The sequence below is a fragment of the Ancylobacter amanitiformis genome (genome assembly GCF_030814815.1).
GTDB lineage: Bacteria > Pseudomonadota > Alphaproteobacteria > Rhizobiales > Xanthobacteraceae > Ancylobacter > Ancylobacter amanitiformis.
On the sequence record NZ_JAUSVR010000005.1, the window covers coordinates 223,352 to 278,582 of the forward strand.

Sequence of the window (55,231 nt, forward strand, 5' to 3'; positions counted from 1 at the left end):
CCGTTCCTTGCGCAAGGAGCGGTCGGTCTGTTTCTGAAGGGTCAAGATGTTGATAACGAATTGACCGAGTCAGCTAAATCTTGGAGAATCAACAGCAGAATTCAGGAGAGTCTGACCGATCGCGGCGGGCGTATCCTGATTGTCGAGGCTGCGACGCCGCTGAAACCGGCATCGTGATGGCTTGTCCAAGGCCGCATTCGCATCGGGATCGCTGACATGACCGACGAGTTTCCGCTCGTGCCTGCTGCGCCCTATGGGCTGCCGCGCGTTCTCGCGCTCGCCAACCAGAAGGGCGGAGTGGGCAAGACGACGACAGCGATCAATCTCGGCACGGCCCTGGCGGCGATTGGCGAGAGTGTGCTGATCGTTGATCTCGATCCACAGGGCAATGCCTCCACCGGGCTCGGCATCGACCGGCGCAGCCGGCTTGTCTCCACCTATGACGTGCTGACCGGCGATGTCAGCCTGCGCGAGGCGGTGCTGGAGACCGCGGTGCCCCGGCTGCACATTGCGCCCTCGACCATGGATCTTTCGGGCCTGGAACTGGAACTGGCCAGCCAGCGCGACCGCGCCTATCGTTTGCGCGACGCCATCCGCGGCCTCAATGGCGGCAGGGACAAGGGTTCGTTAGACAACCGAAACGAAACGCCCTACAGCTATGTTCTGATCGATTGCCCACCGTCGCTGAACCTTATCACGGTCAACGCCATGGCGGCGGCGAACGCAATCCTGGTGCCGCTGCAATGCGAGTTCTTCGCGCTGGAAGGGCTTTCGCAATTGCTGAAGACGGTGGAGCAGGTGCGCACCACGCTCAACCCGCAGCTGACCATCCACGGCATCGTCCTGACCATGTTCGATTCGCGCAACAACCTCTCCGCCCAGGTGGTGCAGGATGTGCGGCAGTTCATGGGCGACAAGGTCTATGAGACGATCATTCCGCGCAATGTGCGGGTGTCCGAGGCGCCGTCCTACGGCAAGCCGGTGCTGCTCTACGATCTGAAATGCGTGGGATCGCAGGCCTATCTTCGTCTCGCATCCGAAATAATCCAGCGGGAGCGCGCCCTGCGCGCGACGGCGGCAGCGTAGGAGAACGCCATGGCAATGCCCGAAGATGGTGGCCGTTCGCGGCTTGGGCGCGGGCTCGCGGCGCTGATCGGCGATATGTCGGATGGCAATGACCGGGTCGGCGAGCGCCAGCCCGGCACGCCGGGAGGCGCGCGCAAGGTGCCGGTCGCTTTCCTGCGGCCGAATCCGCACAACCCGCGCCGGACCTTCGGCGAGGAAGATCTGGAGGATCTCTCCGCCTCCATCCGCGAGCGCGGGGTGATCCAGCCGATCGTCGTGCGGGCGGTCGCGGGCCAGCGCGATGCTTATGAAATCGTGGCGGGCGAGCGGCGCTGGCGGGCTTCGCAGCGCGCGGGCGTGCACGAGGTGCCGATCGTCGTCGTCGAGGTCGACGACCGTGAGGCGCTGGAAATCGCCATCATCGAGAATGTCCAGCGTGCCGATCTCAACCCGCTGGAAGAGGCGGCGGGCTACCAGTCGCTGTCTGACCAGTTCGGCTACTCGCAGAATGATCTCGCACGGGTGATCGGCAAGAGCCGCAGCCATGTCGCGAACACGATGCGCCTGCTGCGTCTGCCGGAAACGGTAAAGGAATATCTCGCGGACGGTCGGTTGTCGGCGGGGCACGCGCGCGCGCTGCTGACGCAGGACGACCCGGAGGGGCTGGCCCGCGCGATTGTCGAGCGCGGCATGAATGTGCGCGCCATCGAGGCGCTGGCGCAGGAATTGAACGTCGCCAAGGCGGAAGCGGCCGGCAAGCCGGCGCGCAAGGCACGGGCCGTTGCGGAGCTGGATGCCGATACGGCGGCGCTGCAGCGCCGCCTGTCCGACGCGCTGGGGCTCAAGGTGACGCTTCGCCATGACGGCGAAGCCGGTGAGCTGCGCATTCGCTACACCTCGCTCGACCAGCTGGACGAGGTCTGCCGCCGGCTCGCCGCCGGCTAAGGCTCAGCCGCGGCGCGCCGCCGCGGCGAGCTGGAACAGGGCGCGCTCGGCCAGGGCCGGGCCGAGGGCCGCGCTGCGCCGGGCGGCCAGCAGCGCATCGTCCAGCGTGAGCAGCGCCGCTTGCAGCCGGGCCGCGCTCCAGCTGCGCAGCGCTTTCTCGATCAACGGCTTGCGACGGAAATGAAGCGCCGGCCGCGCAGCGTCCATCGCCCGCTCGACACCGGCGCCGGCCTCCACCGCGAGCCGCAGCTGGTGCAGCGCCTGCGCTCCTCGGCAGACGGCGCCGAGCACGATATCGGCGCGCATGCCTTCCTGCGTCGCCTTGACGAAGGCCGAGGACATTTCCGCATTCATGCCGGCAAAGGCGGAATCGACGATCTCGTCGAGCGCGAGGCTGGAGGCGTCGCCGACGATGGCGCGCACATGCTCGGCCGTGATGCGCGGCTCGCCGGCGGCATAGAGCAGCAGCTTGCCGATCTCGCCGCGCGAGGCGAGGCGGTCGCTGCCGAGCAGGCCCATCAATTCGGCGCGGGCATCGCGGTCGATCGGCTGGCCCGCCTCGGCCGTCATCGTATCGATGAGGCGTGACAGGTCGCGGTCCGTGTCGGCATAGCAGGCAATGGCGAGGGCATGCGGCGAGGCCTCGCACAGCGCGCGCAGCCCCGTGCCGCGCTTGAGGTCGCCGGCCTCGATCACCACGATGGCGTCGGTCGGCGGCACGGCGAGCAGCGCCTCCACCGCCGGCACGACATTGCGCGCGCCGACGCGCAGCGAGACGACCCGACGGCCGCCGAACAGCGCGACCGTGCCGGCCTCGTCGACCAGTCGTCCGGGATCGCCGGAAATCTCGTCGCCGTCGAGACGCGTGATGCCGAAAGGATCGGTGGAATTGGCGGCCGCGCGCGCGAGATAGGCCCGGGCACGCTCGCGCACCAACCCTATATCCGGGCCGAACAGCAGCAGGATCGGCCGGAGCGGATCGATCCGCGTGAGCGTCGCTTCCACCTCGGCCGGACGCACCGCAACCATGCGGTCAGCTCTTGGGAGCGGAGGCTGTCGTGGCAGGCGCGGCCGGAGGCGGCGCGATGAAATAGGCGGCGAGTTGCCCCTTGATGGTTTCCGCCGCGACACCGGCGGCGCGGTTCTGCGCGTCGCGAATGGCGCGGGCGCGCGCGAAGCGCTGGTAGCCGCTATAGAGCGAGGCCTTGCCGAAGGCGTTGCCATGCGCCACGGGCGGCACGGGCTTGCCATCGGGACCGGGCGTACGGGTGGTGTCGAACAGCAGCCAGCTGACGTCCACCGACACCATCTCGACCTCGGGCAGGCCGGAGAGTGAATCCACCGCGGTCGCGGTCGAACTGTCCGTCACCGCCAGTTCGAGCCGGTAGGGAGCATTGGCGGGGTTTCCCGCGCCGCCGGTGAGGGCGAAGATGAGGTCGTTGCGCACCTCATTGCCGATGCGACCGGAGGCGAACACCACCTGGATGTCGCCGAGCCGCTCGGTGAGCTTGCCACCGTCGGCGGTATCCTGCGCGTACATGGGCTTGAAGCAGCCCGCCACCGCGAAGGCCAGCAGGCCGGCAGCGGCAAGGCCGAACAGGCGACGGGACGGCGTGCGTTTCATCTGGTCAAGCGACGACATTCACGATCCTCTGCGGCACCACGATGATACGCTTCGGCGGCCGTCCGTCGAGAGCCTGCCTGACAAGATCAAGCGCCAGCACCGCTTTCTCGACCTCGGCGGGGCTCGCGTCGGTCGGGACGGCGATCTCGCCGCGGCGCTTGCCATTGATCTGAATCGGCAGCGTAACGGTATTGTCCACCAGCAGCGCCGGATTGACCACCGGCCACGACGCAGTGGCGGCCAGTCCGTCCAACCCGAGCACGATCCAGCATTCCTCCGCAAGATGGGGCACCATCGGGGCGACCACCGCAACGAGGAACTGCGCCGCCTCGCGCAGCGCGAAGGCGAGATCGGCCGGAACGGGCTCTCCCGCCGCACCTCCCGCCGCGCCCTTGCGCGCGGCTGTGAGGGCGTCGCCGAACTGGTTGGTGAAGCTGTGCACGCGCGCGACCGCGACATTGAAGCGCAGGCGTTCGACATCCTCTTCGACCAGGGCGGCGAGACGATGAGACGCCTGGCGCAGCGATGTCGATTCGGATCCGAAACTTTCGGGCGCGACGAGGCCCGGCGCCGTGAGTTCGGCGGCATCCCCGACCAGCCGCCAGATGCGCTGGGCAAAGCGCCACGCGCCCTCGATGCCGGCGCTGGTCCATTCGCTGTCGCGTTCGGGCGGCGTATCGGAGAGCATGAACCAGCGGGCGCAGTCGACGCCATAGGTGTCGGCCACCACTTCCGGCGGCACCACGTTGCGCTTGGACTTCGACATCTTTTCCGGCGGACCGACCGTCACCGGCTCATCGGTGCCCAGGCGCACGGCGGTGCCGTCGGCGCGCTTCTCCACCTCCTCGGGGAACAGCCACTTGCCGGCCGTGTCCTTGTAGGTCTCGTGGACGATCATGCCTTGCGTGAACAGGCCGGCAAAGGGCTCCCTTACCGAGACCCGGCCGATCTTCGCCAGGGTGCGGGTGAAGAAGCGCGAATAGAGCAGGTGCAGGATCGCGTGCTCGATGCCGCCAATATACTGGTCCACCGGCAGCCAGTGGTCGGCCGCTGCCTTCTGCAGCGGCGCCGTGCCGGGCTCGGCGGCGAAGCGGGCGAAATACCAGGACGAATCCACGAACGTGTCCATGGTGTCGGTTTCGCGCCGCGCCGGGGCGCCGCAGTGCGGGCAGTCGACATGCTTCCAGGTCGGGTGGCGGTCGAGCGGATTGCCCGGCTGGTCGAAGGTGACGTCGTCCGGCAGCCGCACCGGCAGCTGGTCCTGCGGCACCGGCACCGGGCCACAGCTGTCGCAGTGAATGATCGGGATCGGGCAGCCCCAGTAGCGCTGGCGCGAAATGCCCCAGTCGCGCAGCCGGTAATTCACCGCCCGCTCGCCCACCGGCGCATTGCCGAGGATCTCGTTCTCCAGCTTCAGCGCCACCTTCTCCTTCGCCTCGGGCACGGAGAGGCCATTGAGGAAGCCGGAATTGAACAGCGCGCCGTCGCCATCATACGGCGCATCGGCGACCGAGAAGCTGGCGGGGTCGACATCGGGCGGCAGCACGACGGGGGTAATGGGCAGGCCGTATTTGCGGGCGAAGTCATGGTCGCGCTGGTCATGCGCCGGGCAGCCGAAAATGGCGCCGGTGCCGTATTCCATCAGCACGAAATTGGCGACATAGACCGGCACCGCCGCGCCGCCCAGCGGGTGGCGCACGGTGAGGCCGGTATCGTAGCCCATCTTCTCCTGCGTCTCGATCTCGGCGGTGGAGGTGCCGCCGCGACGGCATTCCTCGACAAACGCCTTGAGCGAGGGATCCTCCGCCGCCAGTGCCTCGGCCAGCGGGTGGCCGGGCGAGAGCGCGAGGAAGGAGGCGCCGAACAGCGTGTCCGGCCGGGTGGTGTAGACCTTGATGTCCCCTGGCAGATCGGCCGGCGCGTTTTCCAGCGCGAAGCGCACATGCAGGCCTTCGGAACGGCCGATCCAGTTGCGCTGCATCAGGCGCACCTTGTCGGGCCAGCGCTCCAGCGTATCGAGGCCCGCCAGCAGTTCCTCGGACGCGTCGGAAATGCGGAAGAACCACTGGGCGAGCTTGCGCCGCTCGACCAGCGCGCCCGAGCGCCAGCCGCGCCCGTCGATCACCTGCTCATTGGCGAGCACGGTGTTGTCGACCGGGTCCCAGTTCACTTCGCTCTCGCGACGATAGACGAAGCCGCCCTTGAGGAACTCAAGGAAGATGCGCTGCTGCTCGCCGTAATAGGAGGGATCGCAGGTGGCGATCTCGCGCGACCAGTCCAGCGACAGGCCGAGCAGCTTGAGCTGCTCGCGCATGGTGGCGATATTCTCGTAGGTCCAGATACCGGGATGGGTGTTGCGCTCGATGGCCGCATTCTCGGCCGGCAGACCGAAGGCGTCCCAGCCCATGGGATGCAGGACATTGAAGCCCTTCATCCGCTTGAAGCGCGCCACCACGTCGCCCATGACGTAATTGCGCCCATGGCCGATATGGATGCGCCCGGACGGGTAGGGGAACATCTCGAGCACGTAGTATTTGGGGCGCGGGTCGTCGTTGCGGGTGCGGTAGATGCCGCGTTCGTCCCAGATCTTCTGCCAGCGGGGTTCGGCCTCGCGGGCGTTGTAGCGCTCGGTGTTCATGCTCGGTCTCGGGCAGGCTTTGGTCTTCGGTGGATGTCGTCAGGCGCAAGGTGGCGAAAAGCACCGACGGCGCGCGACTAGGCACGGTTTGATGCGTCGGGTCAACCGCCAGCATCCGTGCCGCCGCCCGGTCGGTCATCCTCGATGATGCGCACGGCGCCGTCCAGCGCCACGGTATCGGCCCGCCGCACCACGTTACGCCCCGCGCGCTTGGCGGCATAGAGCGCCTGATCGGCGGCGACGAACAGTTCCGAGGGCGACAGGCTGGGCGCCGGGTGGCAGGCGGCCGCGCCCACGCTGATCGTCACGAGGCCGGCCGCGGTCGCGTGCGGAATGGCGAGACCTTCGACGGCGCGGCGCAGCCGGTCCGCGACATCGGCGGCCGTGCCGATATCGGCATCGGGCATCAGCACCGCGAATTCCTCGCCGCCGATGCGGGCAATCACATCGCTTCCGCGCAAAGTCGTCGCCAGCGCCTGCGCCACCAGGCGAATGCAGCGATCGCCCTCCTTGTGGCCGTAATGGTCGTTATACAGCTTGAAGCTGTCGATATCGATCATCAGCAGCGCGAGCTGCGGCGCGCTGTTCCATTGCAGCGGCAGCACCGCGTCGAAGCTGCGCCGGTTGGGAATGCCGGTGAGCGCATCGAGGCTGGCGAGCGAGTTGAGATGGCGGTTGGCATTGCGCAGGGCCGTCTCGCGCACGGAAAGCTCATGCGCCATGGCCTCGAAGGCGACAGCGAGTGGTTGCAGCTCGGTGACGAGCACCTGGGTCTGCAACGCGCCGGCATCGCCATGGCCGAAGCGGACGAGGCTATCGGCGAGCGCGTGGATCGGCGCCACGACCAGCCGCTCGCCGATCACCGCCAGCCCGATGAGCACCGCGAGGCCGATGGCCAGCATGGTCAGCCCGGCGTCCCAGGCGGCGCGCTCGGCAGGGCCGAACACCAATCCCTGGTCGAGCCCGACCAGCAGGTGCATGTTGGTGCCCGGGAGCCGCGCATACGCATAGACGCGCTGCACACCGTCGGGGCCAGCCGCCAGAACCGTGCCGCGAGTGTACATCATCGCCTTCGCCACCGGCACCGTATGGCTGAGGTCGAGCCCCATGCCATAGGTGCCTTCGGGATAGGCGGTGAGCAGCGTTCCATCGGGGCCGACGACCATGGCCTGCGCTCCTGGCCCGAGTTCGGCGAACGTGCCGTTCGGGAACAGTTCCGCGATGCTGACACGGCCGACGATCACCGCGATGACGCCGCCGCCGTTCTGGGCCAGGATCGGCTGCGCCGCGTAGATGGCCGGCTTGTCGGTGACGAGGCTGCGCCGGACCGATTCGATATTGGCGATGCCGCGCAGGGCGATCTGTATGTAGCTGCGGCTGGAGATATCCAGGCCCACCGCGCCCGGCACGGTGGAGCAACGGGCGATGCCGTCCGGTGTCACCACGGTGAGCGAGTCGATTTCGGCGAAGGCTTCGCTCACCGGCGTGAGGGTCGTGCAGGCGCTCGAGCCGGGCGGGCCGGAGGGATCATCGGGTGCGATCGACGGCGGGCCGGTTTCGGCGACCGCGATCACATTCCTGTCGGAGGCGAGGGTCAGCAGCACCGCCTGGGTGACGGCGATGGTCTGCCGGTAACGGCTGATGCTGCGCTCGGCCAGATCCATCACACGGCCTTCGGCCGCCGCGAGATTGTCGGTGTGGAGGCGGATGAGGCTGACGGTCCGTTCGGCGATGACGAGCGTCATGGCGACGGCGGCGAAGGCGAAAAGCCGAAGGCGCAGGCTCACCGTGCGCGGGCGCAGGCCGCTCGCCGGGCTGCTCAGATGGGGTGTCGATCGCCGGCCGCGTTGAACATCCTTGTCATCGTTCGACACGCTCACGATGGATCCCGACCGCCCCAGCTTGGCATAGAATTACGGGCGTCCCCGGAATGCCGCAAGGGAAAGCCAAGCCTTCCGCCGCCAAAATTTGCCGTGGCGCGGGGCGGATGGACAGCTTGCTTGACAAGGCAGCGGCGGCTTCGCATTGCGTGGCGCCAGGCAGCGGGGATCCGGGTGATGGACGTGACGGGTGAGAACGGCGTGAGCGAGCGCCTTGCGCAGGTGCGCGGGCGGATCGCCCAGGCCTGTCGCGATGCCGGCCGGGCCGAGGCGACGGTGCAGCTGATCGCCGTTTCCAAGACCTTCGACGCCGAGCATATCCTGCCGGTTCTGGCGGCAGGCCAGCGGCTGTTCGGCGAGAACCGGGTGCAGGAGGCCAAGGCGAAATGGCCTTCCCTCAAGGCACGCCATCCCGATGTCGAACTGCATCTCATCGGCCCGCTGCAGAGCAACAAGGTGCGCGAGGCGCTGGCGCTGTTCGACGTGATCCACACGCTCGACCGGCCCTCGCTGGCGGAGGCGCTGTCCAGGGAGATCGCGCGGCTGGAGGGGCGGCCGGCACCGCGCCTGCTGGTGCAGGTGAATACCGGCGAGGAGCCGCAGAAGGCCGGCATCGCGCCGGACGCGGCGGATGCCTTCCTCCGGGCCTGCCGCGACGAGCACGGGCTGACCATCGACGGGCTGATGTGCATCCCCCCGGCGGATGAACCCGCCGCGGCGCATTTCGCGCTGCTGGGCCGGATCGCCGCGCGCAACGGGCTCAAGACGCTCTCCATGGGCATGAGCGGGGATTTCGAGACGGCGATCGCGCTGGGCGCGACCCATGTGCGGGTCGGCAGCGCCATTTTCGGCGGGCGCTGAGGGGCATCATCCCACCCGGATCGCCGTCCGGGGCGAGAGACGCGCCAGCAGCCGGGCGAGGTCCGCCCGGCGGAAGGCGATGCAGCCGGCGGTCGGCTCGAATCCGTCGCGCGCCAGATGCAGGAACACCGCCGAGCCGCGCCGCCGGGCGCGCGGGCGTTCATTGTGGTCGAGCACGATGACGAGGTCATAGAGCGCGTCGGGGCGCCACATTTCCTCATGCGAGGGGGTGAAGGGCAGGCGCACCGGCCGGTTGTAGCGTCCGTCGAGGGGGTCGTCGCACCAGCCGTCCTCGCGCCGGGTCGGCCGCGCCGGTAGGCGGGTGAGGGGGCGCTGGCCGTGGTCGGCGCGGTAGCGCAGTTCGCGCGGGTGCCAGATCCCCGCGGGCGTGGCGCCGTCGCCCTCGCGTTTGTCCCGGCGGATGCCCGTGCGCCCGAGAGCGACCGGTATTGGCGGGCCGCCGGCGAACAGCCATCCACGGGTCGGCAGGCCCGGCCGGGCGATGACGCGCAGCTCCATGCACGTCATTTTGCGTTTTGACGTGGATTTCCTGAGGGTTTCGGTGCGGGGGGCCTTCTTATTCACGCGGTTTCCGTTCACGATCACGTCACGTACCCGACAGCAACCGGTAGTGCGGGTTCGCCGACTCTTGCCGAATGCGTCAGGCCTGCCTACTCGGGACTCAACGGCAATCCTGCCGAAGCGCGCGAGCTTTACCGCGTGGCGCGGCGCGGACAAGAGGTTCGGGGAAGCGGACTTCGGGGGGATCGGTTATGGCGAATGCTCAACGAATCCTGGTGGTCGAAGACGACAAGGATCTGCGCGACGCGCTGGTCGAACAGCTCGCGCTTTATGACGAGTTCGAGGTGGTGGCCGTGGAGTCCGCCCAGGCCGCGATCGGCCAGGTCGAGACCGGCCGGGTGGACCTGGTGCTGATGGATGTCGGCCTGCCGGATCTCGACGGGCGCGAGGCGGTGCGGCGGATGCGCGAGAACGGCTTCAAGGCGCCCGTCATCATGCTGACCGGCCACGACACCGACAGCGACACCATCATGGGGCTGGAGGCCGGCGCCAACGACTATGTCGCCAAGCCGTTCCGTTTCGCCGTGCTGCTGGCGCGCATCCGGGCGCAGATGCGCTCGCACGAGGCGAGCGAGGACGCGGTGTTCACCATCGGGCCCTACACGTTCCGCCCCGGCGCCAAGCTGCTGGTGACGGAGCGCAATTCCAAGATCCGCCTGACCGAGAAGGAAACGGCGATCCTGCGCTATCTCTACCGTGCCGGCAAAAAGCCGGTGGCGCGCGAGATCCTGCTGCAGGAGGTCTGGGGATATAATTCCGGCGTGACGACCCATACGCTGGAAACCCATATCTACCGCCTGCGCCAGAAGATCGAGAAAGACCCGTCGCATCCCAATCTGCTCGCCACCGAGGCGGGCGGCTACAAACTGCTACCCTGACAGGGGCGAAGCGATTCGTCCCGACGGGTGTCAGCCCTGGCAGGAGAACCGGCCCGCCGCATGCCGATCGAGGAGGACATCGCCTTGCTGGAAAGCGTCCCGATGCTGCGGCTGCTCGGGCCCGACGCGTTGCGCGTCGTCGCCATCAGCGCCGACAGCCGCTCGCTCAACCGGGGGCAGGTTCTGTACCGCGAGGGCCAGTTCGCCGAGGCCGCCTATGTGGTGGTCGACGGCATGCTGGCGATCTCGCGGGAGAATGCCGCGATGGCGAAGCGTCCGGGGCAGCGGATGGAGGTCGGGCGCGGGGCGCTGCTGGGCGAACTGGCCCTGATCACCGACGGCAAGCGGCCGGCCACGGCCACCGCCATCGAGCCATCGGTGGTGCTGCGCATTCCGCGGGTGATCTTCATGCGCACCATCGAGAGCTATCCCCAGGCGGCGCGGCGGCTGATGCAGGCGCTGAGCGAGGAATTGCAGGAGACCGTGAACGGGCTCGAAGCGGTGCGCGAGAAGCTTGAAGCGATCGAGCCGCCGCGGCGTCCGCGCTGAGGGCCGCGGCGCATGATCCCCGTCACCCCGCGGGTCTGGCTCGACGAGCGGGAGATCGAGGAAACCTTCGTGCGCGCCTCCGGCCCGGGCGGACAGAACGTCAACAAGGTCTCCACCGCCGTGCAGCTGCGCTTCGACGTGCGCCACTCCGCGACCCTGCCGGAGGCGGTCAAGGCGCGGCTGGAGCGGATCGCCGGGCGCCGGCTCACCAATGACGGCGTGATCGTGCTGGTGGCCCAGCGCTTCCGCACCCAGGAGCGCAACCGCGAGGATGCCCTCGCGCGCCTCGTCGAAATGGTGCGCGAGGCAACGGTGGCGCCGGTGATCCGCCGCCCCACCCGCCCCACGCTCGGCTCGAAGATCCGCCGGCTGGAGGGCAAGGCCCGGCGCTCCGGCGTGAAGGCCACCCGCCGCGACCGGCCGGGCGGTGGCGGCGAGGACTGAGGCGGCACGCTATCGCCATCTATTTCGATAGCGAAACGACATCCGCTCCGGTGCCGCGCGACATGTCCGACGCGATGGGCGGGCATCCGGCTCCCCGCGTTTTCGTCATGCGAACCGGTATCCATTCGGCCCGGAAAGGCTCTAGGTTATTGTTCTGACGCATTTTCTTCACACGAACCGGAATCCACTTCGCTCGAAAATGCTCTAGGCTTGGCGCATGAGCCCGCCCGACAGGTCCGACATCTCCACCGATTGTGCCATTGTCGGCGCCGGCCCGGCCGGCGCTGATGCTCGGCCTGCTGCTGGCGCGCGGCGGTCTCGATGTCACGGTGGTCGAGAAGCATGGCGACTTCCTGCGCGATTTCCGCGGCGACACCATCCATCCCTCGACGCTGGAGGTGATGCACGAGCTTGGCCTGCTCGATGACCTGCTGAAGCTGCCGCACACGCAGGCGCCGCGCCTTCACGCGGAGATCGGCGGCCGCGACGTCACCCTCGCCGATTTCTCCCGCCTGCCGACGCGCTGCCGCTTCATCGCCTTCATGCCGCAATGGGACTTTCTCGACTTCATCGCCAGGGAGGCGCAGCGGCTGCCGAATTTTCACCTCGTGATGCCGGCGCAGGTCGACGGGCTGATCGAGGCGGAGGGGCGGATTGCCGGCCTGCGGGCGACGACCCCGGAGGGAGCGCTCACGCTGCGTGCGGCGCTGGTGGTGGGCGCGGACGGGCGCAACTCGGTGCTGCGGCAGAAGGCGGGGCTGGAGGTCGAGAGCTTCGGCAGCCCGAGCGACGTGCTGTGGATGAAGCTGTCCCACCAGCCCGGCGATCCGCCCTATGTGATGGGCCATGGCGGGCCGCGACAGGACTTCGTCATGGTCGATCGCGGCGATTACTGGCAATGCGGCTATGTCGTGCGCAAGGGCTCCTTCGCGGACGTGAAGGCCGGCGGGCTGGAGGCGTTCCGCGCGCTTGTGGCGGCGGTCTCGCCGCTGCCGGCGTCGCGCATGGACGAGATTGCCGGTTGGGACGACGTGCAGCTTCTCAGCGTGCGGATCGACCGGCTGAAGCGCTGGTGGCGGCCGGGGCTGATCTGTATCGGCGATGCCGCGCACGCCATGTCGCCGATCGGCGGCTTCGGGGTGAACCTCGCCATTCAGGATGCGGTGGCGGCGGCGAACATCCTCGCCCGCCCGCTGAAGGAGGGTCGCCTCGAGGCGCGCGATCTGGCGGCGGTGGAGGCGCGCCGCCGCTTTCCCACATGGGCGACGCAGAAGCTGCAACTGATGATGCGCGGCAACCGCCGCAAGCGCGACGCCACTGAGAAAACCCGCGCCGGCCCGCCCGGCTTCATGCGCTCCATCGCCCGCTGGCCGGTGCTGGCGCATCTCGCCGGGCGGCTGGTCGGCCTCGGCTTCCGCCGCGAGCACGTCCGCTTGCCCTGAGGCGGGGGCGTTTTCCCTTGAGGAACCTCCCGATTTCGTGTCCCGCGCCCTGCCGGGCTGCGACTATGGTCGGGTGGGAAATTGCTTCGATGGAAAGCTGGAAATGACCGACACGCCCGATTACGTCCCGCCCAAGGTCTGGGCCTGGAACAAGGCCAGCGGCGGGCGCTTCGCCGCTATCAACCGGCCGGTGGCCGGGGCGACCCATGACAAGGCGCTGCCGGTCGGCGAGCATCCGCTGCAGCTCTATTCGCTGGGCACGCCCAACGGGCAGAAGGTCACCATCCTGCTGGAGGAACTGCTGGCGCTGGGGCATGCGGGCGCTGAATATGATGCCTGGCTGATCAATATCGGCGAGGGCGACCAGTTCGGTTCGGGCTTTGTCGAGGTGAACCCCAATTCGAAGATCCCCGCCTTGCTCGACCGATCGGGGCCGACGCCGGTCCGGGTGTTCGAATCCGGCGCGATCCTCGTCTATCTCGCGGAGAAGTTCGGCGCCTTCCTGCCGGTGGAAGCCGGCGCGCGGGCGGAATGCCTTTCCTGGCTGTTCTGGCAGATGGGCTCGGCGCCCTATCTCGGCGGCGGCTTCGGGCATTTCTACGCCTATGCGCCGAGCAAGATCGAATATGCCATCGACCGGTTCGCCATGGAGGTGAAGCGCCAGCTCGATGTGCTCGACCGGCGGCTCGCCGAGAGCGAATATGTCGCCGGCCCGGACTATACCATCGCCGACATCGCCATCTTCCCCTGGTATGGCGGGCTGGCGAAGGGCTGGCTGTACGGCGCGGCCGAGTTCCTCTCGGTTGCCGACTACACGCATGTGCAGCGCTGGGCCGACGCGGTTCTGGCGCGACCGGCGGTGGCGCGCGGGCGCATGGTCAACCGCATGTCCGGCGAGCCTTCCGAGCAGCTGCGCGAGCGCCACGATGCCAGCGATTTCGACACCCGCACGCAGGACAAGCTGGCGAGCGCCGATTAGAGCCTTTGCCGGCGACGCGGAGCCGGTTCGTCTGATGAGCCGGGGGCCGGGCTACCAGCAGAAGCCGTCGCCTTCCGTCACCACCGATAGGCCGGGCAGGCGCGCCGCCAGCCCGGCCATCCGTGCCCGCGGCAGGAAGGCGGGCAGCAGGACGCGCGGGGCCACGGCCGTCACGAGATCCTGCAGGGCGCCGAAGCTCGGGTGCACGTTCCAGCGCACATGGTGGGCCTGCGCGGCCGCGATCCGCCGGCCGGCATTCGAGCCTTCGGCGACATGGCCGGTGAAGACGATATCGGCCTCGCCGCTCCGCGCGAAACGGGCGGTGAGCGCGGCGGAAAGGCCGTGATCGGCCTGCGGCCCGGCGACGATCATGGCGCCGCGTGCCGGGCTGTCGGCCGTGAGGGGTGTGCTGGCGAGAAGCCGGGCCGGGGCATCCGCCGCACCCGCCGCCAGCACTTCGGGATGCCGCGCCAGAACCTCCACAACGCCTCGCGTCACCGGGCAGAGGCTCACCGCGAGGCCGGCGTCGAGGAAGGTGAGCGCCATTTCCAGCGCCCGCCCGGCGGCCGGGGCCGGCAGGAGAAGCGGGCGGTGGCGGGCGCGGGCGATCAGCGCGGCGGCCTGAAGCGCGAGCGTCTGATCCACCTCGCCATAGCTGGCATCGACGACGAGAGCGGCCGCGCGCAGCGGCAGGGTGCAGCGGTACAGTCGGCTCTCGGCGGAATAGTCGCCGGTATAGAGCAGCCCGGCCTCGCCACCGATGCGCATCCACACGGCGCCGGGCGCATGGCCCGCCGGGCCGGTCGCGATCTCCAGGCCGAGAATCCCGGCTGTTCCCTCCAAAGGAAGGTCGCGAGCGTTGCGCAGGCGTGCCTCGCCCGCCAGCGCCCGCACGGCGGCGGTGGCATAGAGTGGCGGGTCGCCGAGCTGCCCGGCAAGATCGAGCGCGCCGACATGGTCGTGATGACCATGCGACAGCAGGATGGCGTCGACGCGGCCGACCCCGGCGAGGTTCGGGCGCCGGCCGGCATCCGGGCCTTCGCCGAGATCGAGAAGGAGGCGCCGGCCGGCGGTTTCCAGGAGGAAGCAGGCCGGCCCCTTGACGCCGGCACCGGACAGCGCGGTCAGTCGGTTCATCGTCAAAGCTCGAAAAAAGGATGTTGCGCCGAGGGTTTAAGCGGGCGCGATGACGAATGCGTGACGCAGCGGGGCGATGTGTGGCCGGCCTCGTCCGCCGGGCGTGCGCGCGGATGCGATCCCGCAAGCCGCGTGGATATAGGGAATATCGCGCGGCCGGGAAGGAGCAAGGTGGCTTCCATGATCCATTGACCCCCCCCCCTCTCACGGAGGCCGCGATGAACATGGCCACCAATCCGGCCGCGCTGAAGGCCACGCCGATCGCCGATCCGCCTGTCGCCCCGATATCGTCCATTCCCCCGGCCGCGCCGTCTTCCCGTCGCGGCCTGAAGCGCGGGCTGGAAGTGGCGGGTGTGCTGCTGCTGGCCGGCGCCATTGCCTATGCGGGCACCGAATACTGGACGCAGTGGCGTTTCGAGACCAGCACGGACGATGCCTATGTGCAGGCCGATATCGTCACCATCGCCCCTCAGGTCGCCGGCTATCTCGTGACGGTCAACGTGACCGACAACCAGCCGGTGAAGCAGGGCGAGGTGCTCGCCGTCATCGACCCGCGCCCGTATCAGGCGGCGGTCGACCAGGCCGTGGCCGATGTCGACGCGGCCCGGGCATTGATCGACGATCACGCGGCGCAGCTCAACGAGCAGCAGGCGCTGATCGAGGAGGCCAAGGCGCAGATCGCCGCCGACCAGGCCGCCGAGACCTTCGCCGAGCAGAACAACCGGCGCTTCACCAAGCTCGCCCAGGACGGTTTCGGCCCGGTCGAGACCGCCGAGCAGACCACCTCGCAGATCGGCCAGACGCAGGCGCAGGTGACGCGCGACCGGGCGGCGCTGGACGCGGCGCAGAAGCAGGTCGCCACCCTGACCGCCCAGCTCGCCGAGGCGCGGGCGAACCTCGCCCACAGCCAGGCGGCGCTCGATACGGCGAAGCTGAACCTTGGCTATACGGAGCTGCGCGCCCCGGTGGACGGGGTCATCGGCGCCCGGACCTTGCGTGTCGGCCAGTATGTCGAGCCCGGCACCGCGCTGCTGGCGGTGGTGCCGCTGCAGGCAACCTATGTGGTCGCCAACTACAAGGAAACCCAGCTCACCGACGTGAAGCCCAACCAGAAGGTGACGATCTCGGTCGATACCTATCCCGACCTGCATGTGCGGGGCTTCGTCTCCAGCCTCGCTCCGGCCAGCGGGCAGGAATTCGCCCTGCTGCCGCCCGACAACGCCACCGGCAACTTCACCAAGATCGTCCAGCGCATTCCCGTGCGCATCGACATCGACCGCACCGATCCGCTGGCCCGGCAGTTGCGGCCTGGCATGTCGGTGGAGACGACGATCCGCACCGATGCGACCATTCCCGCCGATGTGAGGCGCAACGCCTATATCCCGCCCAGCGAGTGAGGGTGTCATGGCCTCCACGTCCACTTTCGCGCCGCCGGCCGAGACGCCGGCGGTGGAGCCCGGCGCCAGCCTCGTCACCTGGATCGCGGTGATCGGCTGCATGCTCGGCGCGCTGATCGCCGTGCTCGATATCCAGATCACCAATGCCTCGCTGCCCTATATCGAGGGCGGCATCGGCACCGGCTCGGATAACGGAACGTGGATTTCCACCTCCTACCTGATCGGCGAGATCATCATGATCCCGCTGACCGACTACCTGAGCCGGGTGTTCGGCTTCCGCCGCTTCATCCTCTCGGCGCTGGTGCTGTTCCTCATTTTCTCGATGGGCTGTGCTTTCGCCACCAATCTTTCGCAGATGATCGCGATGCGCGGGCTGCAGGGCTTCTTCGGCGGCTGCCTGATCCCGCTCGCTTTCACCATCGTGCTGACCAAGCTGCCGCGCCGCCAGCAGCCGATCGGCATCGCCATCTTCGCGATGACCGCGACCTTCGGCCCGGCGATCGGCCCGACCATTGGCGGCTGGCTCACCGACCAGTTCGGCTGGCCCTACATCTTCTTCATCAATCTCATTCCCGGCGCCGTCATGCTGGGCATGCTGATTCCGACGCTGGAGAAGAGCCCGCTGAACCTGCACCTCCTGAGGGAGGGCGACTGGTGGGGCATCGGCTTCATGGCGATTGGCCTCGCCTGCCTGCAGACGGTGCTGGACGAGGGCAACAAGGATGACTGGTTCGGCTCGCCGTTCATCGTGCGGCTGTCCGTCGTCGCGGTGATCTGCCTCGCCATCTTCGTGACCATCGAGCTGAGGGTCGAGAAGCCGGCGGTGAACCTGCGGCTGTTCACGCGGCGCAATTTCGCGCTCGGCACCATCTCCAACGTCATTGTCGGCTTCGCGCTGTTCGGATCGGTCTATGTGCTGCCGACCTATCTCGACGAGGTGCAGGGCTATGACGCGCAGCAGATCGGCATGGTGCTGGCCTGGGTCGGGCTGCCGCAGCTCATCATCATCCCGTTCGTGCCGATGCTGATGAAGCGGATCGACCCGCGCGTGCTGGTCGGCATCGGCCTCGCCATCTTCGCGGCGAGCTGCTTCATGAACACGCATCTCAGCTATCATGTCGGCGGCGACCAGCTGATGCTGACCAATATCGTGCGGGCGCTCGGGCAGGCGATCGTGCTCTCCCCGCTGGCCAGCATCACGATGATCGGCATGCCGCCGGCGCTGTCGGGCCAGGCTTCGGGCCTGTTCAACATGATGCGCAGCCTTGGCGGCGCCATCGGCACGGCGGCGCTGGCGACGCTGATCACCAAGCGCGAGCAGTTCCACTCCAACATCATCGGCCAGTCGGTCACGCCCTATGGCGAGAACGTGCGCGAATTCCTCGACCGCATGCAGCACTATTTCATGCAGCACGGCTCCGACGCCACGCGCGCCTATCACCAGGCCGAGATCCTGCTGGGCCAGATGGTGGCGCAGCAATCGCTGATCATGGGCTTTTCCGACACGTTCGCCGCGCTCGGCGCGCTCTTGCTGCTCGCCGTGGTGGCGGTGGCCTTCACCCGCCGGCTGGCATGAGGCGGCTCACACCGCGCGCAGGGTGAAGGCCTCGGCGAGGCGGGCGCCGTCGCTCATCCGTTCCAGCCGGCAATGATGGGCGAGCCGCCCGTCGCCGCGCCGCTGGCCGAGCCAGCGCACCCGCACCCGCTCGCCCGGATCGACATTGGCGTGAAAGAACACCTCTCGCCGCAGCGTTGCCGCGCGCGGTGCCTGCCTTCCGTCAAAGTGCCATTCGGCGCGATCGATGAAAGAAACGAAGCTGGCAAAATAAAGAAAGCCGGCACCGTTGAAATCCTGTGCCGGGCAGGGATCCACCTCGATATACGGCCCGGCCTCGCCGGCCTCGCCGGCCTCGGCGTCACGCTCGACGTAGGGGCGGAGGTCGAAGCCGAAATGCCGGTCGAGCCGGCGCGCGCGCAGGGCGGCGGCCCGGCCCGCGAGGCTGTCGGCGCATGTTCCGGCGGATGGGGCGGCGGGGGGCGGGAAGCCCTCCAGCGCCACCCGAGCCACCTGGTGGTTGCCCCCGCCCGAGCCGCGCCGCACGAAGGTGGAGACCAGCTCCACCGTGCCCATCGGCTCACCCGCGCGGCTCAGCACATGGCGGCTGGCGCATTGCGTGCGCGAGAGACGGGCGATGGACGAGCGGATGGCGAGCGTGTCGTTCTCGCCAAGCGCGGCGAAGCGCGCATCGTGGATCGCCAGCGCCGAGAAGGCGGCATAGACCGGCGCGCCGTCGATGTCGCGGAAATCGGGAACCGCGCGCCCGGCCATGGCGGCCAGCATCATCCAGTGCCGGTGCCCGAGATCCTTCAGCAGCCAGCCCTCGGACAGGCCGCCGAGCGCCAGCTGCGGCATGCCGAGCCGGACCGTCTCCTCCAGCGGGCGCGGTTCGCCGTGGAGCCCGCTGCGCTCGGGCGACAGGCCCGGCGGGCGGGCGAGGGGGGGAGGGACGATCGCGTTCATGCTGCGCTGTCCTCGCGTCCGCGCGCCGCCCGCGTGGCGATGTGGTCGACGATGAATTCCGCGTCGCGCCCGACGCTGCCGAAGCGGCCGGAGCCCCAGGTGTGCAGCCAGGGCAGGCCGATGAAATAGATACCCTCGCGCTGGGTGATGCCGCGCCGGTGCTGGGGGTGGCCGGCGCCGTTGAATACCGGCGCGTCGAGCCAGCGGAAATCCGGCTTGAAGCCGATGCACCAGATGATGGAGGTGATGCCGGAGGCGGCGAGATCGAGCGTGCCGCGCTCCCCGGCCGGCTGCCAGACCGGCTCGTAGGCCGAGGGCGGCGGCGCGTCGATGGCGTTCTCGGCAATGTATTTGTCGATCGCCGCGTTGATGCCGTTATAGGTCCGGTCGGCATCGTCGAGCGTCCGGGCGAGGTTGGTGTCGAAGACCAGCCCGGCGCCGTCATAGTCGCGCAGCACGCCGAACAGTTCCATGCCCTCGCGGGCGAATTTGCGCAGGTCGATGTCGCGCCCGCCATCGCGGCCGGTGACATAATGGTTGGTATTGTCGCGCACGCCTTCGCGCAGCGGGTGCTGCTCGACCGCCATGTCGTAATAGCCCATGTCGGCCAGCCAGGTGACGACGTCGCGGCCGCGATAGAAGCGGGCGCAGCGCGGCGCGTTGCCGACCGCGAGGAATACTTTGCGGCCCTCAAGGTGCAGGTCCTCGGCGATCTGCGCGCCGGACTGGCCGGAACCCACCACCAGCACCGCGCCCTCCGGCAGCTGGCCGGCATGGCGGTACTGCGCGGAATGGATCTGCGTGATCGAGGCGGGCAGCCGCTCGGCCATGCGCGGCACGATCGGCTCGTGATAGCCGCCCGAGGCGACCACCACATTATCCGCGCTCACCTCGCCCGCCGAGGTGGAGACGAGGAAGCCGCCGGCGGCGCGCGGGCTGACGCGGCGCACCGCGACGCCCTCGCGGATGGGTGGCTCGACCTTGGCGCGGAAGCCCTTGAGGTAATCGAGGATTTCGTCTTTCTTCATGAAGCCGTGCGGATCGCTGCCGGCATAGGCATGGCCGGGCAGGGCGCATTGCCAGTTCGGCGTCACCAGGCAGAAATTGTCCCAGCGCTGCGTGCTCCAGGCATGCATGGCCGTGTGCTTCTCGAAGACGAGGTGATCGATGCCCTGCTGCTGCAGGAAATGGCTGGTCGACAGGCCGGCCTGACCGCCGCCGACGATCACGACCGGATAGTGCTGGATGAGGTTCTCGTTCATGGCTTGCGCTCCGGTGTCGGGCGCGCGGGCTCACGCGTCGAAGGATTCGACGACGACACGCGCATCGGGATGGGTGGAAAAGGTGCCGCCGGCCGCTTCCAGCCGGGCGAGCTGGCCGAGCGCGCGCGAGCAGGAAAAGCCATAGCGCGCCGCGACCCGATCGCTGGCAATGGTCAAGGCTTCGCGGCTGCGGCCGAGAAAGTCGGCTAAGGGATAGCTCGCGCCGGGGGCGAAATAGTCCTTGATGACCAGCGAGGGCGAATAGCAGTGCTCCTGCGTTCCGTCCGGCCAGCGAATGGTGAAGGTCATTTCAGGCATGGAGAGGCTCCGCGAGGCTTTCATAGACGGCGAGATGGGCGCGGGCGGTGGCCGTCCAGTCATGGCGGGCGGCGACCACCGGGCCCTGCGCGGCAAGGCGCGCCGCGAGGGCGGGATTGAGCGCGGCGGCCAGCGCGTTGGCGATCGAGCCGGAACTCGTCGGATCGCACCACACCGCCTCGTCCGCGCCGATATGCTCGGTGAAGGGCAGGATGTGCGAGACAACAGCCGGCACTCCGCACGCCATCGCCTCCAGCGCGACGAGGCCGAAGCCTTCCGTCACCGGGGGGAAGGCGAGCACATCGGCGAGCCGATACAGCGCGGGCATGTCGGCTTGCGGCAGCGGGCCGGTGAGGATCACCGCCCCGGCGGGCAGGCCGCTCGTCGTCAGCGCCGCGGCGAAGCGTTCCCGATAGGCATGGTGATCGAGCACCGAGGCGCCGCCGGCAATGATGAGCTGGGCGCCCGGGTGCAGCGCCCGCAGCGCGACGAAGGCATCGAGGATACGCACTGTGTTCTTGCGCGCCTCCACGCCGCCGACGCTGAGCACGATCGGCCCGCCACCAAGGCCGAGACGGGCGGCGAGCCCGGCTTCCCTTCCATCCGGCAGGGGCGAGAAACGCTGCCGGTCCACACCGTTGCCGACCAGCGTCGCGCGGGCCTCGAACGTCTCCAGCAGCAGATCCTGCCAGAGCCGGCTGACCACGAAGTGCCGGTCGGCGGCGATGATCGCCTGCCGCTGCAGCGCCATCAGCGCGGGATCGGCGAAGGTGTCGACATGGTGCACGGTGCGCGCGAAGCCGGCGATCCACCCGCGCGCCTTCAGCACGGCCAGCGCGTTGCCGGAAATGCCGTCCTGCGCGTGAAACACGTCGAAGCAGCGGTGCGCCGGAGCTTCGAAGTAATCTACATAGTCGGCTATTCGAATGCGCACCATCTCGGTGACATCCGTCCCGACGGGAGAAGCCGGCACGCTTGCCGTGCCGCACAGGGTGGGGCGGAAGAAGCCGGCGCCCTTCGCATCCGGCGCGTGCACCACCACCTGGTGGCCAAGGCCGGTGAGCGCGTCCGCGAGTTCCAGCGCGTGCACCACGCCGCCGCGCGGATTGGTGGAATGGGCGAGGATGGCGATGCGCAGCGTCCCGCTCGGTGCGCGCCTCATGCGGCATTCTCCCGCGGCGCGGCGCCCGGCCCGCAGCCGATGAGCGGGCGGGTGGCGAAATCCCAGATGGTCTCGCGCGCCCCGGCATTGACCACGGTGACGCGGCGGTCGGCGGTGAGAGTGCCGATGCGGTCGCTGGCGATGCCGCGCGCCTGGAAGGCGGCGAGGATGGCCGGCACATGGGCGGGCTGGGCGGAGAGGAGGTAGCCGTAGCTGGGGAAGCTCATCAGCCAGCGGGCCGGGTCGACGCCCTCCGGCGCGGGCACGCGGGCAAGCTCGATCTCGACACCGACGCCGGAGGCTTCCGCCAGCATGGCGCTCGTGCCGACCACGCCGCCCTGGCTGATATCCTTGGCGGCGCGGGAGAGCCCGCTTTCCGCGATGAAGGGCAGCAATTCCAGGTCGCCGCGCAGCTGGTCGGCGGAGGCCTCGGTGGCCGCTTCCCAGTTGGAGAAGGGTTCGCGGTAGCGCCCGCGCAGGTCGATGGCGGCGATCAGCGTCTCGCCCGGGCGGGCGTCAAAGGAGGTGAGCAACTTTTTCGCGCGGCCGAGAATGGCCACCGAGAGTTGGCCGCGATCGGTGGAAAGATTGGTGTGGCCGCCGACAATCGGCACGCCGAAGCGCTGGGAGGCGGCGCGCAGCCCGTCCAGCACCGGCGCGGCGCCCTCCTCGCCGTCCGCCCACACCGCATCGACCACGGCGAGCGGGCGTCCGCCCATGGCGGCGATGTCGGAAATATTGACCATTACCCCGCACCAGCCGGCAAACCATGGGTCGCCGGCCACGAAACGGTTCATGAAGCCCTCGATGGCGAGGAGCAGGAAGCCATCGCCATCGGGGATCGCCGCGCAGTCGTCGCCGACCCGGATCGCGGCCCCCCCGCCAAGGCCGAGCCGGGCGGCGGCGAGGCCGATATCGGCCTTGGCCATCATGCCGGCCGCGCCGCGCAGCGTGGCGGCAAGGGCCTCGAACGCGGCGGCCGAGAAGGGGGAGGTGCTCATGTCAGGCCGCCCTCCGCATCGACGCCGAGCCGGCCAGCGCTGCGCGCGCCTGCGCGTGGAAGCCGGTCTCGGCGTCGGCGATCGGGGGATAGAAGGCAAGGTCCGCCTGCATGAGGGCGTGCGGGCGGCCGTGCCGTTCCGTCTCCTCGATGAGGTTCCAGTGCAGGCGGCGGAACAGCAGGGCGTTCTGGCTCTGCACATGCGCGAAGAAGGAGGTGGCGCCGCGCGCATGGGCGGAGGAAACCGCGAGCCGGATCAGCGCCGCCCCCAGCGCGCCGACCTTGCGATACGGCGCGGCGACGGCGAGGCGCGAGCCCCACCAGATGCCGGGCGCGGATTCATGGATGCGCACCGTGCCGACCACATCGTCCGCCATGACGCCCAGCAGGGAGAGCGCGACGATGGGAATGGCGACGTCGTCGAGCGCGTCGCGGTCGTCGCTGCCGAACAGGCCCTGCTCCTCGCAGAACACCTGTCGGCGCAGAGCCGCGGCGCAGCGGCGCTCCCAGGTCGCGGTGGCGAATTTCACCTGGAAATCGGCGGCGATGAAGGGGCGGAACGGTTCGAACATCATGAACAGCCGCCCTGAGCAGAGTTTTGCCTCTCATAGGTCGACAGCGCCGAGCAGGCGCCGCATTTGGCGCAGCCCGCCTTGACGTCGATGGATTTGAGGCCGGTGGCGAGCAGCATTCCCGCGAGCGGGCCGAGGATGGAATTCATGAAGGCGGGCGAGGGCGTCGGGTGGCTCTCCAGCGGCGTGCCGGAGATCGGCACGAAGGGCACCACGAAGGGATAGACGCCCATGCGGGTGAGCCGGTCGCAGATTTTCAGGATGTCCTCGCGGCTGTCGCCGAGCCCGGCGAGGATGTAGGTCGAGACCTGCCCGCGCCCGAACACCGGCACGGCGGCCTCGAACGCCCCAAAATAGCGCTCGACCGAGACCTGCGCCTTGCCGGGCATGATCGCCGCGCGCACTTCCTCGGTGCAGGCTTCCAGATGCATGCCGAGCGCGTCGGCGCCGGCCGCGTGCATCCGCGCGAACCAGGCATCGTCGTCCGGCGGCTCGCACTGCACCTGGATGGGCAGGTTCACCGCCGCCTTCACCGCCGCCGCGCTCTCGGTAAGGATTGCGGCGCCGCGATCCTTACCGGGCGGGGTGCCGGTGGTCATCACCATGTGCTTCACGCCATCGAGCTCGACGGCGGCTTTCGCCACCTCCGCGAGCTGCGCCGGGGTCTTGCGCTCGATGGTGCGCCCGGCCGCCAGCGACTGCCCGATGGCGCAGAACTGGCAGGTCTTGGTGCGGCTCTGGTAGCGGATGCAGGTCTGCAAGACCGTGGTCGCCAGCACATCGCGGCCATGCAGCACGGCGATCTTGGAATAGGGGATGCCGTCGGCGGTGCTCAGCCCGTAGAATTTCGGCTGCAGCGGGAACGACACCTCGCCCAGCACCAGCCCGTCGCGGCTGATGCGGCTGCGGCCATAGGCGTCCGGCTTCTCCACCAGATATGGGCTCTCGAAGGCCGGCGCGGTGTGCACCGGCACCATGACGGTCATGCCGTCCAGCGTCAGCGCCTTGTGGTCCGAAGGCCCGGCGCCGCCGCGCCGTGAATCCGCGCCGGCTCGGGGATCAACCAGCCGCACCCCGTAGGACTGCAACTCGTTGATCAGGTGCTCGGTCGGCATCGGCTGGAGATCGGTTGCCGGATCCATCGGTTTCATCGGTCGCACTCCCGTAGCTGGTGAAGGAGGGAGCGGCCTGCTGCGTCGCCAAATTCATGGGGACAGCCGGCCGGTTGTCTAGATGCAAGCTGAGCAGTTCCGGCCGCGCGTAATGGCCGACCGAATCCATCATCCGCTTGCGCTTGGTGATCAGCGCCATGTCGAGATCGGCGATGAGGATGCCCTCGCCGGAGGTCAGCGGAGGCACGACATGGCTGCCCTCGGGCGAGATGATCGCCGTCATGCAGCCGCCGGTCAGCGCGCGGCGCAGCTTCTCCTCGGGCGAGATGCGGGCGATCTGCTCGTCGGTCAGCCAGCCCGTGGAATTCACCACGAAGCAGCCGGATTCCAGCGCGTGGTGGCGGATCGTCACCTCGATCTGCTCGGCGAAGATCGGCCCGACCAGCGAGCCGGGAAACTGCGCGACGTGGATTTCCTCGTGCTGCGCCATCAGCGCGTAGCGGGCGAGGGGGTTGTAGTGCTCCCAGCAGGCCAGCGCGCCGACGCGGCCGACGCGCGTGTCGACCACTTTCAGCCCGGCGCCGTCGCCCTGGCCCCAGATCATCCGCTCATGGAAGGTGGGGGTGAGCTTGCGGCGCTTGAGGGCCAGCGTGCCGTCGGCGTCGAACACCAGCTGGGTATTGTAGAGCGAGCCATGGTCGCGCTCGTTCACCCCCAGCACCACCACGACGCCGAGGCGGCGGGCGCTGGCCGCCACCACCTCGGTCACCGGGCCGGGGACGACCACCGCATTCTCATAGAGCCGCAGATGCTCGGCGCCGGTGAGCACCGGGGGCAGGACAAAGGAGAAATAGGGGTACCAGGGCACGAAGGTCTCGGGAAACACCACGAGTTCCGCGCCCTTGCCCGCCGCCTCGTCCAGCGCGGCGAGCACGCGGGTGAGCGTGCCCTCCAGGCTGTCGAGGTCGGGCGCGATCTGCACCGCGCCGACGCGCACGACCCGTTTTTCCGCGATTCTCTTTCCGGCCATTGCAGCCTCCTCGGATGCGGTGGAGACCCGGACGCTCAGAGCGTCCAGGTATCGAGGATGAAAGCGTTGTCGCGGCGGTGCAGGAGGATGATGTCGAGCACGTCGAGCGGGCTGACCGGGATGATGCCGGGGATCAGCGCGCCCTCGCCATGCCCGTACAGCGCCTGCAGGGCGAAGCGGCAGGCATAGACCTTGCCGCCGTCATTGAGGATCTTCTCGATGCGGTTGTTGAAGTTCAGGTGGCCGGGAAAGGCCTCGTCGCCGAGCTTGGGGAAGCCGCGCTGCACGCCGAGCGTGACGCCGGGGCCATAGAGCAGCACCGAAGTCTCGAACCCCTTCTGGATCAGGCGCGAGGCCTGCAGCAGGTTGACGAGGCCGATCGAGCCCTCGAAGGCGACGGTGTGGAAGGTGATGAGCGCCTTCTCGCCGGGGGCGGCTTTGACGTCCTCGAACTTCTTGTCCTCAAAGTCGACCAGAACGTCGCCCTTCTGATGGGCGGGGACGGTGATGGTGGCCATGTCGCTCTCCTAAGGTGAAACGGGGCCGGCAGCGCTGCCGGGTCACGCCATCTGGAACTGCAATCAATGTGCCAATTGATGGAATGCAAAAAGAATCAGCAAAACAGTCAAATTGCATTCAAATATACATTCAATCCGGGATCGCTCGCCGATTCCGACCTGTTGAAACTCTGGGCGGGCGCGCAGCGAACAGGCAGGGTTTTGCTTGGTTTGCGGGCAGCTGACAGGAATAGCTTCGTACTCTTCCTGATGCAGCAATTGTTGGACCAGGGGTGACATGCCACCTCTGCAACATTATACAGTCAATTATGCCGTGCATGGATGGCGCGGGACCGGAACGCCACGCCGAAGCGCGGCCGCCGTTGCCGCGAGCAAGACAGGAAGACCGACTGCGATGGCCGACTGGACGCCCGACCTCTCCCGTTCCGACAAGCCGCGCTACCTCGCCATCGCCGACCTGATCGGCGAGGACATCCGCAGCGGCCGCCTCGCCATTGGCGACCGGCTGCCGCCGCAGCGCAAGCTGGCGAGCCGGCTGGATATCGATTTCACCACCGTGGCGCGCGGCTATGTCGAGGCGCAGAAGCGCGGCCTCGTCGAATCGCGCGTGGGGCAGGGCACGTTCGTGGTGGGTGCGCCGCGCCCGCGGACGCGCGCCGCCACACCCGCGCGGCCCACCGCCGTCGACCTCTCGATGAACCTGCCGCCCGAGCCGGACGATCCGGCCCTGATCGAGCGCATGCAGGAGGGGCTTGCCGAGGTCGCGCGCGATCTGGTCGCGCTGCTGCGCTATCAGGGCTTCGGCGGCACGCGGGCGGACAAGGACGCGGCTTCCGCCTGGCTGGGGCGGCGCGCCATGGTGCCCTCGCAGGAGCGCATCTTCGTCACGCCGGGCGCGCATCCCGCCCTGCTCGGCATTCTCGGCCATCTCGCCCGGCCGGGCGAATGCGTGCTGTGCGAGGCGATCACCTATCCCGGCGCGCGCGCCATCGCCGCGCAGCTGGGGCTCAAGCTGCACGGATTGCCGATGGACCTTGAGGGCATCGACCCCGATGCCTTTGCGCAGGCCTGCCGCACGCTGGCGCCCAAGGCGATTTATCTCAACCCGACGCTGCAGAACCCGACCACCCTGACCATCCCCGAGGCGCGGCGCGCGGCCATCGCCCAGGTGGCGCGGCGCTTCGGCGTGCCGATCGTCGAGGATGACGCCTATGGCTTCATCCCCCCGCATGGGCCGCCGCCGCTCGCCGCCATCGCGCCCGACCTCACCTGGCACGTGGCGGGTCTGGCCAAATGCATCGGCGCGGGGCTGCGCACGGCCTATGTCGTGGTGCCCGATGCGCGCGCCGGCTATCCCTTCGCGGCGGCGCTGCGCACGGCGAGCGTGATGGCCTCCCCGCTCACCGCCGCGCTGGCCACGCGCTGGATCGAGGATGGCACGGCGGATACGCTGCTGCGCTTCATCCGCGCTGAGACGCAGGCGCGGCAGGCAATGGCCGCCGAGATCCTGCCGGCGGGCTCGTTCCGCGCCGACCCGCTTGCCTTCAATCTCTGGATCGAGCTGCCGGCGGCGTGGACCCGCTCGGCCTTTGTCGGCCACATGCGCACCACCGGCATCGGCGTGGTGGCGAGCGATGCCTTCACCACCGGCGGGCCGGTGCGCGAGGCGGTGCGCGTGTGTCTCGGCGGGCCGGCGAGCCGGGCGCAGATCCGCTCCGCGCTCGACTATATCGCCCACGCGCTGGAGCAGTCGCCCGAGGCCGTGTCCTCGGTTATGTGATCAGGCGAGGTTGCGCGCGGCCGCCAGCAGGGCGTCGACATCGTCCTCGCTTGTGGCGAAGGAGGTGACGAGCCGTACCACGCCGGCGCCCCAGCGGTCGGTGTAGAAGCGGAAGCCCTGGGCCAGCAGCCCGTCGATCATCGGCTGCGGCAGTCGCGCGAACAGCATGTTGGCCTCGACCGCGCCATTGACGTTGACGCCCGGGATGGCGCGCAGGCCGGCATCGAGCCGCGCGGCCATCGCGTTGGCGTGGCGGGCATTGGCGAGCCACAGGTCGTCGTCGAGATAGGCGTCCATCTGCGCGGCGAGGAAGCGCATCTTGGAGGAGAGGTGCCCGCCACGCTTGCGGCGGAAGGCCAGTTCGCCGGCGCGCGCGGGATCGAACAGCACGATCGCCTCCACCCCCATCGCGCCATTCTTGGTGGCGCCGAAGGACAGGATGTCGACGCCCGCCTTCCAGGTGAGTTCCGCCGGGCTCGCCCCGAGCGCCGCGACCGCATTGGCGAAGCGCGAGCCATCCATGTGCAGCGGCAGCCCCGCCTCGCGGCAGACAGTGCCGATGGCGCGGGTGTGTTCCAGCGAATAGAGCGTGCCGAGTTCGCTGGCCTGGGTGATGGAGACCACGGCCGGCTGCACGCCGTGCACATCGCCCCTGTTCAGCCGGGTGGCGGCGCGCAGCGCCTCCGGATCGATACGCGCATCAGTGCCCGCCACATGCACCAGCTTGGCGCCGGCGGTGAAGAATTCCGGCGCGCCGCACTCGTCATTCTCGATATGGCTGCCGGCATGGCACAGCACCGCCCCCCAGGGCGGGCTGAACAGGGCGAGCGACAGCGCATTGGCCGCCGTGCCGGTGGAGACGAGCAGCACGGCCACGTCGCGCTCGAACAGGGCGCAGAGCTTTTCCTCGACGCGGCGTGAAATCGGGTCGGCGCCATAGGAGGGCATCGGCCCCTCATTGGCGGCGGCAAGGGCCTGGAGGATGGCGGGCGAAATGCCCGCCACATTATCGCTGCCGAAGCCGGGCTGGCGCGGCAGGGAACGGGTCTCATCGGTCACGGGAGGATTCCTGAAAGGGTGGTCGCATCGAACCTCCCTTATAGCCGTTCGCCGCGCAACCGGGATGCCCGTCCTCGCGGCCCGCACAACGCCGGATGTCGGGGCGGGCGCGGCGTTCTAGACTGGGGGCATGAACACGTCCCCAACCGTCACGTCCCCGGCCCTCTCGCCCGCCGATCATGTCGTCGCCGACCAGCAGCCGGTCTTCGCGCTGCTCGCCGATCCGGCGACGCATGGCATCACGGGCCCGGTGCGGCGGATCGATACCCATGGCGCCGTCGTCTTTCTGGCCGGGAAAGACGTCTACAAGATCAAGCGCGCGGTGCGTTTCCCCTTCATGGATCTCTCCACGCTGGAGCGTCGGCACGGCGCCTGCCAGCGCGAACTGGAGGTGAACCGCGACAATGCGCCCGGTCTCTATCTCGGCCTGGTGCCCATCGTGGCGCGGGAGGGCGGGCTGCATCTGGGTGGGGCGGGGGACATTGTCGAATGGGCGGTGCACATGCGCCGCTTCGATGAAGAGGCGACGCTCGATCATGTCGCCGCACGGGGCGGGCTCGACAATCAACTGATCGACGCGCTGGCGCAGGCGGTGGCGGCCGCGCATGAGCGCGCGCCGCGCCACCGGGAATGGGATGCGCCGGCCGCGCTTGCCCGCGTCGCCGCCGGCATCGTGGATGGGCTGCGGGAGACGCCGGACCTGTTCGCGCCGGCCCGCGTCGCCGCGCTAGGCGCGGCCCTGGCGGGAGCGCTCGGCCGGCTGGCGCCCCTGCTCGCGGCCCGTGCGCGGCGCGGGGAGGTGCGCCGCTGCCATGGCGACCTGCATCTGCGCAACATCGCGCTGATCGCCGGCGTGCCGGTGCTGTTCGACGCGCTGGAATTCGACGAGGCTCTCGCCACGATCGACCTTCTCTACGATCTCGCCTTCCTGCTGATGGATCTGGGCACGCGCGGCGAGGCGCTGGCCGCCAATCGCCTGCTCAATGCCTATCTCAAGGCTCGCGGCGGCGCCCCACCCTATGACGGGCTGGAAGCGCTGCCGCTGTTCATCGCCTTGCGGGCGGGGATAAGGGCGCAGGTGAGCGCGGCGGCGCTGGCTCATCGCACCGGCCCGGTGCTGGAGGCGGGGCGGGCCGAGGCACTTTCCTATCTCGCCTTCGCCGAAGTGGCGCTGACCCCGGTTCCGGCACGGCTCGTGGCCATTGGCGGGCTGTCCGGCACGGGCAAGAGCACGCTGGCCAGCCATCTCGCCCCCGTCATCGGCCCGCTGCCGGGCGCGGTGCATCTGCGCAGCGATGTCGAGCGGAAGCGCCTCGCCGGGGTCGGCGAGTTCGATCGTCTGCCGCCCCAGGCCTATACGATGGAGGCGACGGAAGAGGTCTATGCGACGCTGCGCGCGCGGGCCGCGGCCGTGCTGGCGAGCGGCCATGGCGTCGTGGTCGATGCCGTGCACCAGCGGCCCGAGGAGCGTGCCGCCCTCGCGGAAGTCGCGCAGCGCGCCGGCGCCGGCTTTTCCGGCCTCTGGCTGGAGGCGCCGGTCGCGGCGCTGGCGGCCCGCGTGGAGGCCAGGTCCGGCGATGCCTCGGATGCCACCGTGGAGGTGGTGAGACATCAGGCCGAACGGGCGGTCGGCCCGCTCGACTGGCTGCGGCTTTCCGCCACCGGCACGCCGGACGAGGTGCTGGCGCGCGCGCAGGCCGCGCTGGGGCGCGCCGTCCACCGATAGGCCCACCCCGGGCGCAGTGATTTGCCGGCTCAGCGTCTGCGCAGCAGCCGCAGCGCGTTGGCCGTGACCAGCACGGTGGCCCCGGTATCGGCGAGGATGGCCGGCCACAGCCCGGTCACGCCGGCAATGGTGGTGACGAGGAACACCGCCTTGAGCCCGAGCGCGATGGCGATGTTCTGGTGGATATTGCCCATCGTGGCCTTGGACAGGTCGATCATGGCGGCGACATCGCCCACCCGCCCGTGCAGCACGGCGGCATCCGCCGTCTCCAGCGCGACATCGGTGCCCCCGCCCATGGCGATGCCGACATCGGCGCTCGCGAGCGCGGGTGCGTCATTGATGCCGTCGCCGACCTTGGCGACCTTGCGCCCCGCGCGCTGCAACTCATTGACGATGCGCTGCTTGTCGGCCGGCATCAGCCCGGCACGCACCTCGATGCCGAGATCGGCGCCGATCGCCCGCGCGGTACGCTCATTGTCGCCGGTCAGCATGAGCGTGCGGATGCCCGCCGCCGTCAGCGCGGCAAGGCCGGCGGCGGCATCGGGACGCGGCTCGTCGCGCATCGCGATGAGCCCTTCCGCCGCCCCATCCGCCAGAAGCACGGAGACGGTTTTGCCGGCATCGTTCAGCTGTTCGATCACCGCCATCTGGTCGGGGGTGAGGGGGGCGCGCGCGCCGGCCGCGCGGGGCGAGCCGAGGAACAGCGCCACGCCCTCCACCGTGCCGGTAACGCCTTCGCCGCTCACCGCGCCGGCACTTCCCACGCCGGGCACGAAGAGGCCGCGCGTGGCGGCCTCCGCCAGAATGGCGGTGGCGAGCGGATGGGTGGAACCGGCCTCCAGTGCGGCGGCGCGGGCGAGCAGCGCGTCGTCATCGCCGGTGAAGGCGATGGCGTCCGTCACTTTCGGCTTTCCTGCCGTGAGCGTGCCGGTCTTGTCGAGCGCCACCGTGTCGATGTTGCGCAGCACTTCCAGCACGGCGCCGCCCTTGATGAGCAGGCCGCGCCGCGCGCCGGAGGCCAGCCCGGCGGCGATGGCCGCGGGGGTCGAGATGACCAGCGCGCAGGGGCAGCCGATGAGCAGGATGGCGAGGCCCTTGTAGATCCACGCATCCCAGCCGACACCGAAGAGCAGCGGCGGCACCACGGCGACCAGCGCCGCCAGCCCCACGACGAAGGGCGTGTACCAGTGCGAGAACCGGTCGATGAAGCGCTCCGTGGGGGCCTTGCTCTCCTGCGCCTCCTCCACCAGCCGCACCACGCGGGCGATGGTGTTGTCGGAGGGCTCGGTGGTGGCGCGGATGGTGAGCGCCGCGTCGACATTCACCGTGCCGGCATAGACGATATCGCCCTGGCGCTTGGCCACCGGCACGCTCTCGCCGGTCACCGGCGCCTCGTTCACCGCGCCGCTTCCCTCCAGCACCTCGCCATCGGCGGGGATGCGCTCGCCCGGCCGCACCAGAATGACGGCGCCGACCGTGAGGCTCTCGGCCGGCACCTCGCGGGTGGTGCCGTTCTCGATCCGCCGGGCGGTCTTGGGTACCAGGCTGGTCAGCGCGCGGATGCTGTCGCGGGCGCGGCCGGCGGCGACGCCTTCCAGCAATTCGCCGACCAGAAACAGGAACACGACGGCGGCCGCCTCCTCCGAGGCGCCGATCACCACCGCGCCGACGGCGGCGATGGTCATCAGCATCTCGATGGAAAAGGGCGTGCCCGACAGGGCGGCCATGACGGCGCGCCGGGCGATCGGCACGAGGCCGATCAGCAGCGCCGCGATGAAGATCCACGGATCGAGCCACGGCGCGACATGGCCGATCGCATAGGCGCCGGCCAGCGCCGCGCCACAGACGAGCGTGAGCCGCGCCTTGCCGCTTTTCCACCACGGCCCGTCGATGGAAAGATGCGCATGGTCGTGGCCGTCGCGGTCGTGGCCGTCGCGGTCGTGGTCATGGCGGTCGGTCGCCCTTGCTGCCGGGGCGGCCCTCACCCCGACAGGCGCGGCGGACGCGTGGCCGTGATCCTGCGCGTGATCAGCATCGTGCGAGCACCCGGGCCCGTGCGCATGGCCCGCAGGGTCGTGATCAGTGTCGGGAGCCGGCGCGGGCGCCGCTGCGGCCGGGCGGCTCGCGGTGGGGAGCGGCACGATGCCGTAGCCGAGGCCGGCGACGCGCTTTTCCACCAGCGCGAGGTCGGCGCCCTCGTGATCCACGGTCAGGGTGCCGGCCGTGACGGAGACCGCCACGTCCGCCACGCCCGCCACGCGGCGCACCGCGGTGTCGATCTTGGTCGCGCAGGACGCGCAGTCCATGCCGTCGATGCGGTAGCGGATTTTCATGGCCGACATCTCGTCACCTCACATCCCTCTTGCCCCAGGGTCGGTCAGAGCCTAACTCCTCTAGCGACTAGAGGAGCAAGCGGGAAATGAGCAGGACCGAGCCGGCCGGCATGTTCACCATCGGCGAGGCGGCGCGCGCGAGCGGCGTGAAGGTGCCGACCATCCGCTATTATGAGGAGATCGGCCTTCTCCCCGCGCCGCCGCGCACGGAAGGCGGGCGCCGCTCCTATGGCGCGGCCGACATGCGTCGGCTCGCCTTCATCCGCCATGCGCGCGAACTCGGCTTCGAGATCGAGGCGATTCGCACGCTGCTGCAATTGCAGGACCAGCCGGACCAGTCCTGCGCCGCCGCCGATGCCATCGCCCGTGACCGGCTGATCGAGGTGGAGCGGCGCATCGCCAGCCTCACCGCGCTGAAGGCGGAACTGCAGCGCATGGTGGAAGGCTGCTCGCACGGCCATGTCGCGGCATGCCGGGTGATCGAGATCCTCGCCGATCACGGCGAGTGCCGCCACCATCACGGCCCCGCCGAGCCGGGCGGCCTCGGGCGCTGACCGGCCGCGCGCGGCGGCGGCCGCGGATTCAGCCGCGTCCGCTCACACCACCACGAAGCCGTGCGCGAAGGGGTCGCGATCGTCGATGAAGATGGTGTTGTAGCCGGTCATGCGCGCCCAGCCGCCGATGGAGGGGATGATGGCGTCGTGGTCCCCCACCTTCACCTGCGCCTCGACCCGGCCCTTGAACAGCGAGCCGATAATGCTCTCGTGAATGAACGTGTCGCCGACCTTGAGCTCGCCGAGCGCGGCCAGATGGGCCATGCGCGAGGAGGTGCCGGTGCCGCAGGGCGAGCGGTCGATGGCCTTGTCGCCATAGAACACGGCGTTGCGCGCGTGTGCCTCCGGGTGCTGCGGCGCGCCGGTCCACAGAATGTGCGAGAGGCCGCGGATCTCCGGCTTTTCCGGGTGCACGAACACGTATTTCTCATTCAGCGCGCGGCGCAGCGCGCCGCTCATGCCGATGAGTTCGCCGGCGGTGAAATCCGCCATGTCGCGGAAATTCTCCTGCGGCGAGACGATGGCGTAGAAATTTCCGCCATAGGCGACATCCACCGTCACCTCGCCGAGGCCCGGGCACGGGGCGGTGAGGCCACGCTCATAAAGGAAGGCGGGCACGTTGGTGATGCGCACCTCCTCCACATACTGCCCTTCCTGCCGAAATTCGGCCTTCACCACGCCGGCGGGAGTGTCGAGCATCAGCACGCCCGGCGTCTTCGGGGTTATGAGCCCATGCTCGATGGCCATGGTCACGGTGCCGATGGTGCCGTGGCCGCACATGGGCAGGCAGCCCGAGGTTTCGATGAACAGGATGGCGACGTCGCAGTCCGGCCGGGTCGGGGGATAGAGGATGGAACCGGACATCATGTCGTGGCCGCGCGGCTCGAACATCAGCCCGGTGCGGATCCAGTCGAATTCGCGCAGGAAATGCGCACGCTTTTCCAGCATGGTCGAACCCTCGAGGTTCGGCCCGCCGCCCGCCACGAGGCGCACGGGATTGCCGCAGGTGTGGCCGTCTATGCAGAAGAAACTGTGTCGCGCCATGGGGCTACTCGTTGCGGATGGGGGCGTCAGAAGCGGTCGGGGCGGAAGGAATCGATCGGGATCGAGGGCGGGCGCCCGCTGGCGAGCTCGGCGATGAGCCGGCCGGTCGCCGCGCTCTGCGTCAGGCCGAGATGGCCGTGGCCGAAGGCATAGAACACGCGTGGGTCGGCGGTCGAGGGGCCGATGACGGGGAGCGAATCGGGCATGGAGGGGCGAAAGCCCATCCATTGCCGCCCGCCTTCGGTCCTGAGGCCCGGCAGGAAGGCGGCGGCCTTTTTCAGCATCGCCTCGGAGCGCCTGAAATTGGGTGGCGCGGCGAGCCCGCCCAGTTCCACCGCGCCGCCGACGCGAATGCCGGTGACGAGCGGCGAGACCACGAAGCCATGGCCGCCAAAGGTCAGCTGGCGCCTGAGGTCGAAGGCCTCGGGCGCCAGCGTGGTGTTGTAGCCGCGCTCGGTTTCCAGCGGGAGGCGATCGCCCAGCCCTTTCGCCAGCGGGCGCGACCAGGCGCCGCCCGCCAGCACGACCTGGCCGGCGAGCCGCCGGGAGCCGTCGGCAAGGTGGATGCGCACGCCATCCGGCCCCGGTTCGAGGCGCACCGCCTCGCCATGGGTGATGGCGCCGCCGCGCGCGATGACGGCATCGAACAGCGCCATCGCGAAACGGTAGGGGTCGGCCACCGTCTGCCAGTGCGGGGTGAAGGTGCCGACCGTGAAGCGCGGCGACAGGCCGGGCTGGAGTTCCGCCAGGCGCTCGCCGCGCGCGTGCTCGAAGCGGATCCCCTCGCTCGCGCGCGCTTCCCAGCCGGGCAGCGCGGCCTGCCATTCCCCCTCGCTCTCATAGAGCTGGAGATTGCCGTCGCGGCGCACCAGCGGGCGCAGCCCGGCGGCGTCGACCATGGCGTCCATCGCGGTGGCGGCGAGCCGCATGAGCCGCGCCTGCACCAGCAGCGAATGGCGGTAGCGATCGGGCAGGCCGGCGCGGCCGAAGCGGATCAGCCACGGCAGGATGCGTGGCAGGTAGGACGGGGGAATCGACAGCGGGCCGAGCGGATCCAGCAGCCAGGCCGGCGCCTTGCGCAGGATGCCGGGCGAAGCCAGAGGCAGGATGTCGGTGAAGGCGAAGGCGCCGGCATTGCCATAGCTCGCGCCTTCCGCCACGCCGTTGCGCTCCAGCAGGCGCACCCGCCGGCCCTCGCCGAGGAGATGGAAGGCGGCGGCGAGGCCGACAATGCCGGCCCCGATGACGATGATGTCGCTGGCCGCGTCGTTCCGCGCCAGGGGCTGGCCGTCACCGGCAGCGGCGCGGGCGGCGTTGGCGGCAACCGAGTGGCTGTTCATTCTGCCCTGCTGAGATCTCTGTCGCGACCTTCACGGCCGGGCGCGATCCCCGGGGAATCGACGCGGTCCTGAGGTTCCGGCCGGGCACCTCGGCCTTTCCACCTCCCGGGTCAAGCCCGGGCGCGGGGTCTTTCGTCTCAGGGCGCCTGCCATCGCCGCGGGCGGACCGGCATTGCCCGCGGCAGGTGCGCCCATGAGGCTCTCCGAGAGGTCTTCCGGCCCGCCGCTTCAGGCGGGCTTCAGGCGGGCTTCAGGCGGGCCTCAGGCGGCCTTGGCGAGGGCCGGGCGGGTGGCCAGCGCCTCGGCGACGATCGCCTCGACCTTGGCGCGCTGCGCGCCTTCCAGCGGCAGGCGGGGCGCGCGCACATGCTCGGTGGTTCCGGTCACCAGCGCCTCGACCAGCTTCAGGTTCTGCACGAGATAGGTCGACACGTCGAGGTCGAGCAGCGGGCGGAACCAGCGATAGATCGCCAGCGCCTCGTCATAGCGCTTGGCCTTCATCAGCTGATAGATGGCGACCGTCTCTTCCGGGAAGGCGACGACCAGGCCGGCCACCCAGCCGACCGCGCCCACGGCGAGCGCCTCATAGGCGAGATTGTCGACGCCGGTGAAGACGTCGAAGCGGCTGCCCAGCGCGTTGATGATCTCGGTGCTGCGGCGGATATCGTCGGAGGATTCCTTGATCGCCACGAAGCGCGAGTCCCGGGCCAGTTCGGCCATGATCTCGATGGTGACGTCGACCCGGTAGGCGACGCGGTTGGAATAGATCATCACCGGCAGGTCGCCGGCCTGCGCCACCGCATTGAGGGTCGCGACCGTTTCCTTCGGGTTGGTGTGGTAGACGAGGCTCGGCACCACCATCAGCCCATCCGCGCCGGCCGTGTGGGCGCGGGCGGCGAGAGAGGCGCAATCGCGGGTCGCCGCGTCGGCAATGGTCATCAGCACCGGCTTGCGTCCAGCCACCGACTTGGCGATGGCGAGCACCTCGAGGCGCTCGTCATGCGACAGCATGGGGCCTTCGCCCAGCGAGCCGTTGACGATGATGCCGTCGACGCCGGCATCGATCTGCAGGGCGAAGCAGCGCTCCATCTCACGGGCGTCGAGGGCGCCAGCCTCGGTGAACTTGGCGGTTACGGCGGGGAAGACACCTGTCCACATGGCTCGCGCTCCTGGGGCGTGACGGAATTGGGCGTGACGGAATTCGCCGGCAGCATCTGTTTTTTGGATCCAATTTGCAATATCCTTTTTGGACTGGCGAGGGAAATGCGACATGAAGGTGAAGGCGACCGATATCGGCCAGATGGCCTCGGCTTCCGAGGTGATCTTCGAGGCGCTGCGCGAGGCCATCACCCAAGGTGAGGTGAAGGAGGGCGAGGCGCTGCGCCAGGACCGCATCGCCCGCATGTTCAATGTCAGCCGCATCCCGGTGCGCGAGGCGCTGACCCGGCTGGAGGAGCAGGGCCTCGTATCGACGCAGCGCTATCGTGGCGCGGTGGTCTCCAGCCTCTCGATCGCGGAAATCGAGGAAGTGTTCGAGTTTCGCGCGCTGATCGAGCCGGAGGTGCTGCGGCTGGCGATTCCACGCATGTCGGAAACCGCGCTCGCGCGCGGCGCCGAGTTCGCCGCGGCCTTCGCCAGCGAGCCGGACAGCGCTCGCTGGGGAGAGCTCAACCGGCGCTTCCACTATGCGCTGTATGAGGATTCGGCGCGGCCCTATTACCTCTCCACCATCAACGCCGCGCTCGACCGGGTGGACCGCTACTCGCGCGCCCAGCTGGTGCTGACCGACGGCATGGCGCGGGCGCAGCGTGAGCACGAGGCGATCCTAGCGGCCGTCGTCGCGCGCGATGCCGACCAGGCGGCGGCGCTGACCCGCGAGCATATTCTGGCGGCGGGCCGCTCGCTGGTGGATTTTCTCAGTCGCAGCCGTGCCGGGGAGAAAGCGGTCCGCGCCGGCTAGGATACGTGGCGACGATGGGCAGAGGTATTTATATACCGTGTCGCATGAAAGGCCATGTTCCCGCGCCAAAAAACATCCCGCCGGGCATCGAAGCTTGCCACTTAAGACTTTCGAGCCCGGTGACGAAGCGTTATGCGGGGACCTTCACGGTGCCGTCACAGGCCGCCGGCAGGGACCCTCGCGCCCATGAACCGTCGCCGCTTCATCGCCGGTGTAGCCGGTGGCCTTGTCGCCCTGCCCGCCGCGGGCCCGGCCGGGTTGGTGGCGTGGGCGCAGGCCCAGACACAGGCCCAGACACAGCCATCGACACCCGCACCGCCGCAGTCCTCCGCGCGCGAAACCGGGTCGCTCGCCTTGTTCGTGCCGGCCGGCGGGGGCGGAGGCGGGGGGCTGGAGCGCCTCGCCCAGGCGATCGACATGAGCCTGCGCGAGGCCGGCCTCGTCGCCGATCCCGTAACGGCCTATCATCCCGGCAACGCGGCGGGCGGTTTCGTGCAGTTCGTCGACCGCGAGCGCGGGCGCACCGACCTGCTGATGGTGTGCGGCATCGGCATGGCGGGCGTCGCCGTCATGCAGCATCTCCCCGTCAACCTGTCCGACCTGACGCCGATTGCCTGCCTCATCACGGAGAACCTCGTCCTCGCGGTCAGCGTCGATTCGCCGTTCCGGTCGCTGGGCGACCTGCTCTCGGCGATGCGGCAGCAGCCCGAGGCGGTATCCTTCGTGGGTTCTTCGCTCGGCAGCACGGATCATCTGCTGGTCGGCATGCTGGCACGGCATGTCGGCATTTCCGGGCGCCTCGTCGGCTATCATCCCTATGTCGGCGGCGTTGGCGCGGCGGATGCCGCGGCGCGCGGGGCGGCGGTCGGCGTCGTTGGCAGCCTCGGCGACATTCTGCCGGAGGTGAATGTCGGGCGGCTGCGGGCGCTGGCCATCTCGTCCTCGCAGCGCCTGCCGGGCGTGGCCGTGCCGACCTTTGCCGAACACGGCGTCGATATCCGGCTGGCCAACTGGCGCGGCGTGTTCGCCCCGCCGGGCATCGGCGCCGACAGTCAGGCCGATCTGGTCAGGCTGATGGAGCGTATGGTGGCGGGCCCGGCATGGCGGGCGAAGCTGTTCCAGTACAATTGGCAGAGCAGCCTGAGGACGGGCGAGGATTTCGCCCGCTTCGTGCGCGAGGAGAGCGACCGCGTGCGCAGCCAGATCAGCGCACTCGGCCTGATCTGACGCGCCCGGCGCTGCCCGCTCAGTCCGCCGGCACGAGGGCGGGCCGCGCCAGATCCGCCGCGATGAAGCTGCCGCGCGCGTCGCGCACCGCGCTGGCGATGAAGTCCTCCACCTCGCGGATGCGCCGCAGCCCGTGAATATCGGCATGGGTGACGAGCCAGTAGGCGCGCCGGAAACTCAATTCCGGCAAGAGCCGCACCAGTTCGGCATGGGTCCGCGCGGCATAGTCGTGCAGGATGCCGATGCCCGCCCCGGCGCGCACCGCCTCCATCTGCCCGACCACGCTGGCGCATTCGAGCCGCCGGGCCTCCACCTCGCGGAACGCCTCGAAATAGTCGAGGGCCGGCGAATAGACGAGATCGGGCACATAGGTCACGAGCAGGCGGCCGGCGAGATCGGCGAGCCGCGCGATCGGCCCGGTGCGCTCCAGATAGCCGCGCGTGGCGTAGACGCCGAGGCTGTAATCGGTCAGCTTGCGGGCGACGAGCCGCCCCTCGCCCGGGCGTTGCAGCGTCACCGCGATGTCCACCTCGCGCTTGGGCAGCGAGAAGCTGCGCGGCAGCGGCGCGAGCTGGATGGTGAGGTTGGGATGTTCGTCCGCGAGCCGGCCGAGCCGGGGAGCGAGGAAATAGGTGCCGAATCCGTCGGGCGCGCCGATCCGCACGGTGCCGGCCAGCGCGAGATCGACATTGCCGAGCGCGGCCTGCGCCTGCAGCATTTCCGTCTCGATCCGCTCGGCATGGGCAAGCAGGCGCTCGCCGGCCGGGGTCAGTTCGCTGCCCGTGGTGCGGCGCTCAAGCAGCTTGGACCCCAGGCCGGCCTCCAGCGCGGCAAGCCGGCGGCCGACCGTGGCATGGTCGAGCCCCAACTGGCGCGCCGCCGCCAGCATCTGGCCGGCGCGCGCCACGGCGAGGAAAATCCGCAGGTGATCCCAGTCCATCATGGTCGCCTCCGTCGCGTTCAGTCTTGACCGCTTATTCTTGTTAGCCCGTTTGCGCACAACGGATGCGGGAACATCGTCGTTGAAGTGAACGCTTTCAGCAAGCACAACCAGCACGGCACATAACAGGGGGAGATCGCCATGGCGGTCATCGGGCATTATATCGGCGGCAAGAGCGTCACCACCGCCGGACGGACAGCGCCGGTCTTCGATCCCGCGACCGGCGCGCAGACCGGCGAGGCGCTGCTGGCCTCCACCGCGACGGTGGGCGAGGCGGTGGCCGCGGCGGCGGCGGCCTTCCCGGGCTGGGCCGACACCCCGACGCTGACCCGCGCCCGGGTGATGTTCAAGTTCAAGGCGCTGCTGGAGCGCGACATCGACGCGCTGGCCGAGGCCATCACCCGCGAGCACGGCAAGACCTTCGAGGATGCCAAGGGCGAAGTCACCCGCGGCATCGAAGTCGTCGAGTTCGCCTGCGGCATTCCCCATCTGCTGCGCGGCGATTTCACCGAGCAGGTGGCGCGCGGCGTCGACGTGTTCTCGGCCCGTCACCCGCTGGGCGTGGTGGCCGGCATCACCCCGTTCAACTTCCCCGTCATGGTGCCGATGTGGATGTTCCCGGTGGCGATCGCCTGCGGCAACAGTTTCGTGCTGAAGCCCTCCGAGAAGGACCCGACCCCCTCGCTGATGCTCGCCGAACTGCTGGCGGAAGCCGGCCTGCCGGCCGGCGTGTTCAACGTGGTGCAGGGCGACAAGGAGGCGGTCGATGCGCTGCTGACGCACCCTGACATTGCCGCGGTCAGCTTCGTCGGCTCCACGGCCATCGGCGAATATGTCTACAGGACCGCCTGCGCGCACGGCAAGCGCGCGCAGGCGCTGTGCGGCGCCAAGAACCACCTCGTCGTCATGCCCGACGCCGACCTCGACAAGACGGTCGATGCGCTGATGGGCGCGGGCTATGGCTCGGCCGGCGAGCGCTGCATGGCGGTGTCGGTCGCCGTGGCGGTGGGCGGCGTCGGCGACGCGCTGCTCGACAGGCTGGTGCCGAAGGTGCGTGCGCTCAAGGTCGGTCCCGGCCTCGACCGCGATAGCGAGATGGGCCCGCTGGTCACGAAGGAGCACCTCGCCAAGGTCTCCGGCTATGTCGATGCCGGCGTCGCGGAAGGCGCGAAGCTCGTGGTGGACGGGCGCGGCCTGAAGCTGCAGGGCTATGAGGACGGCTATTTCATCGGCGGCTGCCTGTTCGACGACGTCACCCCGGACATGAAGATCTACAAGGACGAGATCTTCGGCCCGGTGCTCTCGGTGGTGCGCGTGGACAGCTTCGCCGAGGCGCTCAAGCTGGTGAACGACCACGAATATGGCAATGGCGCCGCCATCTTCACCCGCGACGGCGACAGCGCCCGCACCTTCGACCGCGACGCCAAGGCCGGCATGATCGGCATCAACGTGCCGATCCCGGTGCCGGTGGCGTTCCACTCCTTCGGCGGCTGGAAGCGCTCGGTGTTCGGCGATCGCAACGTCTATGGCATGGAAGGCGTCGGCTTCTACACCAAGATGAAGACCACCACCGCCCGCTGGCCCACCGGCATCCGCGAGGGCGCCCAGTTCGTCATGCCGACGACGGGATGAGGGGGGGGGCTGCTCCCGCACCCACACGACGTCATCCCCGGGCTTGACCCGGGGATCCACGACTTCCCGCGCGCCGATCAAGGCATGGATGGCCGGGTCAAGCCCGGCCATGACGGTGTTCTCTGACGGTACCGCGCGCAGCTAAGAGGGCTCCGCGCCCGCCTACACCTCTCCCCGTCGGGGAGAGGTCGCCGCGCAGCGGCGGGTGAGGGGCGGCGACGGTGCAAAGCCCGGCACCCGGCTGCCCCCTCACCCCAACCCCCTCCCCCACGGGGAGAGGGAGCTTGCCGCCCGGTGCGCGAGCAAGGCGCGGGCTTCTACACCAAAGATGAAGACCACCGCCCACGCTGGCCAACCTGCATCCGCGAAGGCGCCCAGTTCGTCATCTAACACGGGCTGAGGCGCCTGCGGGGAAACCCTACAAACCTTCACAATCCGCTTAGATGCGGAACTGGTTTTGTCCAGAGTTCACTTGGCGAACAAATAACCAGCGGGACATACTTAAGAATCACATGTGCCTGCTTCGGCAATCGTTTCTCTATCGTGAGGAAATGATCGCGGTCGGATGCGGCAGCATCTAAAAGTAAATTGCGATCTTTAGAACTTAAGTTTCCGAATACGCTTCCTTGAAAGAACGACGCCATGGTTGTAGCAAATCGTCTAGGAGGATTTTCGGTTAAGCAAATTTCAGAATGTTGAATTATATCTCGCGCATATCTACTAAGTCGGACATTTTTCGCAGCGTCAATTTCAGCCAGAGATGAAGAACTCAAAATCCAATCGAAATGGGCTCTGTCATTAAAGGTAAAAATCTCTCTTAAACTGTCGAGTATATCCTCGCCATCAGATCGGCGCAGGATTTGCGGCACCGCATCGGACGGAAAATCATCAGCATGCGGTAACGGGTCTTCGCCGAACACGTATCCACCGCAATCTGCGATCGCCTGAAATGTGCCCGTGTCGAGGAAAAGCCGACGAGGAATGATAGAGTCAGAAACGAACGCCATTCTGCACCTCCAAATTGCCTCTAGCAGCTAAGTTTTTGCTGCTTTCCCCCTCACCCCCGCTCGCGGCCGAAATCCGGTTCCGCCGTTTCCTGGCCGATCTCGATGATCGAGCGGCGGATGGCGCGGGTGCGGGTGAACAGGTCGAACAGCTTGTCCCCCTCGGCCCAGCGGATCGCCCGTTGCAGCGCGATCAGGTCCTCGGTGAAGCGGCCCAGCACCTCGATCACCGCCTCGCGATTGTTGAGGAACACGTCGCGCCACATGGTGGGGTCGGACGCCGCGATGCGGGTGAAGTCGCGGAAGCCGCCGGCGGAGTACTTGATCACTTCCGACTGGGTGACATCCTCGAGGTCCGCCGCCGTGCCGACGATGTTGTAGGCGATGAGGTGGGGCACATGCGAGGTGATGGCCAGCACCAGGTCGTGGTGCTCGGGCGTCATGGTCTCGACATTGGCGCCCATCGCGCTCCACAGCTGCGAAAGCCTGGCCACCGCATCCGCGTCCGCGCCCTCCGGCGGGGTGAGGATCGACCAGCGGTTCTGGAACAGCGTGGCAAAGCCGGCATCCGGGCCGGAATATTCCGTGCCGGCCACCGGATGGCCGGGAATGACGTGCACGCCTTCCGGCAGATGCGCCCGCAGCGCGTTCAGCACGGAGGCCTTGACCGAGCCGACATCGGAGACGATGGCGCCCGGCTTCACATGCGGGGCGATGTCCTGCGCCACCGCTGCCATGGCGCCGACCGGCACGCACAGGATGATGATGTCGGCATCCGCCACGGCCTGTGCCGGGGTTTCGGCAACGAGGTCGGCGAGGCCGAGCCCGGCGGCGCGGGCGCGCACCGCCTCATTGCCGTCATAGGCGATGAGCGTGCCCGCCAGCTTGCGCGCCGCCGCCGCGCGCAGGATGGAGGAGCCGATCAGCCCGATGCCGATAATGGCGAGCCGGCCGACCAGCGGATGCGCCAGCGGGGGATCAAGCACCATGACCCGTGCCCGTCTGTTCGCCCGCTTTTCCGAGGAATTCCGCCAGCGCGGCGACCAGAAGGCGGTTGGCCTCCTCGGTGCCGATGGTCACGCGCAGTGCGCCCGGCAGGCCGTAGGAGTCGACCCGCCGCAGGATCAGCCCGCGCTGCATCAGGAAGGCGTCGGCCTCCCGCGCGGTCTTGCCCGGCGCGTCGGGGAAATGCACCAGCAGGAAATTGGTGACGCTCGGCGTGACATCCAGCCCGAGCGCGCTCAGTTCGTGCGTCAGCCAGGGCAGCCATTCCTCGTTATGCGCCACCGCCGAATCGGTATGCGCGGCGTCGCCAATCGCCGCGATGGCCGCCGCGATGCCGGGCGCCGAGACGTTGAAGGCGCCGCGAATGCGGTTGATCGCATCGATCACCTCGGCCGAGCCATAGGCCCAGCCCACGCGCAGGGCGGCAAGCCCGTGGATCTTGGAGAAGGTGCGCAGCATCAGCACGTTGGGTGTGGTGGCGACCAGCTCGATGCCGGATTCATAATCGTTGCGGCGCACATATTCCGCGTAAGCCGCGTCGAGCGCGAGCAGCACGTGGGGCGGCAGGCCGCGCTGCAGGCGCTTGATCTCGTCGAAGGGCAGATAGGTGCCGGTCGGGTTGTTGGGATTGGCGAGGAAGATCACGCGCGTGCGCTCCGTCACCGCCGCCAGCAGGGCGTCGACATCGGAATGAAGGTCCGTCTCCGGCGCCACCACCGGCGTCGCCCCGGCCGCCAGCGCGGCGATGCGATAGACCAGGAAGCCGTATTGCGAATAGAGCACCTCGTCGCCGGGGCCCGCGAAGGCCAGCGCCGTGAGCATGAGCAGCTCGTCCGAGCCGGTGCCGCAGACGATGCGCGCGGGGTCAAGGCCATAGGCGGCGCCGATCGCTTCGCGCAGCTTCAGCGACGAGCCGTCCGGGTAGAATTCCAGCGTGTCGAGCGAGCGAAAGGCGTCCAGCGCCTTCGGGCTGGCGCCGAGCGGATTCTCGTTGGCCGAGAGCTTGAACACCTTGGTGCCCGGCCCCGCGCTTGCCTTGCCGGGCACATAGGCCTCGATCGCCAGCACGCCGGGGCGCGGGACGGGACGGCTGGGCACGGGGGCGGACGACATGGCAGGCACTCCGGAAGGGCGGAAGAGGAGGGAGCGGCGCGCGTCAGGAATTCCCGGCGCGGGCATCGGTGGGGGCGGGCTGCGGGGGCGAGCCGTGTGGCAGCGCCGACTGCGGCGCGTGGGTATAGCGGCTCGCATGGCTGCCGACGAGGGCCGCCGCGCGTACCGAGGCGCCGGCCGCCCGCAGCGTCGCGAGCACGGCATCGAGCGCGACCGCGCCGCCGACCGGGATCGACACCAGCAGCGCCGCGCCATCGAGCCCGCGATCGGGCACGGCGATGACATCGGCCAGCGGCGCCAGCGCGCGCGCGGCCTGGGCGGACCAGCCGCCGACATGCAGGCTCCAGGTCTCCACCTCCGTCACCGCGCCATCCGTCACCGGGTGGGCGATGCAGAAGACCGGCAGGCCCGCGGGGTGGTCGGCGCGCTCCACGAAGGGCAGCCGGGCGATGATCTTGGGCGCGTGGCTGCCTTCCAGCGCGGTCCACCAGGCGCTGGCGCCGGGCGGCGCGAAGGCCGGGACAAGGCCGAGATCGCCGCGCGAGGCGGCGACCGCCGCGACCACGCCGGCCGGGCCCATATGCGCGACGAAGGGCACGGTGAAGCCGAAATGGAAGCGCGAGGTGTCGCGCATCGCCGCCTCGCCGGCGGCCAGGTCGGCGTGCACGGCATAGGGCGCCTGCACATAGGTGAAGGTGGAGATGATGACTCGCCAGATGCCTTCCACCGTATCGAGCGGCAGGATGCCCCGGTGGCGGTCCACCAGCTGGCGCATCATCGAGGCCTCGCGCGCCGGGCGGAAGGCGGAGCCGCCCTCGGCGCCGCGCGCGCGCTTCACCGCCACCAGCCGGTCGATGATCTGGCCGCGCTCGATCAAAAGCGCGTGCATCGCCGCGTCGATGCGGTCGATCTCCGAACGCAGCACGGCGAGGTCGGGCGCGGGAGCGGCGGGGCCGCTGCCGGCGTTCAGAACCGAGGCGTCGTCGGGCGCGGCGAGGGGGCGGGGTTTCTCGTTCATCGGCCGATGTTCCTAGCGCCGCGCGGGCGCAGCGCAAAACAAAATCTCACCCCGCCCGATATTGACAAGCCGGTGCTGTGGGATCATCCGTGCGTCCGGTATAACGAACTGTTTGTCCGGTTGGACGGTTGATCATGGCCGAAGGCGACACGACCACCCTGGAACGGCCGTTCTTTGAGGCCGCGCGCGGCGAGGCGGACCATCCCCATTCGGCGGTGGTGCGCTTTGGTGCGGATGCGCCGCTGCCGCTGGATGCCGGCGGCATGCTGAGCCCGTTCCAGATCGCCTACCAGACCTATGGCGCGCTCAACGCCGCGCGCAGCAACGCCATTCTCCTGTGTCACGCGCTATCGGGCGACCAGCACGCCGCCAATGTGCATCCCGTCACCGGCAAGCCGGGCTGGTGGGAGACGCTGGTGGGGCCCGGCAAGCCGATCGATACCGACCGCTTCTTCGTCATCGCCTCCAACGTGCTCGGCGGGTGCCTCGGCACCACGGGGCCCTCCTCCACCAATCCGGCGACCGGTCAGCCCTATGGGCTCGACCTGCCGGTCGTGACGATCCGCGACATGGTGCGCGCGCAGTCCATGCTGCTGGACCATCTCGGCATCGCGCGGCTGCTGGCCGTGGTGGGCGGCTCCATGGGCGGCATGCAGGTGCTGCAATGGGCGGCGAGCTATCCCGAGCGCGTCTTCGCGGCGATGCCGATCGCCACGGCGGCGCGTCACTCGGCGCAGAACATCGCCTTCCACGAGGTTGGCCGCCAGGCGGTGATGGCGGATCCCGACTGGCGCGCCGGGCGCTACCTGGTCGAGGGCACCAGCCCGCGGCGCGGCCTCGCGGTCGCGCGCATGGCGGCGCACATCACCTACATGTCGGACGGGTCGCTGCACCGCAAGTTCGGCCGCCGGCTGCAGGACCGCGACGGGCACACCTTCTCGTTCGATGCGGATTTCCAGGTGGAATCCTATTTGCGCCACCAGGGCGAGGCATTCGTCGACCGGTTCGACGCCAATTCCTATCTCTACGTGACCCGCGCCATGGATTATTTCGACCTCGCGGCGGATTATGGCGGGGTGCTGGCCCACGCGTTCAAGGGCAGCCGAACGCGTTTCTGCCTCGTCTCCTTCACCTCGGACTGGCTGTTCACCACGGCCGATTCGCGCGCGGTGGTGCATGCGCTGAACGCGGCCGGCGCGCAGGTCTCCTTTGCCGAGATCGACAGCGACAAGGGCCATGACGCGTTCCTGCTGGAGGAGCCGGAATTCTCCGCCATCACCCGCGGCTTCATCGATGCCGCGGCCCGCGCGGTGGGGGTCGCGTGATGTCGCCGCGCGATATTGCCATCCATGACCTCACCATGAAGGAGGCCGCCCGCGCCGCCTCCGGCAAGCGCGTCGACCTTCTGCTGATCGCCGACATGGTGGCGCCCGGCTCGCGCGTGCTCGACGTCGGCTCGGGCGATGGCGAGTTGCTGGAGCTGCTGGCGACCACGCGCGGCTGCGATGCGCGCGGCATCGAACTCTCGCGCGAGGGGGTCAATGCCGGGGTGGCGCGCGGGCTGGCCATCATCCAGGGCGACGCCGATCTCGACCTGGCCGATTATCCCGACGGCGCCTTCGACTATGTGATCCTGTCGCAGACCATCCAGGCGACGCGGCGGCCGAAATGGGTGCTGGAGCAGATGCTCCGCGTGGGCCGGCGCGCCATCGTCTCCTTCCCGAATTTCGGCTTCTGGCGCCTGCGGCTCGACCTCCTGGTCAATGGCCGGATGCCCAGTTCCGACAACCTGCCCTATAGCTGGCACGACACGCCGAACATCCATTTCTGCACCATTCGCGACTTCGTCGATCTGGTGGGGGAGGTCGATGCAAGGATCGAGCGCGCCACCGCGCTCAACGCGTCCGGCTATCCGGTGCGCGTCAACCTGCCCTGGGCGGTGTGGAACCTGCTCGGCGAGCAGGCCGTGTTCCTGCTCTCGCGGGGGCCGTGAGGGAGCGTTCACCCCTCGCCACCCAGGCGCGGAAGAAGGTTTCCGCCTCGGCCCGGCCCTCCAGCGGCGTGGCGGGAGCCTCGCGCATCGTCGCCTCGCCCGATGCCAGTTCCTGTTCGATGAGGCGCAGGATCGGCGCGGGCATCGGCCCTTCGCCCAGTTCCCGCGTTTGCGCCTTGCGCGCCATCAGCTCGTCGAGCACCGCCGTCACATCGGCCGACAGATCGCTCGCCCGCATCAGGCTTGGGAAGTGCATCGGAGCCACGGCCTCGCCCGGATGCAGGCGAAGCCAGCGCAAGGCCATGGCCGGCCGCACCATGTAGAAGATCGCCTTCTGCCGAACCGTGTCGCCGACGAGAAGGCTTTTCCTCTGGCGCTGGGCGAAATGGAAATAATGCCGCGCGATCAGACCGCGGCTGGCCAGACGGCGGGACAGATCCAGCAGGTCGTCGCGAAACCGCGGCTCCGTAGAATAGCTGATGGGCGACGTCAGCCATTCGATGACGGTCGCGTTGCCGCGCAGCAGCAGCTTGAGGGCCTTGCCAAGCTCCCAGCCGTTGATGTCGAGCACGGCGTCGCACGGCATCTCGATGACATCGCGGCGCGGCCAGGGGGTGAGATAGGCCTGCGTGGGGCGCACGAATATGAAGCGGCAGTCATAGTCGCTGTCGGGTGAGGGGAAACCCCAGGCGCGGCTGCCGCTTTCAATGGCGAGTGCAATGAAGACGTCATGGTCCTGCGCGATCGCGGCCAGTTGCCTGTCGATCCGACCGACGATGACGGGATCCATGCTGGCGGGAATCGCGCGAAAACTGGTGCGCCCACGCATCGGCAATGACCTCCTTCGGGATGGGGACGGTCTCCGAGGCCCGAGCCCATCCGGGTCCCGGCCTCAGCCGCCCAGCGGGCGGGGGGACAGGACGGGTTCGAGCACCGGCCGTAGCACGCGCAGTTGCGCCGCCCGGCGCTTCGACACGACAGGCTTGTAGACCTGCTTGGTCGCCTCCACCACATGCACGCCGGCAAAGGGGAGGGCGAGCGAGGCGCCCGCGCGCTCCCAAGCCACGGCCGAGCGCAGCAGCCAGTTGCGGGCGACGGGCGGCATGTACAGCGCCTCGCCCCAGGCAACCGGCGTGAACAGCGCCTCGCGCAGGAGATCGGTGATCTGCGCGCGCGAATAGGGCCGGCCATGGCCGAACGGGTTGTTGTCGACCCGCGCCCAGACGCCCCGCCGGTTGGGCACGACGCACAGAACCCGCCCGCCCGGCGCCAGCACGCGCCACACCTCGCGCAGCACGTCCTCGGCGGCGGGGGTCATTTCCAGGAGGTGCACGGCGATGACGCGATCGACCATGCCGTCACGCAGCGGCAGCTCGGTCTCGTCGACCAGCGCCGCCAGCGTCGGCGCGGCGGAGGGCCAGCGGGTCACGCCCTGCGCGCCCGGCATGAAGGCGAGCGTGCGCTCGCATTCCTCGCGGAACACGCCGAGATAGGGCGTGGCATAGCCGATGCCGAGCACGGCGAGGCCGCGCACATCGGAAAAACGCGCGCGGATGGAACGGCCGATCAGCCGGCGCGTGACCACGCCGAGGGGCTGGGCATAGAAGCTGCGGAGGTCGACGACGTCGGGAAACATGGGCTGAGCTTATATCCCGACCAGTGACGACTTGAAATCACCACGTATTTACGCCACATAGGCACGGTGTACGGGTGGTTTGCCCGTATCGGGGCCGCGTTGCGCGACGTCCGCTTCGGTTCAGCCGCGGCAGTCTTCAGCCCCTCATCATCACATATCGCCGACGTCCCAGGCCACGCGGGGTGTCTCAGACCCCCGCGTTCGCATTCGCAAGGCCCGGTGCCTGCGAAGCCGATCGCCCATGAAAGAACGCTACTTGACCACTTTCTCCGAACTTGGCCTTGCCGAACCGATTCTCAAGGCCCTCACGGAAGCCGACCACACGATCCCCACGCCGATCCAGGCGGAAGCCGTGCCGCAGGTGCTCGCGGGCCGCGACCTGATCGGCATCGCCCAGACCGGCACCGGCAAGACCGCTGCCTTCGCCCTGCCGATTCTCCACCATCTCGCCACCAACCGCTTCCGGCCCGAGCGCCGCTCGGCGCGCGCGCTGGTGCTGAGCCCGACCCGCGAACTCTCCGGCCAGATCCTCGAGAGCTTCCGCCTGTATGGCAAGCATCTGCGCCCCTCCACCGCGCTCGCCATTGGCGGCGTGCCGATCGGCCGGCAGGCCCGCTCGCTCGCCGGCGGCGTCGACGTGCTGGTGGCCACCCCCGGCCGCCTCGTCGACCTGATGCAGAACGATGCCGTGCGGCTCGACATGGTCGAGGTGTTCGTGCTCGACGAAGCCGACCAGATGCTGGACATGGGCTTCATCCACGCCATCCGCGCCATCGTCGCCAAGTTGCCGGCCAAGCGTCGCAACCTGTTCTTCTCGGCCACCATGCCGCGCGAGATCGAGAAACTGGCCGAGGCCCTGCTGAAGGATCCGGTGCGGGTCGCCGTGACCCCGGTCGCCAAGACCGCCGATCGCGTCGAGCAGAAGGTGATCTTCACCGATCGCGCCGGCAAGCCGGGCCTGCTGGTCGAACTGCTCTCCGACACCGCGCTCGACCGCGCGCTGGTGTTCTCCCGCACCAAGCACGGCGCCGACCGTGTGGTGAAGGGCCTGAACGTCGCCGGCATCGCCGCCGAGGCGATTCACGGCAACAAGTCGCAGCCGCAGCGCGAGCGTGCTCTTGCCGCCTTCCGGCAGGGCACGGTCAAGGTGCTGGTGGCGACCGATATCGCCGCCCGCGGCATCGACGTGCCGGGCGTGAGCCATGTCGTGAACTACGACCTGCCCAACGTGCCCGAGAGCTATGTCCACCGCATCGGCCGCACCGCCCGCGCCGGCAAGGAGGGCATCGCCATCTCGCTGTGCGACGGCGAGGAGCGCGCCTTCCTGCGCGACATCGAGCGTCTGATCAAGCTGACCATCCCGTCCGAGGACCGTCGCGGCGAATCGCGCCGTGAAGGCGCGGTGCGGCCGGAAGGCTTCGATTCGCCGCGCGAGCGCGATCCCCGCGCGACGCGCCGTGAGGGCGACCGTGGTCCGCGTCGTGACGGCGAGCGCAGCGCGCGACCCTTCCAGCGCGGCCCGCGCCCGGAATATCGCGGCACGGACGCGCGTCCCGAAGGCCGGGGCGAGCCCCGTCCCGCCGGCGAGATGACCGGCGTGCGCTTCATGCAGCCCGCCCGGGCCGACGAGCGCGGTGCGCGCCCGGAGCGTCCGCGTCACGAGCGTCCCCATCATGAAGGCGCCCGTCACGAGGGCGCCCGTCATGAAGGTCCGCGCCGCGACGGCCAGCGCGCGGAAGGCCCGGCGCGTGAGCAGCAGCGCAGCGGACCGCGTAATTCGGTCCGTCCCGCGCGTTGAACGAGACAAAAGCGCTGCCGTCAGGATATGTGCCTGACGGCAAGCACTCGATAAGCCTGTACGAGGAGAGCCAGGAATGGCCAAAGAGGAACTGCTCGAGTTCGACGGCACCGTGACCGAGGTGCTGCCTGACGGAAATTTCCGCGTCAAACTCGATAATGACCACGAGATTCTCGCCTATGCGGCGGGCAAGATGAAGAAGAACCGCATCCGCACCATCGTCGGCGACCGGGTGGTGGTGGAGATGTCGCCCTACGACCTCGAGCGTGGGCGCATCAACTTCCGCCACAAGACCGGTGGCCCGACCCCGCCGATCGGGTCCGGTCAGCGCCGTCCGCCTCCGGGCCGGCGTCGCTGAGCGCCCGGCATCGATGCCGGCTCGCGCGACGAAAACGCGTCGAGAGACAGGCCCGCAGCGTTTCCGTGAACCCTGGTTCACGGAAACTGTTCGAGCGGCCTGTTCCCGCGCCCGGCGTGTCAGCGTGAGCGCTGGCGCGTGCGGGGCGTGAAGCCGAGCGCCTGCGCGAGATTCGTGGGCCGGTCCTCCGGCTCGCTGAGATCCATCTCCGCCGCCACATGCGCGATGTGCTCGCGCATCAGCCGCGTCGCTTCCTCGGCATCGCCGCGCTCGATCGCCCCGAGAATGTCGCCATGCTCGCTGGGCGGGCAGGCGGCGTGCTCGCCGCGGGCGTAGAGCAGGATGGCGAGCGAGCTCAGCGCGTGCAGCTCGGTGAGCAGGCGCACGAAGACCGGGTTGCCCGCCTCTTCCGCCAGCGCGACATGAAATTCGCCGGTGAGCCGCACCAGCGTGCCGCGATCGCCCGCGGCGCGTGCGGCATTCTCGCGCGCCACGTGGCGGCGCAGCCGCGCCAGCGCCTCCGCGCCGCAACGGCAGGCGAGGGCATGCGCGACCTCCGGTTCCACCACCGCGCGCGCCTCCAGCACATGGCGCGCATCGGCACGGCTGGGCGCCGCGACGAAGGCGCCGCGATTGGGGTGCTGTTCGACAATGCCATCCTGGGCAAGCCGGGCGAGGGCCTGACGCACGACCGTGCGGCTGACGCCGAACAATTCGGCGAGGCGGTCCTCGGTGAGTTTCTCGCCGGGCGGCAGCCGGCGCTCGAAAATGGCCTGCAGCAACCGCGCGCGAATCACCGACTCGGAACGCCCACGGCTGGTGGCCGGCACATCTGGCGCCAGCTGATCGGTCGTCTCGTCGTTCATGGGGTTCCCGGCGCTTCGTCCGGGGACTTAAGCATTTCCCGCCGCTTCACGCCACGGGACCCGGTGCCGCGATCCGGTACGGGGGATCACACCGGCCAGTCGGCCAGCCGCCAGGCCGAATCCCAGAACATCCATTCCAGCTGGCAGGCGCGGGTATAGACATGGTGCATGCGGGCCCGCTCGTCCGGCGAGGCGGCCGCCGCGGCGCGGTCCGTGGTGGCGATCACCGCGCGCACCGCCTCGTGGAAATCCTCGCCGGCATAGGTGTCGATCCAGGCATCATAAGGATTCGGGCGGATGGCGCGGCCGAGAATGTCGCGGCCGATCTCGGCATAGATCCAGAAGCAGGGCAGCAGCGCCGCCAGCACCACCGGATAAGGCTCCGCGTGCGCCGTGCCGATGAGGAAGCTCGAATAGTGATGGCAGACGGGAGACATCTGCGTGCGCGCGAAATCCGCGGGCCCGATGCCGAAGCGGGTGAAGAACTCGGTATGCAGCGAGCGCTCGACGACCACCGCCACCTTGGCGGCCTCGGCGAACTGCACCAGCCCGTCGGGGTCGTCGGCCTTGGCCGCGGCAATGGCCAGCGCGCGGCCGAAGGCGATGAGGTAATGCGCATCCTGCACCATGTAGTGCCGGAAACGTTCCTGCGAGAGGGTACCGTCGGCCAGCGCGTCGTTGAAGGGCAGCGTGCGGATGGCCTCGTAGAGCGGCGCGTTGCGGGCCCAGGCGTCAGTGCTGAAGGTCGGCGCGGCGGAACGGGCGGCATCGCTCATGGCAGGCTCCACTCTGGCAAGGTCCAAATTGGCAGGTTCAAATTGGCAGGTTCAACCGGGCAGGCGCCCGGCCGGTTCCCTCTCCAGCGGGTGGCGGCATCGGCATCGATCCGGCCGGTGCCGCAATGGCAAGGGCAGCGAGGCTGGCAAGCCCCGGCCAAGGGCGGGGCCTCGCCAAGGGCCGGACTTGGATACAGGACCTGGACACAGGACTTGGACACAGGACCTGGATACGATAAGGGCCGCTGTCGAAGCGGCCCTTTTTCCTGCGTCGATGCGGAACATGCGCGGCGTCAATGCGAGGCGCGGGCATCGCTTTCGATGGCGGCAGCCGCGGATTTCAGCTGCTCCAGCACGACCAGCCGGCGCGCCTTGGTGACCTCGTCGCGGGCGTCCTCGACGTCTTCCTGGGCGTCGCGAATCATCTGCTGCAGATTGTCGGCACGCATCTCCGCGAGCGGCACCGCGGTTTCGGCGAGCACGGTGAGGCCCTGCGGATTGGCCTCGGCGAAGCCGCCGCGCACGAACAGCTTGCGCGGGGCGCCATCGCCCTTGATGGTCAGGATGCCGGGCTTCAGCGTCGACACGAAGGGCGCGTGACCGGCGAGGATGCCGAACTCGCCCTCGCTGCCGGGCACCACGACTTCCGTCACCTGGCCGGAATAGACGAGGCGTTCCGGGGAGACGAGTTCGAACGGGAAGGTGGCCATGGATCCTCCAGAGGATGCGTCGGCACGGAGGCGTCGGCTCGGGCGTCAGCTTAGCGTCGGCTTGGGCAGTTCGTCGCCCGGACCGGAGATCGGCGCCGGGCGACGTGCGTCAGGCAAGGGCGATCACGCAGCCTCGGCCGCCAGCTTCTTGCCCTTCTCGATCGCCTCTTCGATGGTGCCGACCATGTAGAAGGCCTGCTCGGGCAGGTGGTCGTACTTGCCTTCCACCAGGCCCTTGAAGCCCTTGATGGTGTCGGCGAGGTCGACCAGCTTGCCGGGCGAGCCGGTGAACACTTCGGCGACGTGGAAGGGCTGCGACAGGAAGCGCTCGATCTTGCGGGCGCGGGCGACGGTGAGCTTGTCCTCTTCCGAGAGCTCGTCCATGCCCAGGATCGCGATGATGTCCTGCAGCGACTTGTAGCGCTGCAGTGTCTGCTGGACCTGGCGCGCCACGTTGTAGTGCTCCTCGCCGATGACCAGCGGCGAGAGAATGCGCGAGGTGCTGTCGAGCGGATCCACCGCGGGGTAGATGCCCTTTTCCGCGATCGAGCGCGACAGAACGGTGGTCGCGTCGAGATGGGCGAAGGAGGCGGCGGGCGCCGGGTCGGTCAGGTCGTCGGCGGGCACGTAAATGGCCTGCACCGAGGTGATCGAACCCTTGGTGGTGGTGGTGATGCGCTCCTGCAGCGCGCCCATGTCGGTGGCGAGCGTCGGCTGATAGCCCACCGCCGAGGGGATGCGGCCGAGCAGCGCTGACACTTCCGAACCCGCCTGGGTGAAGCGGAAGATGTTGTCGACGAAGAACAGCACGTCCTGGCCCTGGTCGCGGAAATGCTCGGCGACGGTGAGGCCGGTGAGCGCGACGCGGGCGCGGGCGCCCGGGGGCTCGTTCATCTGGCCATAGACGAGGGCGCATTTGGAGCCGGCCGACGAGCCGTTATGCTCGTGCGGGTCGACGTTCACCTTCGACTCGATCATCTCGTGGTAGAGATCGTTGCCCTCGCGGGTACGCTCGCCCACGCCGGCGAACACGGAATAGCCGCCATGCGCCTTCGCGATATTGTTGATGAGTTCCATGATCAGCACGGTCTTGCCGACGCCGGCGCCGCCGAACAGGCCGATCTTGCCGCCCTTGGAATAGGGCGCCAGCAGGTCCACCACCTTGATGCCGGTGACGAGGATCTCGGCTTCCGTCGACTGGTCGGCATAGGAGGGCGCTTCCTGGTGGATGGCGCGCTTCATCTCGCCGACCACCGGGCCGAGCTCGTCCACCGGCTCGCCGATGACGTTCATGATGCGGCCGAGCGTGGCCTCGCCGACCGGCACCATGATGGGGGAGCCGGTATCGGACACCGCGTGACCGCGGACCAGACCCTCGGTCGAATCCATGGCGATGGTGCGCACGGTGTTCTCACCAAGATGCTGGGCGACCTCGAGCACGAG

Annotated in this window: 52 protein-coding genes and 1 pseudogene (2 of these 53 cut by a window edge); 21 read left to right on the plus strand and 32 right to left on the minus strand. The window is 69.0% G+C overall.

The genetic code is table 11. From position 1 onward, the window contains the following. The 3 genes in view from rsmG to QOZ99_RS10305 are tightly spaced (at most 39 nt apart) and all read left to right on the plus strand, a layout consistent with a single transcriptional unit that may run on beyond the window. Positions 1-177, plus strand: the 3' end of a protein-coding gene (gene rsmG / locus QOZ99_RS10295; RefSeq protein WP_306889872.1) for a 16S rRNA (guanine(527)-N(7))-methyltransferase RsmG. Its footprint begins 522 nt before the window's first position; only the last 177 of its 699 coding nucleotides appear in the window; the start codon falls outside the window, past its left edge; the stop codon is at positions 175-177. Positions 178-216: 39 nt separating this feature from the next. Next, positions 217-1,086: a ParA family protein gene (locus QOZ99_RS10300; protein WP_306889873.1), complete on the plus strand. Its 870-nt coding sequence runs from the start codon at positions 217-219 to the stop codon at positions 1,084-1,086. Positions 1,087-1,095: 9 nt separating this feature from the next. Continuing rightward, positions 1,096-2,010 (plus strand): ParB/RepB/Spo0J family partition protein, encoded by a 915-nt coding sequence (locus QOZ99_RS10305; protein ID WP_306889874.1) that lies wholly within the window; start codon positions 1,096-1,098, stop codon positions 2,008-2,010. 3 nt (positions 2,011-2,013) lie between these two features. Here the strand turns inward: QOZ99_RS10305 and holA are convergent, their stop codons facing one another. The 4 genes from holA to QOZ99_RS10325 all read right to left on the minus strand — a co-directional run bounded on the left by holA (position 2,014) and on the right by QOZ99_RS10325 (position 8,152). Beyond that, positions 2,014-3,039, minus strand: coding sequence for a DNA polymerase III subunit delta (holA, locus tag QOZ99_RS10310; protein WP_306889875.1), 1,026 nt, complete (start codon positions 3,037-3,039; stop codon positions 2,014-2,016). Positions 3,040-3,043: 4 nt separating this feature from the next. Beyond that, on the minus strand, positions 3,044-3,652 hold the full coding sequence (locus QOZ99_RS10315; protein WP_306889876.1) for a hypothetical protein: 609 nt from the start codon (positions 3,650-3,652) through the stop codon (positions 3,044-3,046). Beyond that, the gene (gene leuS / locus QOZ99_RS10320; RefSeq protein ID WP_306889877.1) at positions 3,639-6,272 is read right to left on the minus strand and encodes a leucine--tRNA ligase; all 2,634 of its coding nucleotides are present in this window, start codon (positions 6,270-6,272) and stop codon (positions 3,639-3,641) included. Before leuS ends, QOZ99_RS10315 begins: the two co-directional genes overlap by 14 nt. A gap of 101 nt (positions 6,273-6,373) precedes the next feature. After that, the gene (locus QOZ99_RS10325; protein ID WP_306889878.1) at positions 6,374-8,152 is read right to left on the minus strand and encodes a sensor domain-containing diguanylate cyclase; all 1,779 of its coding nucleotides are present in this window, start codon (positions 8,150-8,152) and stop codon (positions 6,374-6,376) included. A gap of 177 nt (positions 8,153-8,329) precedes the next feature. Between QOZ99_RS10325 and QOZ99_RS10330 the strand changes: the two genes are divergently transcribed. After that, the gene (locus tag QOZ99_RS10330) at positions 8,330-9,013 is read left to right on the plus strand and encodes a YggS family pyridoxal phosphate-dependent enzyme (protein ID WP_306889879.1); all 684 of its coding nucleotides are present in this window, start codon (positions 8,330-8,332) and stop codon (positions 9,011-9,013) included. Between the two features lie 6 nt (positions 9,014-9,019). On the opposite strand, the gene QOZ99_RS10335 is transcribed toward QOZ99_RS10330, so the two are convergent. Continuing rightward, complete coding sequence (locus QOZ99_RS10335) at positions 9,020-9,541, minus strand: L,D-transpeptidase family protein (protein WP_370876827.1); 522 nt, start codon at positions 9,539-9,541, stop codon at positions 9,020-9,022. A 245-nt stretch (positions 9,542-9,786) separates the two neighbouring features. Here QOZ99_RS10335 and QOZ99_RS10340 point away from each other — a divergent pair, with 245 nt between their 5' ends. The 5 genes and pseudogenes from QOZ99_RS10340 to yghU all read left to right on the plus strand — a co-directional run bounded on the left by QOZ99_RS10340 (position 9,787) and on the right by yghU (position 13,887). Next, positions 9,787-10,473 (plus strand): response regulator transcription factor, encoded by a 687-nt coding sequence (locus tag QOZ99_RS10340; protein ID WP_183188752.1) that lies wholly within the window; start codon positions 9,787-9,789, stop codon positions 10,471-10,473. A 60-nt stretch (positions 10,474-10,533) separates the two neighbouring features. Then, positions 10,534-11,022: a cyclic nucleotide-binding domain-containing protein gene (locus QOZ99_RS10345; protein ID WP_306889881.1), complete on the plus strand. Its 489-nt coding sequence runs from the start codon at positions 10,534-10,536 to the stop codon at positions 11,020-11,022. Positions 11,023-11,034: 12 nt separating this feature from the next. After that, the gene (gene arfB / locus QOZ99_RS10350) at positions 11,035-11,466 is read left to right on the plus strand and encodes an alternative ribosome rescue aminoacyl-tRNA hydrolase ArfB (RefSeq protein WP_306889882.1); all 432 of its coding nucleotides are present in this window, start codon (positions 11,035-11,037) and stop codon (positions 11,464-11,466) included. A 217-nt stretch (positions 11,467-11,683) separates the two neighbouring features. Beyond that, positions 11,684-12,908, plus strand: a pseudogene (locus tag QOZ99_RS10355) (FAD-dependent oxidoreductase). 103 nt (positions 12,909-13,011) lie between these two features. Further along, positions 13,012-13,887: a glutathione-dependent disulfide-bond oxidoreductase gene (yghU, locus tag QOZ99_RS10360; protein WP_306889947.1), complete on the plus strand. Its 876-nt coding sequence runs from the start codon at positions 13,012-13,014 to the stop codon at positions 13,885-13,887. 51 nt (positions 13,888-13,938) lie between these two features. Here the strand turns inward: yghU and QOZ99_RS10365 are convergent, their stop codons facing one another. Beyond that, positions 13,939-15,024, minus strand: a complete 1,086-nt coding sequence (locus QOZ99_RS10365) for an MBL fold metallo-hydrolase (protein WP_306889883.1) — start codon at positions 15,022-15,024, stop codon at positions 13,939-13,941. A gap of 218 nt (positions 15,025-15,242) precedes the next feature. Here QOZ99_RS10365 and QOZ99_RS10370 point away from each other — a divergent pair, with 218 nt between their 5' ends. After that, positions 15,243-16,421 carry an HlyD family secretion protein gene (locus QOZ99_RS10370; protein ID WP_306889884.1) on the plus strand — a complete coding sequence of 393 codons (1,179 nt, stop codon included), beginning with the start codon at positions 15,243-15,245 and terminating at the stop codon, positions 16,419-16,421. 7 nt (positions 16,422-16,428) lie between these two features. Then, positions 16,429-17,997, plus strand: coding sequence for a DHA2 family efflux MFS transporter permease subunit (locus QOZ99_RS10375; RefSeq protein WP_306889885.1), 1,569 nt, complete (start codon positions 16,429-16,431; stop codon positions 17,995-17,997). Positions 17,998-18,003: 6 nt separating this feature from the next. Here the strand turns inward: QOZ99_RS10375 and QOZ99_RS10380 are convergent, their stop codons facing one another. The 10 genes from QOZ99_RS10380 to QOZ99_RS10425 all read right to left on the minus strand — a co-directional run bounded on the left by QOZ99_RS10380 (position 18,004) and on the right by QOZ99_RS10425 (position 26,195). Then, positions 18,004-18,942 carry a Pnap_2097 family protein gene (locus tag QOZ99_RS10380; RefSeq protein WP_306889886.1) on the minus strand — a complete coding sequence of 313 codons (939 nt, stop codon included), beginning with the start codon at positions 18,940-18,942 and terminating at the stop codon, positions 18,004-18,006. Further along, a complete protein-coding gene (locus QOZ99_RS10385; protein ID WP_306889887.1) occupies positions 18,939-20,204 on the minus strand; it encodes an MSMEG_0569 family flavin-dependent oxidoreductase in 1,266 nt (421 codons plus the stop codon). Before QOZ99_RS10385 ends, QOZ99_RS10380 begins: the two co-directional genes overlap by 4 nt. 30 nt (positions 20,205-20,234) lie before the next feature. After that, entirely contained in the window at positions 20,235-20,522 is a 288-nt protein-coding gene (locus tag QOZ99_RS10390) for an MSMEG_0570 family nitrogen starvation response protein (RefSeq protein ID WP_306889888.1), read from the minus strand. Beyond that, entirely contained in the window at positions 20,515-21,684 is a 1,170-nt protein-coding gene (locus QOZ99_RS10395; protein ID WP_306889889.1) for an MSMEG_0565 family glycosyltransferase, read from the minus strand. The genes QOZ99_RS10390 and QOZ99_RS10395 overlap by 8 nt, the downstream gene beginning before the upstream one ends. Continuing rightward, positions 21,681-22,685: a sll0787 family AIR synthase-like protein gene (locus tag QOZ99_RS10400; RefSeq protein ID WP_306889890.1), complete on the minus strand. Its 1,005-nt coding sequence runs from the start codon at positions 22,683-22,685 to the stop codon at positions 21,681-21,683. The genes QOZ99_RS10395 and QOZ99_RS10400 overlap by 4 nt, the downstream gene beginning before the upstream one ends. Before the next feature lies 1 nt (position 22,686). Continuing rightward, complete coding sequence (locus tag QOZ99_RS10405; RefSeq protein ID WP_306889892.1) at positions 22,687-23,259, minus strand: MSMEG_0567/Sll0786 family nitrogen starvation N-acetyltransferase; 573 nt, start codon at positions 23,257-23,259, stop codon at positions 22,687-22,689. Further along, positions 23,256-24,398 (minus strand): MSMEG_0568 family radical SAM protein, encoded by a 1,143-nt coding sequence (locus QOZ99_RS10410; RefSeq protein WP_306889948.1) that lies wholly within the window; start codon positions 24,396-24,398, stop codon positions 23,256-23,258. The genes QOZ99_RS10405 and QOZ99_RS10410 overlap by 4 nt, the downstream gene beginning before the upstream one ends. Beyond that, positions 24,316-25,383, minus strand: a complete 1,068-nt coding sequence (locus QOZ99_RS10415) for a Nit6803 family nitrilase (RefSeq protein ID WP_306889949.1) — start codon at positions 25,381-25,383, stop codon at positions 24,316-24,318. Before QOZ99_RS10415 ends, QOZ99_RS10410 begins: the two co-directional genes overlap by 83 nt. Positions 25,384-25,433: 50 nt before the next feature. Further along, positions 25,434-25,916 (minus strand): MSMEG_0572/Sll0783 family nitrogen starvation response protein, encoded by a 483-nt coding sequence (locus tag QOZ99_RS10420; RefSeq protein WP_183188739.1) that lies wholly within the window; start codon positions 25,914-25,916, stop codon positions 25,434-25,436. Between the two features lie 63 nt (positions 25,917-25,979). Beyond that, positions 25,980-26,195 (minus strand): hypothetical protein, encoded by a 216-nt coding sequence (locus tag QOZ99_RS10425; RefSeq protein ID WP_306889893.1) that lies wholly within the window; start codon positions 26,193-26,195, stop codon positions 25,980-25,982. A 115-nt stretch (positions 26,196-26,310) separates the two neighbouring features. Here QOZ99_RS10425 and QOZ99_RS10430 point away from each other — a divergent pair, with 115 nt between their 5' ends. Then, on the plus strand, positions 26,311-27,696 hold the full coding sequence (locus QOZ99_RS10430) for an aminotransferase-like domain-containing protein (protein ID WP_306889894.1): 1,386 nt from the start codon (positions 26,311-26,313) through the stop codon (positions 27,694-27,696). Here QOZ99_RS10430 and QOZ99_RS10435 read toward each other — a convergent pair whose 3' ends face one another. Next, on the minus strand, positions 27,697-28,755 hold the full coding sequence (locus QOZ99_RS10435; RefSeq protein ID WP_306889895.1) for a threonine aldolase family protein: 1,059 nt from the start codon (positions 28,753-28,755) through the stop codon (positions 27,697-27,699). It lies immediately after the preceding gene. A 130-nt stretch (positions 28,756-28,885) separates the two neighbouring features. Here QOZ99_RS10435 and QOZ99_RS10440 point away from each other — a divergent pair, with 130 nt between their 5' ends. After that, on the plus strand, positions 28,886-30,481 hold the full coding sequence (locus QOZ99_RS10440; protein WP_306889896.1) for a bifunctional aminoglycoside phosphotransferase/ATP-binding protein: 1,596 nt from the start codon (positions 28,886-28,888) through the stop codon (positions 30,479-30,481). A gap of 29 nt (positions 30,482-30,510) precedes the next feature. On the opposite strand, the gene QOZ99_RS10445 is transcribed toward QOZ99_RS10440, so the two are convergent. Further along, on the minus strand, positions 30,511-32,823 hold the full coding sequence (locus QOZ99_RS10445) for a heavy metal translocating P-type ATPase (RefSeq protein WP_306889897.1): 2,313 nt from the start codon (positions 32,821-32,823) through the stop codon (positions 30,511-30,513). 77 nt (positions 32,824-32,900) lie between these two features. Here QOZ99_RS10445 and QOZ99_RS10450 point away from each other — a divergent pair, with 77 nt between their 5' ends. Then, entirely contained in the window at positions 32,901-33,368 is a 468-nt protein-coding gene (locus QOZ99_RS10450) for a MerR family transcriptional regulator (protein ID WP_306889898.1), read from the plus strand. Positions 33,369-33,410: 42 nt separating this feature from the next. Here the strand turns inward: QOZ99_RS10450 and QOZ99_RS10455 are convergent, their stop codons facing one another. The 3 genes from QOZ99_RS10455 to QOZ99_RS10465 all read right to left on the minus strand — a co-directional run bounded on the left by QOZ99_RS10455 (position 33,411) and on the right by QOZ99_RS10465 (position 36,910). Continuing rightward, positions 33,411-34,412 carry a 4-hydroxyproline epimerase gene (locus QOZ99_RS10455; RefSeq protein ID WP_306889899.1) on the minus strand — a complete coding sequence of 334 codons (1,002 nt, stop codon included), beginning with the start codon at positions 34,410-34,412 and terminating at the stop codon, positions 33,411-33,413. Positions 34,413-34,438: 26 nt separating this feature from the next. Further along, complete coding sequence (locus tag QOZ99_RS10460; protein WP_306889900.1) at positions 34,439-35,752, minus strand: NAD(P)/FAD-dependent oxidoreductase; 1,314 nt, start codon at positions 35,750-35,752, stop codon at positions 34,439-34,441. Between the two features lie 261 nt (positions 35,753-36,013). After that, entirely contained in the window at positions 36,014-36,910 is an 897-nt protein-coding gene (locus tag QOZ99_RS10465) for a dihydrodipicolinate synthase family protein (protein ID WP_306889901.1), read from the minus strand. 112 nt (positions 36,911-37,022) lie between these two features. On the opposite strand from QOZ99_RS10465, the gene QOZ99_RS10470 reads away from it, so the two are divergent. Beyond that, positions 37,023-37,712: a GntR family transcriptional regulator gene (locus QOZ99_RS10470; RefSeq protein WP_306889902.1), complete on the plus strand. Its 690-nt coding sequence runs from the start codon at positions 37,023-37,025 to the stop codon at positions 37,710-37,712. A gap of 186 nt (positions 37,713-37,898) precedes the next feature. Continuing rightward, on the plus strand, positions 37,899-38,939 hold the full coding sequence (locus QOZ99_RS10475) for a Bug family tripartite tricarboxylate transporter substrate binding protein (RefSeq protein ID WP_306889903.1): 1,041 nt from the start codon (positions 37,899-37,901) through the stop codon (positions 38,937-38,939). A 19-nt stretch (positions 38,940-38,958) separates the two neighbouring features. Here the strand turns inward: QOZ99_RS10475 and QOZ99_RS10480 are convergent, their stop codons facing one another. Further along, the gene (locus tag QOZ99_RS10480; RefSeq protein ID WP_306889950.1) at positions 38,959-39,879 is read right to left on the minus strand and encodes a LysR family transcriptional regulator; all 921 of its coding nucleotides are present in this window, start codon (positions 39,877-39,879) and stop codon (positions 38,959-38,961) included. A 141-nt stretch (positions 39,880-40,020) separates the two neighbouring features. Between QOZ99_RS10480 and QOZ99_RS10485 the strand changes: the two genes are divergently transcribed. Continuing rightward, positions 40,021-41,511 (plus strand): CoA-acylating methylmalonate-semialdehyde dehydrogenase, encoded by a 1,491-nt coding sequence (locus QOZ99_RS10485; protein ID WP_306889904.1) that lies wholly within the window; start codon positions 40,021-40,023, stop codon positions 41,509-41,511. A gap of 428 nt (positions 41,512-41,939) precedes the next feature. Here QOZ99_RS10485 and QOZ99_RS10490 read toward each other — a convergent pair whose 3' ends face one another. Genes QOZ99_RS10490 through QOZ99_RS10505 form a run of 4 tightly spaced genes read right to left on the minus strand, consistent with a single transcriptional unit; the run spans position 41,940 to position 45,651 of the window. Continuing rightward, complete coding sequence (locus QOZ99_RS10490) at positions 41,940-42,518, minus strand: hypothetical protein (RefSeq protein ID WP_306889905.1); 579 nt, start codon at positions 42,516-42,518, stop codon at positions 41,940-41,942. A gap of 50 nt (positions 42,519-42,568) precedes the next feature. After that, the gene (locus QOZ99_RS10495; protein WP_306889906.1) at positions 42,569-43,504 is read right to left on the minus strand and encodes a prephenate/arogenate dehydrogenase family protein; all 936 of its coding nucleotides are present in this window, start codon (positions 43,502-43,504) and stop codon (positions 42,569-42,571) included. After that, a complete protein-coding gene (gene hisC / locus QOZ99_RS10500) occupies positions 43,494-44,633 on the minus strand; it encodes a histidinol-phosphate transaminase (RefSeq protein WP_306889907.1) in 1,140 nt (379 codons plus the stop codon). Before hisC ends, QOZ99_RS10495 begins: the two co-directional genes overlap by 11 nt. A gap of 43 nt (positions 44,634-44,676) precedes the next feature. Then, positions 44,677-45,651, minus strand: a complete 975-nt coding sequence (locus QOZ99_RS10505) for a chorismate mutase (protein WP_306889908.1) — start codon at positions 45,649-45,651, stop codon at positions 44,677-44,679. Between the two features lie 134 nt (positions 45,652-45,785). On the opposite strand from QOZ99_RS10505, the gene metX reads away from it, so the two are divergent. Both metX and metW read left to right on the plus strand, forming a co-directional pair. Further along, on the plus strand, positions 45,786-46,976 hold the full coding sequence (metX, locus tag QOZ99_RS10510; RefSeq protein ID WP_306889909.1) for a homoserine O-acetyltransferase MetX: 1,191 nt from the start codon (positions 45,786-45,788) through the stop codon (positions 46,974-46,976). A gap of 35 nt (positions 46,977-47,011) precedes the next feature. Continuing rightward, positions 47,012-47,644, plus strand: coding sequence for a methionine biosynthesis protein MetW (gene metW, locus QOZ99_RS10515; protein ID WP_370876836.1), 633 nt, complete (start codon positions 47,012-47,014; stop codon positions 47,642-47,644). Here the strand turns inward: metW and QOZ99_RS10520 are convergent. Then, positions 47,574-48,473 (minus strand): nucleotidyltransferase domain-containing protein, encoded by a 900-nt coding sequence (locus QOZ99_RS10520; RefSeq protein WP_306889911.1) that lies wholly within the window; start codon positions 48,471-48,473, stop codon positions 47,574-47,576. The genes metW and QOZ99_RS10520 overlap by 71 nt on opposite strands. A gap of 63 nt (positions 48,474-48,536) precedes the next feature. Continuing rightward, positions 48,537-49,280 carry a class I SAM-dependent methyltransferase gene (locus tag QOZ99_RS10525; RefSeq protein WP_306889912.1) on the minus strand — a complete coding sequence of 248 codons (744 nt, stop codon included), beginning with the start codon at positions 49,278-49,280 and terminating at the stop codon, positions 48,537-48,539. 241 nt (positions 49,281-49,521) lie between these two features. Here QOZ99_RS10525 and QOZ99_RS10530 point away from each other — a divergent pair, with 241 nt between their 5' ends. After that, positions 49,522-51,078: a DEAD/DEAH box helicase gene (locus QOZ99_RS10530; protein ID WP_306889913.1), complete on the plus strand. Its 1,557-nt coding sequence runs from the start codon at positions 49,522-49,524 to the stop codon at positions 51,076-51,078. 76 nt (positions 51,079-51,154) lie between these two features. Beyond that, a complete protein-coding gene (gene infA, locus QOZ99_RS10535; protein ID WP_183188718.1) occupies positions 51,155-51,436 on the plus strand; it encodes a translation initiation factor IF-1 in 282 nt (93 codons plus the stop codon). 119 nt (positions 51,437-51,555) lie between these two features. Here the strand turns inward: infA and QOZ99_RS10540 are convergent, their stop codons facing one another. The 4 genes from QOZ99_RS10540 to atpD form a co-directional block, all read right to left on the minus strand. Next, positions 51,556-52,302 carry a GntR family transcriptional regulator gene (locus QOZ99_RS10540; RefSeq protein WP_306889914.1) on the minus strand — a complete coding sequence of 249 codons (747 nt, stop codon included), beginning with the start codon at positions 52,300-52,302 and terminating at the stop codon, positions 51,556-51,558. A gap of 86 nt (positions 52,303-52,388) precedes the next feature. Then, positions 52,389-53,078, minus strand: coding sequence for a thiaminase II (tenA, locus tag QOZ99_RS10545; RefSeq protein WP_306889915.1), 690 nt, complete (start codon positions 53,076-53,078; stop codon positions 52,389-52,391). 293 nt (positions 53,079-53,371) lie between these two features. Further along, entirely contained in the window at positions 53,372-53,788 is a 417-nt protein-coding gene (locus tag QOZ99_RS10550; RefSeq protein WP_306889916.1) for a F0F1 ATP synthase subunit epsilon, read from the minus strand. 123 nt (positions 53,789-53,911) lie between these two features. Next, positions 53,912-55,231, minus strand: partial view of a F0F1 ATP synthase subunit beta gene (gene atpD / locus QOZ99_RS10555; protein ID WP_183189224.1) — the 3' portion only. It continues 117 nt past the right edge of the window; the window shows 1,320 of its 1,437 coding nt (coding positions 118-1,437); the start codon falls outside the window, past its right edge — the gene reads right to left on this strand; its stop codon occupies positions 53,912-53,914.

Coding starts and splice junctions, on each gene's coding strand:
- QOZ99_RS10400 (WP_306889890.1), bottom strand. CDS start 22,685: ATGAGCACCTCCCCCTTCTCGGCCGCCGCGTTCGAGGCCCTTGCCGCC.
- QOZ99_RS10380 (WP_306889886.1), bottom strand. CDS start 18,942: ATGAACGCGATCGTCCCTCCCCCCCTCGCCCGCCCGCCGGGCCTGTCG.
- QOZ99_RS10405 (WP_306889892.1), bottom strand. CDS start 23,259: ATGATGTTCGAACCGTTCCGCCCCTTCATCGCCGCCGATTTCCAGGTG.
- QOZ99_RS10300 (WP_306889873.1), top strand. CDS start 217: ATGACCGACGAGTTTCCGCTCGTGCCTGCTGCGCCCTATGGGCTGCCG.
- QOZ99_RS10430 (WP_306889894.1), top strand. CDS start 26,311: ATGGCCGACTGGACGCCCGACCTCTCCCGTTCCGACAAGCCGCGCTAC.
- QOZ99_RS10525 (WP_306889912.1), bottom strand. CDS start 49,280: ATGTTTCCCGACGTCGTCGACCTCCGCAGCTTCTATGCCCAGCCCCTC.
- QOZ99_RS10530 (WP_306889913.1), top strand. CDS start 49,522: ATGAAAGAACGCTACTTGACCACTTTCTCCGAACTTGGCCTTGCCGAA.
- QOZ99_RS10330 (WP_306889879.1), top strand. CDS start 8,330: ATGGACGTGACGGGTGAGAACGGCGTGAGCGAGCGCCTTGCGCAGGTG.
- QOZ99_RS10470 (WP_306889902.1), top strand. CDS start 37,023: ATGAAGGTGAAGGCGACCGATATCGGCCAGATGGCCTCGGCTTCCGAG.
- leuS (WP_306889877.1), bottom strand. CDS start 6,272: ATGAACACCGAGCGCTACAACGCCCGCGAGGCCGAACCCCGCTGGCAG.
- infA (WP_183188718.1), top strand. CDS start 51,155: ATGGCCAAAGAGGAACTGCTCGAGTTCGACGGCACCGTGACCGAGGTG.
- holA (WP_306889875.1), bottom strand. CDS start 3,039: ATGGTTGCGGTGCGTCCGGCCGAGGTGGAAGCGACGCTCACGCGGATC.
- QOZ99_RS10480 (WP_306889950.1), bottom strand. CDS start 39,879: ATGGACTGGGATCACCTGCGGATTTTCCTCGCCGTGGCGCGCGCCGGC.
- QOZ99_RS10390 (WP_306889888.1), bottom strand. CDS start 20,522: ATGCCTGAAATGACCTTCACCATTCGCTGGCCGGACGGAACGCAGGAG.
- hisC (WP_306889907.1), bottom strand. CDS start 44,633: ATGTCGTCCGCCCCCGTGCCCAGCCGTCCCGTCCCGCGCCCCGGCGTG.
- QOZ99_RS10440 (WP_306889896.1), top strand. CDS start 28,886: ATGAACACGTCCCCAACCGTCACGTCCCCGGCCCTCTCGCCCGCCGAT.
- yghU (WP_306889947.1), top strand. CDS start 13,012: ATGACCGACACGCCCGATTACGTCCCGCCCAAGGTCTGGGCCTGGAAC.
- metW (WP_370876836.1), top strand. CDS start 47,012: ATGAAGGAGGCCGCCCGCGCCGCCTCCGGCAAGCGCGTCGACCTTCTG.
- QOZ99_RS10385 (WP_306889887.1), bottom strand. CDS start 20,204: ATGAACGAGAACCTCATCCAGCACTATCCGGTCGTGATCGTCGGCGGC.
- QOZ99_RS10375 (WP_306889885.1), top strand. CDS start 16,429: ATGGCCTCCACGTCCACTTTCGCGCCGCCGGCCGAGACGCCGGCGGTG.
- QOZ99_RS10425 (WP_306889893.1), bottom strand. CDS start 26,195: ATGTCACCCCTGGTCCAACAATTGCTGCATCAGGAAGAGTACGAAGCT.
- QOZ99_RS10420 (WP_183188739.1), bottom strand. CDS start 25,916: ATGGCCACCATCACCGTCCCCGCCCATCAGAAGGGCGACGTTCTGGTC.
- QOZ99_RS10475 (WP_306889903.1), top strand. CDS start 37,899: ATGAACCGTCGCCGCTTCATCGCCGGTGTAGCCGGTGGCCTTGTCGCC.
- QOZ99_RS10550 (WP_306889916.1), bottom strand. CDS start 53,788: ATGGCCACCTTCCCGTTCGAACTCGTCTCCCCGGAACGCCTCGTCTAT.
- QOZ99_RS10540 (WP_306889914.1), bottom strand. CDS start 52,302: ATGAACGACGAGACGACCGATCAGCTGGCGCCAGATGTGCCGGCCACC.
- QOZ99_RS10305 (WP_306889874.1), top strand. CDS start 1,096: ATGGCAATGCCCGAAGATGGTGGCCGTTCGCGGCTTGGGCGCGGGCTC.
- QOZ99_RS10450 (WP_306889898.1), top strand. CDS start 32,901: ATGAGCAGGACCGAGCCGGCCGGCATGTTCACCATCGGCGAGGCGGCG.
- QOZ99_RS10455 (WP_306889899.1), bottom strand. CDS start 34,412: ATGGCGCGACACAGTTTCTTCTGCATAGACGGCCACACCTGCGGCAAT.
- QOZ99_RS10410 (WP_306889948.1), bottom strand. CDS start 24,398: ATGGATCCGGCAACCGATCTCCAGCCGATGCCGACCGAGCACCTGATC.
- QOZ99_RS10490 (WP_306889905.1), bottom strand. CDS start 42,518: ATGGCGTTCGTTTCTGACTCTATCATTCCTCGTCGGCTTTTCCTCGAC.
- QOZ99_RS10370 (WP_306889884.1), top strand. CDS start 15,243: ATGAACATGGCCACCAATCCGGCCGCGCTGAAGGCCACGCCGATCGCC.
- QOZ99_RS10465 (WP_306889901.1), bottom strand. CDS start 36,910: ATGTGGACAGGTGTCTTCCCCGCCGTAACCGCCAAGTTCACCGAGGCT.
- QOZ99_RS10485 (WP_306889904.1), top strand. CDS start 40,021: ATGGCGGTCATCGGGCATTATATCGGCGGCAAGAGCGTCACCACCGCC.
- QOZ99_RS10520 (WP_306889911.1), bottom strand. CDS start 48,473: ATGCGTGGGCGCACCAGTTTTCGCGCGATTCCCGCCAGCATGGATCCC.
- QOZ99_RS10315 (WP_306889876.1), bottom strand. CDS start 3,652: ATGTCGTCGCTTGACCAGATGAAACGCACGCCGTCCCGTCGCCTGTTC.
- QOZ99_RS10395 (WP_306889889.1), bottom strand. CDS start 21,684: ATGAGGCGCGCACCGAGCGGGACGCTGCGCATCGCCATCCTCGCCCAT.
- QOZ99_RS10495 (WP_306889906.1), bottom strand. CDS start 43,504: ATGGTGCTTGATCCCCCGCTGGCGCATCCGCTGGTCGGCCGGCTCGCC.
- QOZ99_RS10445 (WP_306889897.1), bottom strand. CDS start 32,823: ATGTCGGCCATGAAAATCCGCTACCGCATCGACGGCATGGACTGCGCG.
- QOZ99_RS10340 (WP_183188752.1), top strand. CDS start 9,787: ATGGCGAATGCTCAACGAATCCTGGTGGTCGAAGACGACAAGGATCTG.
- QOZ99_RS10460 (WP_306889900.1), bottom strand. CDS start 35,752: ATGAACAGCCACTCGGTTGCCGCCAACGCCGCCCGCGCCGCTGCCGGT.
- QOZ99_RS10505 (WP_306889908.1), bottom strand. CDS start 45,651: ATGAACGAGAAACCCCGCCCCCTCGCCGCGCCCGACGACGCCTCGGTT.
- QOZ99_RS10335 (WP_370876827.1), bottom strand. CDS start 9,541: ATGACGTGCATGGAGCTGCGCGTCATCGCCCGGCCGGGCCTGCCGACC.
- metX (WP_306889909.1), top strand. CDS start 45,786: ATGGCCGAAGGCGACACGACCACCCTGGAACGGCCGTTCTTTGAGGCC.
- QOZ99_RS10365 (WP_306889883.1), bottom strand. CDS start 15,024: ATGAACCGACTGACCGCGCTGTCCGGTGCCGGCGTCAAGGGGCCGGCC.
- tenA (WP_306889915.1), bottom strand. CDS start 53,078: ATGAGCGATGCCGCCCGTTCCGCCGCGCCGACCTTCAGCACTGACGCC.
- QOZ99_RS10345 (WP_306889881.1), top strand. CDS start 10,534: ATGCCGATCGAGGAGGACATCGCCTTGCTGGAAAGCGTCCCGATGCTG.
- arfB (WP_306889882.1), top strand. CDS start 11,035: ATGATCCCCGTCACCCCGCGGGTCTGGCTCGACGAGCGGGAGATCGAG.